The following is a 46,185-nucleotide window of genomic DNA, read 5'->3' on the forward strand; positions in this document are numbered from 1 at the left end:
GGCCGACGGCCGGGGGGACGGCCTGCGGTCGTGGTCGACGACGAGCGGGCCCGTCTCCGGCGACCGCGGCGGCGCCTGCCAGGTCATCGCGGGCTCCGGGGCCCTGCGGGCGGGGGTGGGACTCGGGCTGCGGGAGGGCTCCGGGGTCGGCGACGGACTCGGGGACGCCTGCGGCGAGGCCGTTCCCTCCGCCGGGGCGTCGGCCGTCGGGGCGGGGCAGCCGGGGGAGCCCACGGGCCGGCAGGGGGTGTCGAGGGGTTTGGGCAGGTCCGACGTCCTGGCCGCCTGATCGCCGCCGGAGGCGTCGTGCCGCTCCTCGGGGGCGGGAGCGGGGGCGGGGGCCTTCGTGGTCGTGGCGCCCGGTGCCGGCGTCTCCTGCCCGGCGGGGGTCTCCTGCCCGGCGGGCGCCTCCTGCGGTGGGGGAGCCTGCTCGGCGTCGTTCCGCCTCTCCCTGCCCTGGCCCCTGGGACGGCCGTCGCCGGAGGGTGACGAGGGGGGCGGCGTGGTGATCGAGAAGGGGCTGGACAGGAGCGGGGACGGGGACAGGCCGCGGGTGAGCCCGCCCACGACCCCTCCCACCGCCCGGCAGACACCGCCGGTCACGGCCCCCAGCAGCCCTTCGTGATCACAGTCGTCGCCCCGCGCGGCGGATCGTGTGACGTCCACGGGCGTGACGTTCGCGGAGGTGACGCTCATGGGCGTGACCGCGGCCTGTGCGGCGCTCGCGGACGCGATCGCGAGCGCCGGGACCCCGCTCCCCAGCGCCAGCGCCAAGATGCCCGCGGACATCGCAGCTCGCACCCGTCTCCCTCCCCCGCGCCCGCATCGGCCGTGTCGCCTCGCCGATGTCCGGGCGTCCCCCGCCCACCTGGCTGACAGTTTTGTAGGGGGGCTCGCTTTTTCCACGTAAAGTCGCCATTCGGTATCGACTAGTAATACGTGAGACGCATTCTCATTCGCTTCCCTCAATGACGGGTCCCGGTCATGACCGTGCGAGCCGTCCTGCGCCGCGGCCTCCGTCAGGGCCCCCGTCGCGTTCCGTCCCGCGGTTCCGGTCACGCACCGCGTCACGGCTCGCGTCCGCACAACTCGTGCCGGCTCGCGTCACGGCTCGTGCCACGACCCGCGTCACGCCCGTCCCGCGTCTCAGTCGGCCGACACGTCGTCCAGCGCCTCCCTTATCTCCACCGGCAGCGTGAGATCCTCGGCCTGGAGCACCCCGGAGAGCTGCGCGTGCGTGCGGGCGCCGACGATGGCGGAGGTCACCCCCGGCTGGTCGCGTACCCACGACAGGGCCACCGACAGCGGCGAGACGCCCAGCCCCTCGGCCGCGGTCGTCACCGACTCCACCACCCGGCGGCACCGCTCGTCGAGGTAGGGCGTGACGAAGTCGGCGAGGTGCGGGGTCGCGGCCCGGGAGTCGGCCGGGATCCCGGTGCGGTACTTGCCGGTGAGGACCCCGCGCCCGAGCGGCGACCAGGCCAGCACGCCCGCGCCCACGTGCTCGGCGGCGGCGACCAGCTCGCGCTCGGCCTCGCGGGCCAGCAGCGAGTACTCCACCTGGGCCGCGACGATCGGCACCCGGCCGGGCACCGAGCGCTGCCCCACCGCGGCGGCGGCGAGCTGCCAGCCCGCGTAGTCGCAGACCCCGGCGTACGCGGCGCGGCCCGAGGACACGATGGCGTCCACGGCGGCCAGCGTCTCCTCCAGCGGGACGTCGGGGTCGAAGGCGTGCAGTTGCCACAGGTCGACCTCGTTGACGCCCAGACGGGTCAGGGAGGCGTCGATCGCGGAGATCAGGTGCTTCCTGGAGGCGTCGCGGGGGCGGCGTCCGGCCGGGGTGAGCACGGCCTTGGTGGACAGCACCAGCTCCGAGCGCGGCACCGAGTCGCGCAGCAGCCGGCCGAGCAGCCGTTCGGCGTCACCGCCCGTGTAGACGTCGGCGGTGTCGATGAGCGTGCCGCCCGCCTCGGCGAACGTGCGCAGCTGTGCCGCGGCCTCCTCGGCTCCGGTGTCACGCCCCCACGTCATCGTCCCCAGGCCCAGGCGGGACACCGACAGGCCGCTCCGGCCCACATAGCGCTGCTCCATGATCCGGCCAGGTTACCGCCCGGCCACTTAAAAGTAGTGGAGCGAGGGCTGCAAGACTTGGCCGCGTGACGACCTTGCTGCTGGCCAGACACGGCCTTACCCATCTCACCGGACCGGTCCTCGCCGGATGGACGCCCGGGGTCCACCTCAGTGACGCGGGCCGGGCCCAGGCGCGGGCCCTCGCCGAGCGGATGACCGGCCTGGAGCTCGACGCGATCGTCTCCAGCCCGCTGGAGCGCTGCCAGGAGACCGCGCAGGCGGTCGCCGAGGGGCGGCCGGAGGCCGAGGTGCTGACCGACGAGCGCTTCGGCGAGTGCCGCTACGGCGACTGGACGGGCCGCCCGATCGCCGAGCTCCTCAAGGAGCCGCTCTGGCCGGTCGTCCAGGCCCACCCGAGCGCGGTGACGTTCCCCGGCGGGGAGTCGATGCCGGCCATGCAGTACCGCGCCGTGACCGCCGTCAGGGAGTGGAACGAGCGTCTCGGCCCGGACGCGGTCTATCTCGTCTGCAGCCACGGAGACGTGATCAAGGCCATCGTGGCCGACGCCATGGGGCTTCACCTGGACCAGTTCCAGCGGATAACGGCGGATCCGGCCTCGCTCACCGCCATTCGCTACACCCCGCTGCGTCCCTTCGTGCTCAGGCTCAACGACGTCGGCGGAGATGTGATCGGATTGCGCCCGAAGAAGGGTTCGGAGGGTGGGGACGGGGGAGAAAATCCCACCGGGAGCGATGCCGCAGTCGGCGGCGGATCCGGGACCACGTAAGGTCGGTCTATGCCGGTCTTCGACTACGATCCACCCGAGAGATTCGTGGCCGGTGCCGTGGGGCAACCGGGAGCACGAACCTTCTTCCTGCAGGCTCGGGGCCAGGGCAGGCTGACCACCGTGGCGTTGGAGAAATTCCAGGTCGCGGCACTGGCCGACCGCCTCGACGATCTGCTCGACGAGGTGCTGCGCGGGGACGAGGGCGGTGTCCCGATCCCCGCCGTCCAGGCCTCGCCGGCCGACAACGCCCCCCTGGACGTGCCGATCAGCGAGGACTTCCGCGTCGGCACCATGGCGCTGGCGTGGGACTCCGAGGCGGCGCAGGTGGTCATCGAGGCCCAGGAGGCCGTCGCCGAGGAGGAGGATCTCGACCCCTCGGTGCTCGGCGAGCCCACGGTGCTGCGCGTGCACATCAGCCCCGGCGCCGCGCGGGCCTTCACCAGGAGGGCCCTGGCGCTCGTCGCCGCCGGGCGCCCGCCCTGCCCGCTCTGCGCCCAGCCCCTCGATCCCGAGGGGCACATCTGCGTGCGGCTCAACGGTTACCGGGGTAATAGCGCTTCATCTACCGGAGGAGGCGAATGAGTGCCGAGAGCGAGCCGACGCCGAGTGCGGCGCCGGCCAAGGAGCTCGACGAGGAGACCGCGACGCGTCTGCTCCGGAACGGGCACCTGGAGGTGGCGGGCCGCCTGGTCGAGGCGACCAACATGACGCTCTACTGCTCGGTACGGCTCGCCGGGCTCACGGCGGCCTGCGTGTACAAACCCGTGCGGGGGGAGCGGCCGCTCTGGGACTTCCCCGACGGCACCCTGGCCGCCCGCGAGGTCGCCGCCTACGAGGTGTCGGCGGCCATCGGCTGGCGGATCGTGCCACCCACCGTCTACCGCGACGGCCCGTTCGGCCCAGGCATGTGCCAGCTCTGGATCGACGCCGACCCCGAGATCGACCTGATGGCGCTGATCCGCAGCCGTCAGCCCTCGCTGCGGCGGATGGCGGTCTTCGACGCCGTCGTCAACAACGCCGACCGCAAGGGCGGCCACCTGCTGCCGCTCGCCGACGGCCACGTCTACGGCGTCGACCACGGCGTCTCCTTCTCCCCCGAGGACAAGCTGCGCACCGTGCTGTGGCAGTGGCGCGGCAAGCCGCTCTCGCGCGAGGCCATGAACGTCCTGACCCGCCTCGAACGGGATCTGGAGCAGGGGAGGCTCCGCGGCCGCCTGCGCGAGCTCCTCACCCCCGAGGAGGTCGAGGCCACCTGGATCCGGGTCCGCAGGCTTCTCGACACCGGCCTGCACCCGCTGCCCTCCAAGGACTGGCCCGCCATCCCGTGGCCGCCGATCTGAGCCCTCCCGCGGCGAGGGGACGACCGTGCCGCGCGGGACCCCGCCACGAGGCCGTGCCCGGTGAGGGCGTACTCTCCCGGCATGTGCACGGTTGTCGTCAGCATCGATCCGAGCGCCGAGATCCCCCTGATCGTGGTCGGGGTGCGCGATGAGTTCACCGAGCGACCCTGGGTCCCCCCGGCCGAGCACTGGCCGCAGGACCACCCTGGCCTGATCGGCGGACGCGACCTGCGGGGCGGCGGCACCTGGCTGGCGGTCGATCCCGGCGGCAGGCGGGTCGGAGCCGTCCTCAACGGGCGCGGCCTGCCCGCCCCGGCCAGGACGCGCTGCTCGCGAGGCGATCTTCCGCTGCTCGCGGCGGCCGGGGGACGCCTGTCCGAGAGCGGCCTGGGCCGCTACGACCCCTTCCACCTGCTCCGGGCCGACCCCGCAGGCGCCCGGCTGTGGCACTGGGACGGCATCGCGCTGAGCCAGGAGGACCTCCCGCCGGGAACCCACATGATCGTCAACAGCGGCTGGGAACGCGGCGAGGAGAACGAGCGCGTCGCGTTCTTCCGGCCGCTGTTCGCCGCCGCCGAACGCCCCTCGGGCCTCGGCGGCCCGTGGGAGAGGTGGCGCGAGCTGGCCACCGGCGCGGGGATCCCCTCCGAGGACCCCAGAACCATGATCATCAATCATGACCTGCCCGAGGGCGGGCCCTTCGGGTCGGTGTCGGTCACCCTTCTGGGCCTGGCGCCCGGCGGTGTCCACTACGAGTTCACCGCCGACCCCCGCGACCCGGCGGCCTTCCACGGCGTCCTGCCGGAATGATCGTGGAGCCGCCGGGGTTGGGGTGAGTAGCCCTGTATCCACCACCCCGGGGTGACCGGGATGGTCCGTCCCCTGGATAGGCTCCCTTTCTGACGCTCCCCCCATGGCCGGAGCCGCGCCGCCCGGCCCCCGAGGGCCGGACCCCCCGCCGGCACCGCGTGGCCCCGCGGCCGTTCCTCCCGGGGCTAGAATCCGGGGTCCCCACGCTGGAGGTATGTGATGAGATCGTGGTCGGCGCCGACGGTTCCCGGGTTGCCCGGTGCCGGTGTCCCGCTGCGGCTGTTCGACACGGCCGCGCGCGAGGTCGTCACCACGCGGCCGGGCGCCACGGCACGGATGTACGTCTGCGGCATCACGCCCTACGACGCCACCCATCTGGGCCACGCGAACACCTATCTCGCCTTCGACCTGGTCAACCGGGCCTGGCGGGACGCCGGGCACGAGGTGCACTTCACCCAGAACGCCACCGACGTCGACGACCCCCTGCTGGAGCGCGCGGAGCGGACCGGCATCGACTGGCGTGACCTGGCCGAGCGTGAGATCGAGCTGTTCCGGACCGACATGGAGGCGCTGCGCATCCTCCCGCCGCGCGACTACGTGGCCGTGACCGAGGTGATCGACCAGGTGGCGGACCTGGTCGAGGTGCTGCGCGACAAGGGCGCCACCTACGAGCTCGACGGGGACGTCTACTTCGACGTGTCCGCGGCCCCCAAGTTCGGGGCCGTCTCGGGCTACTCCGAGGAGCGGATGCTGGCCCTTTTCGGCGAGCGCGGGGGAGACCCCGGCCGGCAGGGCAAGAAGCACCCCCTGGACTGGCTGCTGTGGCGCGCCGAGCGCCCGGGGGAGCCGTCCTGGCCCTCGGCGTTCGGGCCGGGCAGGCCGGGCTGGCACATCGAGTGCACCGCCATCGCCCTGGCGAACCTGTCCTGCGGCTTCGACGTCGCCGGCGGCGGCTCCGACCTGATCTTCCCGCACCACGAGTGCGGGGCCCACGAGGGGCACGTGGCCTCCGGGGAGTGGCCCTTCGCCAGGGCGTACGTCCACGCGGGCATGGTCGCCCTCGACGGCGAGAAGATGTCCAAGTCCAAGGGCAACCTGGTCTTCGTCTCCCGCCTGCGCCGCGAGAGCGACCCGATGGCCATCAGGCTGGCCCTGCTGGCCCACCACTACCGCTCGGACTGGGAGTGGACGCCCGGCCTGCTGGCCTCGGCCGAGGTGCGGCTGGCGCGCTGGCGCTCGGCCGCGGGGCTGGCGGCGGGACCGGACGCCGGCGACCTGCTGGAGCGCGTACGCGCCCGGCTGGCCGACGACCTGGACGCCCCCGGCGCGCTCGCGGCCGTCGACGACTGGGCCGAGCGGGCACTGTCGGGGGGCGGGACCGACCCGGACGCTCCGGCCCTGGTCGGCCGGACCGTGGACGCGCTGCTCGGGATCGCGCTCTGACGGACTGAACGGCCGTCCGGACTGAACGGCCGTCCGGATCCGGCAGGGGTGCCGGGTCACCGGCCCTGGACGACCTCGCCTCGTCGCCGGATCTCGTCGAGGGCCCCTGCTTCGTCCCCGAACCCCGCCGACGGCCCCGGTCTGCTCTTCGGAGCCCGGGGCCCGGGGCCTTGAACGACCCCGGTGTCCTCGCGGGATCCGAGGCGTGCCGTGACGGCGCGGCCGGGAGAGCGGGGGAGGCGGAGGCTGGGGGCTGGGGCTGGGGCTGGGGCTGGGAAAACGATAGAGCCCGCCCCGCTCGCGCGGGACGGGCTCTATCTGAAGCCTTGGGTCAAACTCAGGTCAGATGACCTGGACCTGGTCGGCCTGCGGGCCCTTCTGGCCCTGCGTGGTGACGAAGCTGACACGCTGGTTCTCCTCCAGGCTGCGGTAGCCGCCGGAGTTGATGGCCGAGTAGTGCACGAAGACATCGGCGGTGCCGTCATCCGGTGCGATGAATCCGAAGCCCTTTTCGGCGTTGAACCATTTAACGGTGCCCTCAGACAAAACTACTTCTCCTCATTGGGAGCCACACCGAACCGCCAGGTCGGCGGCACGGGGCTGCGTTGCGGACCCTACCATGCACCCGCGGAAACCATCCGGAGAAACCTGTAACGCCCGCTGTCGGCGGACTCTCATAAGCACTTGAGATGATAAGGCTGAACTGAGAATTACGACTGCAACCAAGCCAACTCTATCGTCCCGCATCGCGACGCACAACTCACGGGATCGACGACAGGAACCGCTCCCGCTCCTCCGCCGGGAGACGGTCCACGAACAGGGTGCCGTCGAGGTGGTCGGCCTCGTGCTGCAGCACCCGGGCGAGCATGCCCAGCGCCCTGACCGTGACGGGTTTGCCGAACATGTCGCGGCCACGCGCGGTGACCATGTAGGAGCGTTCCAGGGGCCACCAGTGGCCGGGCGCCGACAGACAGGCCTCGTCGGCCGTGATCCGGCGGTCGGACAGCTCCAGGCGGGGGTTGACCAGGTGACCGGCCTTGCCGTCCAGGTCGTAGACGACCACCCGGAGCGGCACGCCGATCTGCGGGGCGGCCAGGCCCGCGCGGCCGGCGCCCGCCCGCATCGTCGCCTGGAGCGACTTGACCAGCACGCGCAGCTCCCGGTCGAAGACGGTCACCGGCTCGGCGACCGTGCGCAGAACGGGATCGGTGAAGGATCGGATCGGCTGGACGGCCACGCGCACTCCCCGCAGAGGTCGAATCGGCACCGAGGACGGTTCCCGTCGTCGCCACGGCTCAACCGTCACCGCCCGGACCTCGATGTTTCGGTCATGTTGCCGGGGTGCGGCGTGTGCATTGCGTATTTCCGCGGTTAGTCACATGTAACCGGCGCACCATCACCGAGAGTGAATGTGCGTAACGGCCTCCTCGTAGGTTTCGGACCGACGCCCCCCGAACACGCGCAGGAGGAACGATGGCCAAGCCCTGGATCAGTGACTGGCGGCCCGACGACCCGGACTTCTGGCAGGGGCGGGGCAGAGGGGTGGCCCGGCGGAACCTGATCTTCTCCATCTTCGCCGAGCACCTGGGGTTCACGCTGTGGACCGTGTGGAGCATCGTGGCCGTGCAGATGGGCTCCTACGACTTCTCCACCGACCAGCTCTTCTGGATCGTCTCCCTGCCCAACCTGGTCGGCTCGGCCCTGCGCATCCCCTACACCTTCGCCCCCGCCCGGTTCGGCGGCCGGAACTTCACCGTGGTCAGCGCCCTGCTGCTGCTGGTGCCCGCGGTGCTGCTGGCGTTCGCGGTCGGGAACCCGGACACCCCGTACTGGATGTTCCTGGTGATCGCGGCCACCGCGGGCCTGGGGGGCGGCAACTTCGCCTCCAGCATGGCCAACATCACCTACTTCTACCCCCAGGGCAGGCAGGGGACGGCGCTCGGCCTCAACGCGGCGGGCGGCAACATCGGGGTCAGCTCCGTGCAGCTCGTCATGCCCCTGGTGATCGGCGCGTTCGGGCTGGCCGCGGCCGGGCTGTTCTGGATCCCGTTCATCCTGGCCGCCGCGCTCGGCGCCTACTTCTTCATGGACAACCTGACCTCCGCCAAGGCCAGCCCCGCCGACCAGCTCAAGGTCGCCGGCCGCGCCCAGACCTGGATCATGTCGCTGCTGTACATCGGCACGTTCGGCTCGTTCATCGGCTACTCCACGGCGTTCCCGCTGCTCATCAAGAGCCAGTTCCCCGAGCAGGCCTCCCTGGTCGGGCTGGCCTTCCTCGGCCCGCTGGTCGGCTCGCTGATCCGCCCGGCCGGGGGCTGGCTGTCGGACCGGCTCGGCGGCGCCCGGGTGACGCTGGTCAACTTCGGCGCCATGGCGGGCGCGGCGGCGCTGGTCTGGCAGGGCCTGGCCCAGCACGCCTTCGCGCTCTTCTTCGGCGCGTACATGCTCCTGGTCGCCACCACCGGCATCGGCAACGGATCCACCTACCGGATGATCCCGGCGATCTTCCGGGCCAAGGCCGTCGCGGGCCTGGCCCCGGGTACGGCGGCCCACGAGGCGGCGCTGGCGGTCGGCAGGCGGGACTCCTCCGCGGCGGTCGGGATCATCTCCGCGATCGGCGCGTTCGGCGGGTTCTTCATCAACCGAGGGTTCGGCAGTTCCATCGCCGCGACCGGCGGGGCCGGTGCCGCGCTGGGGTCGTTCGCCGCCTTCTACGTGGTGTGCGCGATCCTCACCTGGGCCTGCTACCTGCGGACCGCGGGTCCCGTGCCCAGCCTGGCGGCGGCCCGCGTGTGACCGCCGGCGCGCCCGGCACCCGGCGCCACCGGATCCCGGCAGCGGTCCTTGCAGCGGGTCCGGCAGCGGGTCCGGTATCCGGCGGCGGCGCCCGGCGCGTCCGGGACCCTGCCCCGGCGCGCCGCTCACATCCGGCACGGCCCGGTCGACGGACGACTCACACCCGCCCCATCGCGCGTGTGAACACGGTTAGCGGCTTGTAGCACATCGGTAACAGGGGAGACCTCGCGGTGAAACCGCCTGAAAGCACCATCGGATCCATGCCGTTCTCACCGCCCGCCCCGTCGCCTGTGAAGGCCGGGACGGCGACGCACTGCCCGTACTGCGCGCTGCAGTGCGGCATGAACGTCGTGCCGGGTGAGACGATCACCATCACCCCGCGCCACGACATCCCCGCCAACGCGGGAGGACTGTGCCAGAAGGGCTGGACCGCGGGCGAGCTCCTCACCGGCGAGCGGCTCACCACCCCCCTGCTGCACGGCGAGGAGGTCGGCTGGGACGAGGCGCTGGACTTCGTCGCCGACCGCGTCCGCGCCGTCCAGGCCGCCCGGGGCCCCGACGGGGTGGCCGTGTTCGGCGGTGGCGGGCTGACCAACGAGAAGGCCTACCAGCTCGGCAAGTTCGCCCGGGTGGTGCTGCGCACCAGCCAGATCGACTACAACGGCCGGTTCTGCATGTCCTCGGCCGCGGCGGCCACCGGCCGCGCCTTCGGCATGGACCGCGGCCTGCCGTTCCCGATCACCGACCTGGCCCGCGCCGACGCGGTGCTGCTGGCGGGCGGGAACGTGGCCGAGACCATGCCGCCCTTCGTCCGGCACCTGGCCGCGATGCGCGAGGCGGGCGGGCGGCTGATCGTCATCGACCCGCGCGTCACCGCGACCGCCCGCCAGGCCGACCTGCACCTGCAGCCCACCCCCGGCACCGACCTGGCGCTGGCGCTGGGCCTGCTGCACATCGTCGTCGCCCAGGGCGACGTCGACGAGGACTACGTGGCAGCCCGTACGAGCGGCTTCGAGGCGGTCCGCACCTCGGTCGCGGCCTGGTGGCCCGAGCGGGTGGAGCGGATCACCGGCGTGCCGGTCGCCCGGATGCGCGCCGCGGTGGACATCCTGGCGGCGGCCGGCCGGGCCGCGATCCTCACCGGACGCGGCGCCGAGCAGCACGCCAAGGGCACCGACACGGTCGGCGCGTTCGTCAACCTCGCCCTGGCCCTCGGCCTGCCGGGCCGTGAGGGGTCGGGGTACGGTTGCGTCACCGGCCAGGGCAACGGCCAGGGAGGCCGCGAGCACGGCCAGAAGGCCGACCAGCTCCCCGGCTACCGGAAGATCGACGACCCGGCCGCCCGCGCGCACGTCGCCGCCGTCTGGGGTGTCGACCCCGATGACCTGCCCGGCCCCGGCCGTTCGGCCTACGAGCTGCTGGACGCGCTCGGCACCCCCACCGGCCCCCGGGCGCTGCTGCTGTTCGGCTCCAACCCGCTGGTCTCGGCGCCGAACGCCGGGCGGGTGGCCGAGCGGCTCGGCGCGCTGGACCTGCTGGTGGTCTCGGACCTGGTCCTGTCGGAGACGGCCGCCACGGCCGACGTGGTGCTGCCCACCACCCAGTGGGCCGAGGAGAGCGGCACCATGACCAACCTGGAGGGCCGGGTGCTGCTGCGCCGCCGGGCGCTCGCCCCGCCGCGGGGGGTGCGCAGCGACCTGGAGATCCTGCGCGGCCTGGCCGCGCGGCTGCGCGGGACGGACGGCTTCTCCGCCGACCCCCGCGAGGTCTTCGACGAGCTGCGCCGCGCCTCGGCCGGCGGGATCGCCGACTACGCGGGCATCACCTACGAGCGGATCGCGGCCGAGACCGGCGTGTTCTGGCCGTGCCCGGACGAGGACCACCCCGGCACCCCCCGGCCGTTCCTGGACCGCTTCCCCACCCCCGACGGGCGCGCCCGCTTCATCCCGGTCGAGCACCGCCCGCCCGACGAGGACGTCGACGCCGAGTACCCGCTCTACCTCACGACGGGGCGGGTGCTCGCCCACTACCAGAGCGGCGCGCAGACGCGGCGGATCGCCGCCCTCAACGCGGCGGCACCGGAGGGCTTCGTGGAACTGCACCCCGATCTGGCCGAACGGCTGGACGTGACGCACGGCGAGAGGCTGCGGGTGATCGGCCGGCGCGGTGCGACCGAGGCCCCGGCCAGGGTCAGCGCGGCCATCCGGCCCGACACCGTGTTCATGCCCTTCCACTGGCCCGGCGTCAACCTGCTGACCAACCCCGCCCTGGACCCGGTGTCGCGGATGCCGGAGTTCAAGGTGTGCGCGGTCAGAGTGGAGCGTGCCCGATGACCCGCGTCGTCGTGGTGGGCAACGGCATGGCCGGCGCCCGCCTGGTGAGCGAGATCCGCGCCCGTGACCGGCACGTGGGACTGACCGTCTTCGGCGCCGAGAACGGCCAGCCCTACAACCGGGTGCTGCTGTCGAACGTGGTGGCCGGGACGATGCCCCCCGAGCGGGTGCGGCTGCTGGACGCGGCCTGGTACGCCGACCACGCGGTGACGGCCGTGCCCGGCGTCGAGGTGGTCGCGGTGGACCGCGAGACCCAGGGCGTGATCACCGCCGGCGGCCGGCGCGAGCCGTACGACGTCCTGGTGCTCGCGACCGGCAGTGAGGCCGTGGTGCCGCCGATCCCGGGCGCCGAGCGGGCCGTGACGTTCCGGACCATGGACGACTGCCACGCGATCCTGCGGGCGGCCCGGTCGGCGCGGCGCGCCGTGGTGGTCGGCGGCGGGCTGCTCGGCATCGAGGCGGCCCGCGGCCTGGCCGGGCGCGGGCTGCCGGTGACGCTGCTGCACCTGGCCGATCACCTGATGGACCGGCAGCTCGACGCCGAGGCCGGGCTCGTGCTGGGCCAGACCCTGGGCGGGCTGGGCGTGGACATCAGGACCGGCGTCGTCATCGAGGAGATCGCCGACGGCGGCGTGCGGCTCGCCGGGCAGGAGACGGTCGAGGCCGACCTGGTGGTGCTGGCCTGCGGCATCCGCCCGGTGACCGGACTGGCCAGGGACGCGGGGCTGGAGGTGGCGCGCGGGATCGTCGTCGACGACGAGATGCGCACCGACGACCCCTCGATCTTCGCGATCGGCGAGTGCGCCGAGCACCGGGGCCGGGTCTACGGCCTGGTCGCCCCCGCCTGGGAACAGGCCGCGGTGGTCGCCGACCTCGTCACCGGCACCGACAAGACCGCCCGCTACCGGGGGTCGCGGCTGGTGACCCGGCTCAAGGCCAAAAGCGTGGAGCTGGCCGCGATGGGCGAGACCCACCTGACCGAGGACGACGCCGAGGTCGTGCGCTTCAGCCACCGGGCCACCGGCACCTACCGCAAGCTGGTCATCCGCGACGGCCGCCTGGTGGGCGTGATCCTGCTGGGCGAGACCTCCACGGTGGGCAACCTCACCCAGCTCTTCGACCGGGGCGGGCCGCTGCCGGGCGACCGGGCGGGCCTGCTGTTCCCCGGCCTGTCCGGCGGCACGGTCGCCGAGAGCCCGGTGAGGATGCCCGACGCGGCCAGGGTCTGCCAGTGCAACAACGTCACCAAGGGCCAGATCAGGGCGTGCTGGGAGTCCGGGGCCAGGGACGTCGCGGCCGTCGCCGCCGCCACCCGGGCCACCACCGGCTGCGGCGGCTGCCACGACGCGGTGGAGGGCATCGTGGACTGGCTCTGCGAGCAGGAAGGGGTGTCGGCGTGACCGGCGGGACGAGCGCGGCGCGGTCCGACGGGGCGGGCGCGGGGCGGCCCGACGGGGCGGGCGCGGGGCGGCCCGGCGGGGCGGGCGGGATGGACGGGACGGACGAGAAGGGAAGGACGACCATGTCACGGCTTGTCGTGGTAGGACACGGACCGACGGCGCACCGCCTGGTCGAGGCCCTGATCGCCAAGGGCTTCGCGGGCCGGATCACCGTGCTGGGGGAGGAGCCCCGGCCGGCGTACGACCGGGTGGCGCTGACCTCGTACCTGACCGGGAGGAGCGCGGAGGACCTCGGCTACCCCGTGCCCGACGGCGTCGTACTGCGGCTCTCGTCCCGCGTCGTCGAGATCGACCGGCCGGGCCGGGAGGTCGTCACCGCCGACGGCCACCGGGAGCCCTACGACACGCTGGTGCTGGCCACCGGGTCCAGCCCGTTCGTGCCACCGGTGCCCGGCAGGGAGCTGGAGGGCTGCTTCGTCTACCGCACGATCGACGACCTCGACGCGATCAGGGAGGCCGCCGCGGACGCCACCGCCGGCGTGGTCATCGGCGGCGGGCTGCTCGGCCTGGAGGCCGCCGACGCGCTGCGCGGCCTGGGCATGGACACGCACGTGGTCGAGATGGGCGGCTGGCTCATGCCCCGCCAGGTCGACGAGGGCGGCGGTTCCGTGCTCCGCGGCCACGTGGAGGCCCTGGGCCTGACCGTGCACACCGACGCGGGCGCCAAGGAGATCGTCGCCGGCCCGGACGGGCGGGTCGCCGGGCTGGTCAAGCCCGACGGGGAGACCGTCGAGGCGCAGATCGTGATCTTCTCCGCGGGCGTCAGGCCCCGCGACGAGCTGGCCCGGCAGGCCGGGCTGGAGGTCGGCGCGCGCGGCGGGATCGCGGTGGACGACGGGATGCGCACCAGCGACCCGGCGATCTACGCGGTCGGCGAGTGCGCGCTGCACGACGGCATGGTCTACGGGCTGGTCGGCCCCTGCTTCACGATGGCCGAGGTCGCCGCCGACCGCGTCTGCGGCGGCGAGGCGGTCTTCGCCCGCGCCGACCTGTCCACCAAGCTCAAGCTGCTCGGCGTGGAGGTCGCCCAGTTCGGCGCCATGGACGGCGCGCTGGACGTGACGTTCATGGACCCGGTGGGCGGCGTCTACCAGAGGCTCTTCGTCAGCGACGACGCCCGCACGCTGCTGGGCGGGATCTGCGTCGGCGACGCCACCCCGTACACCACCCTCAAGCCGTTCGTCGGACGCGAGCTGCCGGGATCGCCGAGCGAGCTGCTGTTCACCGGCGGCCCGGCGAGCATGGAACTGCCCGACGACGCCCAGGTCTGCTCCTGCAACAACGTCACCAAGGGGCAGGTCTGCGCGGCCATCGCCGACCACGGCCTCACCGACGTGCCCGGGATCAAGGCCTGCACTCGGGCGGGCACCACCTGCGGCAGCTGCGTCCCGATGCTCAAGCAGCTCCTCGTCTCCTCGGGCGTCGAGGTCTCCAAGGCGTTGTGCGAGCACTTCGAGCAGAGCAGGGCCGAGCTGTTCGACATCGTGCGGGTCCGCGGGCTCACCACGTTCTCGCAGATCATCGCCGAGCACGGCGCCGGGCGCGGCTGCGACGTGTGCAAGCCCGTCGTCGCCTCGATCCTGGCCTCGCTCGGCAACGGCCACATCCTCGACGGCGAGCAGGCCGCGCTGCAGGACACCAACGACCACTTCATGGCCAACATTCAGCGCAACGGGACCTACTCGGTGGTGCCGCGCATCCCCGGCGGGGAGATCACCCCCGAGAAGCTGATCGTGATCGGCGAGGTGGCCCGCGACTTCGACCTCTACACCAAGATCACCGGAGGTCAGCGGATCGACCTGTTCGGGGCCCGGGTGGAGCAGCTCCCGCTCATCTGGAAGCGCCTGGTGGACGCCGGCTTCGAGTCCGGCCACGCCTACGGCAAGGCGCTGCGCACGGTGAAGTCGTGCGTGGGCTCCACCTGGTGCCGCTACGGCGTGCAGGACGCGGTCGGCCTGGCGGTGGCGCTGGAGCTGCGCTACCGGGGGCTGCGCTCGCCGCACAAGCTCAAGTCGGCCGTGTCCGGCTGTGCCCGCGAGTGCGCCGAGGCCCGGGGCAAGGACTTCGGCATCATCGCCACCGAGCTGGGCTGGAACCTCTACGTGGGCGGCAACGGCGGCTTCACCCCGCGCCACGCCGACCTGTTCGCCTCCGACCTGGACACCGAGGAGCTGATCCGCGTCATCGACCGGTTCCTGATGTTCTACATCCGCACCGCCGACCGCCTGCAGCGCACCTCGGTCTGGCTGGAGAACCAGGGGCTGGACTACGTCAGGGAGGTGGTCCTGGAGGACTCCCTCGGGATCTGCGCCGACCTGGACGCCCAGATGGGACGGCACGTGGCCGGTTACGCCGACGAGTGGCGCGCCGCGATCGAGGACCCGGAGAAGCTGCGCCGGTTCGTCTCGTTCGTCAACGCCCCGGGGACGCCCGACCCCTCGATCGCCTTCGAGACCGAACGCGACCAGGTCAAGCCGGTCCTGATCCCGCTGGAGGTGGTCCGCTCCTGAACCGCGCGTCCGGGGCACGACCGCTCCGGCCACCGCACCCAGACCACCGCGCCGAGACCACCGCGCCGAGACCACCGCACCGAGACCACCGCACCGAGACCACCGCATCCGAGCACCCGGGCACCCGAGGACCCGGGCACCCCGCATGACCCGAGCAGCCCGAGCAGAAAGGCCCGCACCGATGACCGCCGTACGCGAAGCCCTGGAGACGACCGTCTGGACGCCGGTCTGCTCCTACACCGACCTGCTGCCCGAGCGCGGAGCCTGCGCGCTCGTCGGCGGCCACCAGATCGCGGTGTTCCGCACCTTCGACGGGGCCCTGTACGCGATCGGCAACCGCGATCCGTTCAGCGGCGCCCAGGTCCTGTCCCGGGGGATCGTGGGCACCCGCTCCGGTGAGCCCATCGTCGTCTCTCCCATGCACAAGCAGGCGTTCTCCCTGGTCACCGGGGCCTGCCTGGACGAGGAGCCGGTGGTCGTGCCGATCTACCCGGTCCGGCTGGCCGGCGGGGCGGTCGAGGTGAGCGCGGGATGAGCGCGAAGGGCCCGCGACCGGCCCGCGACCGGCACGGTATCCACGAAGGAGTGGTGAACGACAGATGAGCATCACCGTCGCCGAGGACCACCTCGGCTCCCCGGAGACCGCGCCCGACGCGCTGGCCGGGTTCACGATCGGGGTCACCGCCACCCGCCGGCGCGAGGAGTTCTGCGCGCTGCTGGAACGCCGGGGCGCCAGGGTGGTGCGCGCCCCGGCGATCCGGCTGGTGCCCCTGGCCGAGGACGCCGAGCTGCTGGCCGCCACCCGGACCAGCCTGGCCGCTCCCGTCGACGACGTGGTGGTCACCACCGGCGTCGGCTTCCGGGGCTGGATGGCCGCGGCCGAGGGCTGGGGCCTGTCGGGCGAGCTCGCCGAGCACCTGACCGCCGCCCGGCTGCTGACCCGCGGCCCCAAGGCGCGCGGCGCGGTACGGGCCGCGGGCCTGACCGACCACTGGACCCCGCCCACCGAGTCGTGCGAGGAGGTCAAGCAGTACCTGCTCGCCCAGGACCTGCGCGGGCGCCGCATCGCCGTGCAGCTGCACGGGGAGCCGCTCACCGGTTTCGTGGCCGCGCTGCGCGAGGCCGGGGCGGAGGTCATCGAGGTGCCCGTCTACCGGTGGCTGCCCTACCGCGACGTGTCGCCGCTGCGCCGCCTGGTCAGCCAGGCGATCTCCGGAGGGGTGGACGCGGTGGCGTTCACCAGCGCGCCGGCCGTGCTGGCCATGCTCAACTCCGCCCGCGCCGAGGGGCTGGAGGACGCGCTGGTCGCGGCGTTCGCCGGCCCGGTCGTGGCCGCCTGCGTGGGACCGGTCACCGCGGCCCCGCTGGAGGCGCGCGGGGTGCGCACCGTTCAGCCCGAACGCTCCCGGCTGGGCACGCTGGCCCGTACGCTCGCCCGGCACCTTCCCGAGCACAGCGTCACCCGGCTGACCGCCGGCGGCCACCGGCTGGAGATCCGCGGCCACGCCGTCGCCGTGGACGGGGAACTGAAGCCGCTGCCGCCGGCGCCGATGGCCGTCCTCAAGCGCCTGGCCGACAAGCCCGGGCACGTGGTGGCCCGCTCGGACCTGCGCGTCGTGCTCCCGGGCGGACCCTCGCGGGACTCGGCCGAGCACGCGGTCGAGATGGCCATCACCCGCCTGCGCCGCGCCCTCGGCCCTTCGGGCATCGTCGAGACGGTCGTCAAGCGCGGCTACCGGCTGGCCTGCGACCGTGGCGAGGGCCTTTGACGACGCTGGTGCTGGCCGGGCACGGGACGCGCAGCGCCAGGGGGGAGGAGACCGTGGCGGGACTGTGCGACCTGGTGCGCGCCACGCGCCCGGGGACGCGCGTCGAGCAGGCGTTCCTGGAGATCAGCTCGCCCCCGCTGGCCGGCGTGCTCGCCGGGCTGACCGGCCCCGTCGTGGTGGTCCCGCTGCTGCTGGCGGGCGGCTACCACGTGCACGTCGACCTGCCCTCGGTGATGGCCGCCGCCGGGCCGGACGCCGTGGTCGCGTCCCCGCTGGGGCCGCACCCGCTGCTGACCGGCGTCCTGGCGCGGCGGCTGGCCGCCGCGGGCCTGCGGACGTCGGACTCGGTGATCCTGGGGGCGGCGGGCTCCTCCGACCCCGCGGCCCTGGCCGACGTACGGGCGGCGGCCCGGCTGCTGTCGGTCCGGCTCGCCCGCCCGGTCACCGCGGCCTTCGCCGCCGCGGGCACCCCCACGGTCGCCGAGACCCTGGAGCGATCACGCTCGGGACCGGCGCCGCGGGTCGCGCTGGCCTCCTACCTGCTGGCGCCCGGGTTCTTCCAGGGCCGTCTGGAGGCGGCCGGGGCCGACCTGGTCTCCCAGCCCCTGGGGGTGGACGCCGACCTGGCCGCGCTGATCTGGACCCGCTTCGACCAGGCCCGCCGGGCGGCGGTGGCCGCCGGTGCCGACCGGGCACGGCGGAGCCTGCGGGAGATGTCGCGCCCGGCCTGACCGCCGGAGACGTCACGGCGGGCAGGGCCGGCACGGTGGGCACGGTGGGCACTGCCCCGATCCCGGCTCCCGGAGCCTCGGGGCCCCCGGCGGGTCAGGCCCCTCGGCCCGTGGATCGCCGGAAGGGACCCCGGCCTCCGGGGTCTCAGCCGTCGGAGTCGCGGTCGCGGCGGCGCAGGTAGCGCTCGAACTCGGCCGCGATGGCGTCGCCGCTCGCCTCGGGCAGCTCGGCGGCGTCCTTGCGCTCCTCGAGCTCCTTGACGTACTCGGCGACCTCGCTGTCCTGGGAGGCCAGCTCGTCCACGCCGTGCTCCCAGGCCCGTGACTCCTCGGCCAGCTCGCCCAGCGGCATCGGGATGTCGAGCAGGTCCTCCATCCGGCTGAGCAGCGCCATGGTGGCCTTCGGGTTGGGCGGCTGGGCCACGTAGTGCGGCACCGAGGCCCACAGCGAGACGGCGTGCACGCCGGCGGCGCCCAGGGAGTGCTGGAGCACGCCGACGATGCCGGTGGGGCCCTCGTAGCGGCTCAGCTCCAGGTTGATCGCCCTGGCCAGGCCCTCGTCGGTCGCCGACCCCACGATCGGCACCGGGCGGGTGTGCGGGGAGTCGTTGAGCAGCGCGCCGAGCAGGACGGCCAGTTCGACCCCCAGCTCACGGCAGACCACCACGATCTCCTCGCAGAACGCCCGCCAGCGCATGTTGGGCTCGATGCCGCGCAGCAGCACCACGTCGCGGTCGACGCCCGGGGGCCTGGCCACCGAGAGCTTGGTGGTGGGCCAGGTGATGGAGCGGGTCAGTCCCTCGCCCATCTCGACGATCGGGCGGGTCACCTGGAAGTCGTAGTAGTCCTCGGGGTCGATGGCGACCAGCGGGGTGGCCTTCCACTCGTCCTCCAGGTGCGCGATCACGCCGCTCGAGGCCTCGCCCGCGTCGTTCCACCCCTCGAACGCGGCGATCATCACCGGGTCGACGAGCTCGGGCAGACCTTCGATCTCGATCACGCGCCCCTCCTTTTCGCCGTACCGTCCTATCCGGCTAAGCCTATGCGGTGAGGGGGGCTTCACGTCACCTCCCCGAGGTGGTGTGGACGATCAGGACGTCGCGGCCCGCGCGCTGCGAGACGGCCGACGGCACCGAGCCCAGAAGCCTTCCGGCGAGGCTGTTGAGCCCCCGGTTGCCGACGACCACGAGGTCGGCCCCGCGCCTGTCCGCGAGCGAGACCAGCACGTCCACGGCGTCGCCCTCCTCGGCGGCCAGCTCGACCGTCCGGGCGCCCGCGGCGACCGCGTGCTCGCGGGCGGCCCGCAGGGCGTCGTCGGCCGGGGTGGAGCCGTTGACCTTGTAGGAGAGGTCGCCGAGGGCGTCGGCCGCGGCGGTCCGCTCGCGCTCGCGCATCGGGGCGTAGGCGCACGCCAGCACGAGGACGGCGCCGGTGGCGGCGGCCAGGGAGGCGGCCGAGGAGACCGCTCCGAAGGAGGAGGCGGAGCCGTCGGTGCCGACGAGGATGGTGCGGTAGGTCGTCATCGTTACCTCACACGGGTCACGGGAGTAATTGGACGCGCCGTTCAATTGCCTCCGCGAACGATAACCTCCCGGACGGCCCCCGGTACCCTTGCTCCCATGACGAGCACCCCGCGCACGCCGTCCCCGCTGTCCGTCCCGGCCGTCCCGGCCGGGCGGGTGACGGCTCCCACCGGGGCCGGACATATCGACGTATGACCGACGATCGGGGGGGCGAGACGATGCAGGGGGTCCTGTTCGACATGGACGGGCTTCTCGTGGACAGCGAGAAGATCTGGTTCCAGGTCGAGGCCGAGGTGATGGAGCGGCTGGGCGCCGGCTGGACGCCCGCCGACCAGGAGAACCTGGTGGGCGGCTCCATGGCCTCCAGCGTGGCGTACATGATCCGCGTCTCCGGCTCCGGTGTCGCGCCGGAGCGGGTGGAGACCTGGATGCTGGAGGGCATGGTGGCCCGCCTGTCCGGCGGGGTGGAGATGATGCCCGGCGCCGCCGCCCTGCTGGCCGAGGTGCGCCGGGAGGGCCTGGCCGCCGCGCTGGTCACCTCCTCGGCCCGGCCGATCGCCGAGGCGTGCCTGCGCAGCATCGGCACCCATCACTTCGACCACGTCGTCACCGGTGACGACGTGGCCAGGCCCAAGCCCGACCCCGAGCCCTACCTGACGGCGGCCCGGCTGCTGGGCGCCGATCCGGCCCGCTGCGTCGCGCTGGAGGACTCCCCGAACGGGGTGACGGCGGCGACCGCGGCCGGATGCCGGGTGGTGGCCGTGCCGAGCGTGCTGCCGATCCCCGAGGCACCCGGACGGCTGGTGGCCGGCTCGCTGCTGGAGGTCGACGTGGCCGTCCTGCGCGCGCTGTCGGCCACCCGCCCCTGAGGGGGATCTCCCCGATACCGGGCGGGACGCGGGCTCCGTCCCCCTAGGGGGTGATCCCTCCTCAGGAAGGAGACCCCGTCCCGGATCCACGTGCCAGGATGGAGAACGGGTACGCCTAAACGAGGGGATCTGCTATGTCGTTCGGACAGATCGCGTGGTTGCCGCTCTGCGCCGGGATCACCGGGGTGGGACTGGTGCTGAGTTTCCTGCTGATGCGGCGCCGGGGGGCCGCCGCGGGGCTGCGCGCCATGGGCTGGTCGCTGCTGCCGATCGCGGCCTACCTGACCGGGGCGCTGCCCACCCTGTGGCAGATCGGCACGGCGATCGTCTCCTTCGTGGCCGGCCTGGCGCTGAACCCCATGGTGTGGGCCGGGGTGGGGGTGGCCGGGCTGTCGGTGCTGCTCTTCCTGATCTCGGGTTTCCTGCGCGGCCGGCGGCTCAGGTCCGCGGCGCCGGGGTCCTCCGGGCGATCGGCCACTCCGGCCACTCCGGCCGTTCCCGCCTCCTCGGCCGCTCCGGCCGCCGCGGCCACGGCCGGGCAGGGCCGGGCCTCACTGCCCGGTGCGACGGCCCCCACCCAGCCGCTGCCCAAGCGCACCCCCAGGGAACAGGCCGCGCCCGCCCCGGCCCCGGCCGCCCGGCCCGCCGCGGCCCGGCCGGCCGCCGACGACGATTTCTCCGACATCGAGGACATCCTCAAGCGCCGCGGAATCGGATGACGTACGGTGACGGCCCGTTTTCATGTCACGGTTCCGAGACAGAAGCGGAACGGCGTCCAGACATTTTCCGCAGGATCAAAACAAATGAATTTCGCGTGAATCACAGTTAAGCCACATAGCGCCCCAGGGGACTGGTCAGTGCAGTTCAGCCCGTAGATTCTGCGCACGGGACCAAGAATACTGGCCCACAGACTCACGGCTCGCCGTCCGAACCGGACGGCGAGCCGACGGACAATGTCGTCTGGGATCCAGGGGGCCACCTGTATGACCGCACCGCTCGACGCACCCGGCAAACCCGCCGAGGTCCCGCCGGAGGCAGTGCTCGCCGGGTCGAGCGCGAAGGCCATCCAAGGCCGCTCGCTCGGGCAGATCGCCTGGATGCACCTGAAGCGCGACAAGGTCGCGCTCGTCGGTGCCGGCGTGGTGATCCTGCTGATCCTCACCGCGATCTTCGCGCCGCTGATCGTCAGCGTGTTCGGCCACCCGCCGAACGAGTTCCACCAGGAGATGATCGACACCTCCACCATGACGCCCAGGGGCGGCACGGGCATCGGGGGAGAGTTCCTCTTCGGCGTGGAGCCGGTCAACGGCCGTGACCTCTTCAGCCGGGTGATCTACGGGGCGCGGATCTCGCTGCTGATCGCGGTCCTCGCCACCTTCCTCTCCGTCGTCATCGGCACCGTCATGGGCGTGGTGGCCGGGTACTTCGGCGGCTGGGTCGACACCCTGATCAGCCGCGCGATGGACGTCTTCCTCGCCTTCCCCCTCCTGGTCTTCGCCATGGCGCTGGTCGGGGTCCTCGGACAGTTCGAGCAGAGCCTCGGGGTGTCGGGGGACACCCTGCGCATCGGCCTGCTGATCTTCGTGATCGGCTTCTTCAACTGGCCCTACATCGGCAGGATCATCCGGGGCCAGACCCTGTCGCTGCGGGAGCGGGAGTTCGTCGACGCCGCCCGCAGCCTGGGCGCCCGCGGCCCGTACATCCTGTTCCGCGAGATCCTGCCGAACCTGATCGCCCCGATCCTCGTCTACGCGACGCTGCTCATCCCCACGAACGTGCTCTTCGAGGCGGCGCTGTCGTTCCTCGGGGTCGGCATCCAGGCGCCCACGGCGACCTGGGGAGGCATGCTCTCGCAGGCCGTCAAGTTCTACAACGTGCCGCACTTCATGTTCTTCCCCGGCATGGCGATCTTCATCACGGTGCTGGCGTTCAACCTCTTCGGCGACGGGTTGCGCGACGCGCTCGACCCGAAGTCGTCCCGCTGATCTTCGATCTTCCACCTCCCGTTGTCCCTACCCATCAAGGGGTGCAGTAAATGAACAAGCGATCCGCACTGGCCTTCGCGGCCACCGGTGCCGCTCTCTCCCTCGGGCTCGCCGCCTGTGGTGGTACCAGCAGCTCGCCGACGCCCCCCGCCGGTGGTGGCGCCTCGGGCTCGGGTGCTCCCGCCTCCGCCGACGCCTTCAACGCCGGCCTGGAGAAGGTGTTCAACCCTTCCGACAAGAAGGGTGGCATCCTGAAGATGGCCATCTCCGAGGACTGGGACTCGGTCGACCCGGGTGACACCTACTACGGCCTCTCCTGGAACCTGATCCGCATCTACGGCCGCTCGCTGGTCACCTACACCCCGGCCCCCGGCGCCGAGGGCCGCAAGCTCTCCCCCGACCTGGCCGAGAACCTGGGCGAGGCGAGCGACGGTGGCAAGACCTGGACCTACAAGCTCCGCGCGGGCCTGAAGTTCGAGGACGGCACGCCGATCACGTCCAAGGACGTGAAGTACGCGGTCCTGCGGTCCATGGACAAGGAGACCTTCGTCAACGGCCCGACGTACTTCAACGACTGGCTGGACCTGCCGAAGGACTTCAAGAGCGTCTACAAGACCCCGGACGTCAACACCGACTCCGCGATCGAGACGCCCGACGACCAGACGATCGTCTTCCACCTCAAGAAGGCCTACGGAGGCTTCGACAACTTCGCGGCCCTGCCCGGTACGATCCCGATCCCCAAGGACAAGGACACGGGCGTCAAGTACCGCGAGCACGTGATCGCCTCCGGTCCCTACAAGTTCGACAAGGTCGAGGCCGGCAAGCAGTACACCCTGGTCCGCAACGAGAACTGGGACCAGGCGACCGACCCGATCCGCAAGGCGCTGCCGGACGGCTACGAGATCTCCCTCGGCGTCAACGCCGACGACCTCGACAACCGGATCCTCTCCGGCGACCTGCACATCGACCTCGCCGGCACCGGTGTCCAGCCGGCCGCGCTCGGCCGCGTGCTGAGCGACCCGGCCCTGAAGGCGCGGTCGGACAACCCCACCGCCACCCGGACCTGGTACACCTCGATCATCGCCGACGTTCCCCCGCTCGACAACGTCGACTGCCGCAAGGCCGTCATCTACGGCGCGGACCGGGTGGGCCTGCAGAACGCCTACGGCGGCGAGTTCGCCGGTGGCGACATCGCGACCGGCCTGATGCCCCCGACCCTGGGCGGCTGGAAGAAGCTGGACCTCTACCCGACCGGCACCGGCGACGCGGCCAAGGCCAAGGAGGCCCTCACCGCCTGCGGCAAGCCCGACGGCTTCGAGACGATCATGGCCTACCGCGCCGACCGTCCCAAGGAGAAGGCGACCGCCGAGTCGCTGCAGCAGTCGCTGGCCAAGGTCGGCATCAAGCTGACCCTCAAGGGCTACCCCACCGGTGACTACTTCTCGCTCTACGCCGGCAAGCCGGACTTCGTGAAGAAGAACGGCATCGGCCTGGCCACCAACGGCTGGGGCGCCGACTGGAACGACGGCTTCGGCTTCATGTCGCAGATCGTCGACAGCCGCACCATCCGCGAGTCGGGCGGTAACTACAACCTCAGCATCAAGGACAAGGAGATCGACGCCACGATCGACGAGATCTTCACGAAGACCGAGGTCGCCGAGCGCGACGCGCTCTGGGGCCAGATCGACCAGAAGGTCATGGAGCAGGCCTACGTGCTGCCCGGCGTCTGGTCCAAGAGCGTCCTCGTCCGTCCCCAGGGCGCGACCAACGTCTTCGTCACCGGCGCGTTCGACATGTACGACTACCTGAACCTGGGTGTCCAGTAAACGTCGGCGATCCTGTTCAGTAAGGAAGAGGCTTGAGGGGACCGGCTCACGAGGCCGGTCCCCGGAGCCGGGGGGACTGTGGTCACTTACATCATCCGGCGCCTGATCGGCGCCCTGCTCATGCTCATCATCGTGAGCATGGTCACGTTCTCGATCTTCTTCGTCGTCCCCCGCCTCGCGGGCGCCACGTCGGAGGACTTCGCCAGCAGGTACATGGGCAGGGCCGCCAGCACGGAGATGATCTCGGTCACGGCCGAGAAGCTGGGATTCAACGATCCCATCCCCGTGCAGTACGGACGCTGGATCAGCGGTGTCTTCGTCGGTTCCGAGTTCGACACCGGCGTCGCCATCGAGCAGTGCCCCGCCCCCTGTTTCGGTTACTCCTTCATCAAGAGACAGCCGGTCTGGCCGGAACTGGTCGACCGCATCCCGGTGACCATGTCCCTCGCCGCCGGCGCCTCGGTGATCTGGCTGCTCGGCGGGGTCGCGGTCGGCGTGCTGTCCGCGCTGCGCAGAGGTTCCATATTCGACCGGGCGGCGATGAGCATCGCGCTCGCGGGAGTCTCGCTGCCGATCTTCTTCACCGGCATCGTCTCCCTGGTGGTCTTCAGCTACGGGCTCGGCATCACCGCGCCGGGCGGAAGCTTCACGCCGCTGCAGGAGAACCCCGCGCAGTGGGCCTACAACCTCCTGCTGCCGTGGATCACGCTGGCCTTCCTCTACGCCGCGTCCTACGCGCGGCTGACCCGGGCGGGAATGCTGGAGACCATGGGCGAGGACTACATCCGCACGGCCCGGGCCAAGGGCATGAAGGAGTCCCGGGTGGTCGTCAGACACGGCCTGCGCGCCGCCCTGACGCCCATCCTGACGATCTTCGGCCTGGACCTGGGCCTGCTGCTGGGCGGCGCGGTGCTCACCGAGAGCACGTTCTCGCTCAAGGGCATCGGCGACTACGCGGTCCAGGCGATCGTGTCGAACGACCTGCCGAAGATCATGGGTGTCACCATGATCGCCGCGCTCTTCGTGGTGGTGGCCAGTCTGATCGTCGACCTGCTGTACGCGGTGGTCGACCCGAGGGTGAGGCTGGGATGAGCACTCCGACGAGCTTCCTCGAACTGAGAGACCTGCGGATCCACTTCCCGACCGACGACGGGCTGGTCCGGTCCGTCGACGGACTGTCGTTCCAGCTCGAGCGCGGCAAGACGCTCGGCATCGTCGGCGAGTCCGGGTCCGGCAAGAGCGTCACCTCGCTGGGCATCCTCGGCCTGCACAAGGGCGGCCGCGCGAGGATCTCCGGCGAGATCTGGCTGGACGGCGAGGAGCTGGTGGGAGCCTCCGCCGAGCACGTCCGGCTGCTGCGCGGCAAGAAGATGGCGATGATCTTCCAGGATCCGCTGTCGTCGATGCACCCCTTCTACACCGTGGGCGCGCAGATCGTGGAGGCCTACCGCATCCACAACCAGGTCAGCAAGAAGGTCGCGCGCAAGCACGCCGTCGACATGCTGGGCCGGGTGGGCATCCCCCAGCCCGACAGGCGCGTCGACAGCTACCCGCACGAGTTCTCCGGCGGCATGCGGCAGCGCGCGATGATCGCGATGGCCCTGTCCTGCGACCCGGAACTGCTGATCGCCGACGAGCCGACCACGGCCCTCGACGTGACCGTCCAGGCCCAGATCCTGGACCTGATGCGCGACCTGCAGCGCGACTTCAACGCCGCGCTGATCGTCATCACCCACGACCTGGGCGTCGTCGCGGAGCTGTCGGACGACATCCTGGTGATGTACGGCGGCAAGGGCATCGAGTACGGCACGGCCGAGGACATCTTCGAGCGGCCCGAGCACCCCTACACGTGGGGTTTGCTGGGATCGATGCCACGCCTGGACCGCGAGCGGACCGAGCGGCTGATGCCGATCAAGGGCTCGCCCCCCTCCCTGATCAACGTGCCCTCGGGGTGCGCCTTCCACCCGCGCTGCGCCTTCGCCGGCCGTAACGGTGACAGGTCGACCACCGAGGTGCCCGAGCTGCTGGAGAGCGAGGGCGGTCACCTGGTCCGGTGTCACATGCCCCGCGAGGTCAGGCTGGACATCTGGGAGAACGAGATCAAAGCGAACCTGGAGTCCTCGTGAGCGAGCGAGCAGACAACCCCGTCATCCCGGTCACCCCGGTCACCCCGGTCACCCCGGCGGCCCCGGCGGCACGGCCGGAGCGCCACGGGTCCGAGAGCGAGCCGCTCCTGTCGGTGCAGGGGCTGGAGAAGCACTTCCCCGTCACCAAGGGACTGCTCAAGCGCCAGGTCGGCGTGGTCAAGGCGGTCGACGGGATCAGCTTCGACGTCCGCAAGGGCGAGACGCTCGGCCTGGTGGGCGAGTCCGGCTGTGGCAAGACCACGACGGGACGCATGATCACCAGGCTCATCGAGCCGACCGGCGGGAAGGTCGTCTTCGAGGGCCACGACATCACCCACATGTCGCAGGCGAAGATCCGGCCGCTCCGGCGCGACGTGCAGATCATCTTCCAGGACCCCTACTCCTCGCTCAACCCCCGCCACACGGTCGGCGCCATCGTCGGCGCGCCGTTCCGCATCCAGGGGGTCAAGACCGAGAACGGGGTCAAGAAGGAGGTCCAGGACATCCTGGCCCTGGTAGGGCTCAACCCCGAGCACTACAACCGCTACCCCCACGAGTTCTCCGGCGGGCAGCGCCAGCGCATCGGCATCGCCCGCACGCTCGCGCTCAAGCCCAAGCTCATCGTCGCCGACGAGCCGGTCTCGGCCCTGGACGTGTCCATCCAGGCCCAGGTGGTCAACCTGCTCGAGGACCTGCAGAACGAGCTCGACCTGACCTACGTGGTCATCGCGCACGACCTGTCGGTGGTCCGGCACATCAGCGACCGGGTGGCGGTCATGTACCTCGGCAAGATCGTCGAGCTGGCCGACCGCAAGGACCTGTACGAGTCGCCCATGCACCCGTACACCACCGCGCTGATGTCGGCCGTCCCCATCCCGGACGTCAAGCGGCGCAACGACCGCGAGCGCATCCGGCTGCAGGGCGACGTGCCCAGCCCGCTCAGCCCCCCGCCCGCCTGCCGGTTCCACACCCGGTGCTGGAAGGCCCAGGAGGTCTGCAAGACCGTGGAGCCGCCGCTGGCCGAGCTGGCCCCTCGCCACCAGGTCGCCTGCCACTTCCCGGAGAACGCCCCCGGCGCCTCCGACGGGAAGGGGAACGCGCAGGCGCTCACCGTCGACTAGGGCCTTCGCCGCACCGGTTCCGGCCGTGCGGGCACGGCCTCAAGGCTCGGGGGCGACCCGCGGGCCCCGCGACATCGCGGGCCCCGCGGGTCCTCGACCTCCTCGACCTCCTAGACCTCCGCGGGTCAGGCGGGCCTCCGCGAGCTCCACGGGCCCCACGGGCTCGCGCCCGGCTCCTCAGGGCAGCGCGCCCGGCGTGATCAGCCCTGTCTCGTACGCGAGCACGACGGCCTGGACCCGGTCGCGCAGGCCCAGCTTGGTCAGCACGTTGCCGACGTGGGTCTTGACGGTCGTCTCGCTCACCACCAGCTCCGCGGCGATCTCCGCGTTGGACATGCCCTTGGCGATCAGGCGGAGCACCTCCAGCTCGCGCTCGGTCAGCCGGTTCAGGCGCGCCGGGGTGGACTGGCGGTGGGCCGGAGGCAGGTGGGCCCCGAACCTGTCCAGCAGGCGCCTGGTGACGCTCGGCGCGACGATGGCGTCACCGGCCGCCACCACCCGGATCGCCTGGACCAGCTCCTCGGGCGGCACGTCCTTCAGCAGGAAGCCGCTGGCCCCGGCGCGCAGCGCCTCCACGATGTACTCGTCGAGGTCGAAGGTCGTCAGCACCAGCACCCGGGGCACGTGCGCGCCGCCCGCGGCCTCGCGCACGATCCGCCGGGTCGCCTCGATGCCGTCCACCCCCGGCATCCGGACGTCCATCAGGACCACGTCCGGCAGCAGCGCCCGTGACTGGTCCTGCGCGGCCTTGCCGTCCCCGGCCTCGCCGACCACGGTCAGATCGGCCTCGGCCTCCAGGATCAGCCGGAAACCGGTGCGCAACAGCGGCTGGTCGTCCACCAGCAGCACTCGGATCGTCATCGCGTGTCCTTGAGGGGGAACCGGGCATCGACCTCGAATCCGCCCCCGGGTCGCGGGCCGATCCTCAGGAGTCCACCATAGAGGGCGACCCGCTCCCGGATGCCCGCCAGTCCGTGACCGGTCACCTCCTCGTCGGCGTCGCGCGCCACCGGCCCGATGCCGTCGTCGGCGACCGAGACGGCCAGCACGTCCGGCTCGTGGCGCACCGTCACCCAGGCCCGCGCCCGGGGCCCGGCGTGGCGCAGGCTGTTGGTCAGGGCCTCCTGGACCAGCCGGTAGGCGGCCAGGTCAACGCCGGGGGAGAGCGTCTCCCGCTCGCCCTCGATCCGCAGCTGCGTGCGCAGCCCGGCCTCGCGCATCTGGTCGACCAGGGCGGGGATCTCCCCCACCCCGGGCTGGGGGCCGCGCTCGGCCGGGGTGGCGTCGGTCCTCAGCACCCCCACGATGCTCCGCATCTCCGTCATCGCGGTCCTGCCGAGCTGTTCGATCGCCGACAGGGCCTCCCGTGCCCCGTCGGGGTCGCTGGCCAGCACCCGCCGCGCCGCCGCGGCCTGGACGGTCATCACGCTCACGTGGTGGGCGACCACGTCGTGCAGCTCGCGGGCGATGCGGGAGCGCTCCTCGGCCCTGGCGGCCCGGGTGTCGGCCTCCCTGGCGCGCTCCATCCGCCGGTCCCGGTCGCGCAGCTCCGCCTGGTAGGCCCGGCGCAGCCGCACACCGCGTCCGGCCACCCAGAGCGAGGCGGTGAGGACGACCACCAGCAGGTGGGTGCTCCACCGGCCGGTCCCGCCGTCCGCCACGGACGACAGCAGATAGGCGGTCACCGCCAGCGCCGGAGCGCACAGGCTGAGCGCCAGACCGCGCCGGGAGGCGATCACGTAGACCAGCACCAGGGCAACCCCCCGGAGCGGCCACACCCCCCACCCCGCCACCCCCGGCCCCGCGACGGCCAGCACCACCTCACCCAGACAGGCGAGAAGCAGTGTCAGCAGCGACTGTGTTATCGGCGACGCTTCGCGTCGCGGTGAGGCCGCTCGGATCCGGCTCCTTCCCTCGTCGCTCATCCGCTTCGCTCCTTCGCTCCTCAGTCCAGTCGCCGGCGCGGCCTCACACGAGTCCCCAGGGAGCGCTTCGAGGGTACGTCCCCCTCGACGGCAACGCCGATGCGGCCTCAGCCGAACCACCCCTCAAGAAGCGCACGCGGGGAATCACCCTCCCCGCATCCTGTGGGACCCTCGTGAGGCCGCGCCGGCGACTGGACTGAGGAGGGCGGGGTCGTGAGGAACGAGCGATTCCGTCCGACGAGGGAAGGAGTCGGGTGTGAGCGGCCTTACCGCGACGCGTTAGCGTCGCCGTCAACAGGTGAGGCCGCGCCGGCGACTGGACTGAGGAGGGCGGGGTCGTGAGGAACGAGCGATTCCGTCCGACGAGGGAAGGGGTCGGGTGTGAGCGGCCTCACCGCGACGCGCAGCGTCGCCGTGAAACTCAGCGTCGCCGGGCGATCTTGTCGTTCGGCTGGCGGGCCGGGACCGGTGGGGGGGTCCCCCCGAACTCCGGGCACAGGTCCTTGTAGTTGCACCAGCCGCACAGCCTGCTGGGCCGGGCACGCCACTCGCCCGTCTCCAGGGCCCGTTCGATGGCCTGCCACAGGGCCCAGACCTTGCGCTCGGTGGCCAGCAGGTCGGCCTCGTCGGGGCTGTAGCGCAGGATCTCGCCCTCGCCGCCGAGGTACATCAGCTGGAGCAGGCGGGGCACCGAGCCGCGCAGCCGCCAGATGACCAGCGCGTAGAACTTCATCTGGAACAGGGCCCTGGCCTCGAAGGCGGGCCCGGGGGCGCTGCCGGTCTTGTAGTCGACGACGCGGATCTCGCCGGTGGGCGCCACGTCCAGCCGGTCGATGTAGCCGCGCAGCAGCAGGCCGCTGCCGAGCACCGCCTCCACGTAGAGCTCCCGCTCGGCCGGTTCCAGGCCGGTGGGGTCCTCCAGGGCGAAGTAGCGCTCCAGCATGACGCGGGCCCGCGCCAGCCACTGGGCGCGTTCCTCGTCGTCGCCGAACATCTCGGCGTACGACGGCTCCTGCTCCAGGAGTTTGCGCCACTGGGGCTCCAGCAGGTCCTGGGCCGCGCCGACCGTCCGCTCGGGGGCGGGGAGATCGTACAGGCGTTCGAGAACCGAATGGACCATCGTGCCGCGCACCGCGGCGGGCGACGGCGGCTCGGGGAGCCGGTCGATCACCCGGAAACGGTAGAGCAGCGGGCACGTCATGAAGTCGCCCGCGCGCGACGGCGACAGGGCTCCGACGATCGTGGGCTCGGACGGCGACATGACCGCACTGTAGGTCACGGTGACGACAGTTCGCGCCCCGGCCGCCCTGCGGCGCCTGCCGTGCCGCGCCGGCGCGTACCATCGAGGCCTGAGAGCGGATCGGACGAGGAGTGGTGAGCCAGCGGTGAGCAGCCAGAGCCCGCGCCGGGACAGCCGGGGCCTGCGGATGGGGCGCCCGTTCGGCATCCCCGTCTACGTCTCGCCGACCTGGTTCATCGTGGCGGCGTTCATCACCTACGTCTTCCAGCGCGTGGTGGCCTCCTGGCTGCCCGAGCTGAGCACCCCGATGACCTATCTGGTCTCGTTCGTCTTCGCGGTGCTGCTGTACGTCTCGGTGCTGCTGCACGAGCTGGCGCACTGCGTGGTCGCCAGGATGTACGGCCTGCCCGTCCGGAGCGTCACGCTCTACCTGCTCGGCGGCGTCTCGGAGATCGAGCGCGAGCCGGAGACCCCGGGCCGGGAGTTCATGGTGGCCTTCGCCGGGCCGCTGCTCTCGCTCGGGCTGGCGGGGATCGGCTTCGCCGTCTCGCAGTTCGCCTCCCCGGACACGATCGTCGGCGTCCTGATCTTCCAGCTCTGGTTCTCCAACCTGATCGTCGGGATCTTCAACCTGCTGCCGGGGCTGCCGCTCGACGGCGGCCGCATGCTGCGGGCGGGCGTGTGGAAGGTTACCGGCAGGCCCGGCACCGGCACCGTCGTGGCGGCCTGGGTGGGCCGGGTGCTGGCCGTGGGCCTGGTCGTGATCTTCGTCGGGGGGCCCCTGGTGACCGGTCAGGAGCCCGACACGATCAACCTGGTCTGGTCGCTGGTGCTCGCCTCCTTCATCTGGTTCGGCGCCACGCAGGCGCTGCGCGGCGCCCGGGTGCGGGCCCGCATCCCGCAGGTCAGCGCCCGCGCCCTGGCCAGGCGGGCCATCGTGGTCACCGGCGACGTGCCGCTGGCCGAGGCCCTGCGCCGGGCCGTGGAGGCGCAGGCCGGGGCGATGGTCGTGGTCGACCACGAGGGCCGTCCCACCGGGATCGTCAACGGGGTCGCGGTGGAGGCCACCCCGGAGGCCCGCCGTCCCTGGGTGACGGCCGGTTCGCTCTCGCGCAACCTGGAGCCCTCGCTGGTGCTGGCCGCCGACCTGGAGGGCGAGCCGCTGATCGACGCCATGCGCGAGTCCCCGGCGGGGGAGTACCTGCTGGTGGAACGCGGCGGCGAGATCTTCGGGGTGCTCGCCACGGCCGACGTCAACAGGGTGTTCAGCGGAGTTTAAGCGAACCACAGGTCGTTCACAGGCGTCTCACTGGATACTCGGCGTGAGAGGGACGCCAGGCGGATCGTGCCCGTTCGTCCCACTCGTTTTCGGCGTGTACCAGGACTAGGGTTTCGATCAGCGAACGGGCTGGTCACATAGCTTAGGGACGCATCAATTGGCACCCCCCCACACCCCGGCCCCGGCCGGTGATCTGACACCGGACCTTCTCGGCACCCCCGAGTGGACCGACCAGATGGTCGCCGCCGCGGGCATTCCCATGTACGACATCCCGTTCCTCAGCGTCGGCGGTGGCATCGGGTCCTTCGTGACCCTCGACTACCTGAGGATCTACGGGGTCCCGACCTCGCAGATGCGGGTGGTCTCCAACATCGACCACCCGTGGCAGACCTACGAGTTCCTCACCAGGTGCTCGCAGATCCCCCGCGGGGAACGGATCCGCTCCGACTCCTCCTCGCGCCCGGACAACCTGTGGGGCTTCCCCTCCTACGCGCTGGAGGAGGCGTGGAAGGACAGGAACCCGTCGCACCTGTGGCAGATCCTCACCGAGCCGCTGCTGAACGACTACTGGACCCCGCGCGCCGGCACCGTCTTCGAGAACCTGGAGCGCGAGGCCAGGCGCATCAACTACTGGGACATGCTCGTCAAGGGCCAGGTGCGGATGGTCCGGCGCCGGGCGGGCGGGGGCTACTTCACCGTGGTCACCCCGCCGGACGGCGCGGCGGCCACCAAGCGCATCGTCTTCCGCTCCCGCTTCGTGCACATCGCGATCGGCTACCCGGGCCTGAAGTTCCTGCCCGACCTGCAGGAGTTCCGCACCAAGCACGGCGACTACCAGCACGTCGTCAACGCCTACGAGCCGCACGAGCAGGTCTACGAGTTCCTCAAGACCAGGCCGGGCACCGTGGTCATCCGGGGCGGCGGCATCGTCGCCTCCCGGGTGCTCCAGCGGCTCTTCGACGACCGGGAACGGCACGGCCTGAAGACCCAGATCATCCACATCTTCCGTACGTTCGTCTCGGGCTCGCACGGCCCGCACGTCTGGTCGCGCCGCAAGGGCGGCAACGGCTGGGCCTACCAGGGCTTCAACTACCCCAAGTCGGTCTGGGGCGGCCAGCTCAAGGCGGAGATGCGCAGGCTGGAGGGCGCCGAGCGGGCCAAGAAGTACAAGGAGATGGGCGGCACCAACACCCCCTTCCGGCGGCGCTGGCAGGAGCAGATGCGCGCGGGCCGCGAAGGCGGCTACTACCACGCGGTGCAGGGCACCGTCGACCGGGTGGAGCGCGGCCCCGACGGGCGGCTGGTCAGCTACGTGCGCAGCAACGACGGCATCGTCCGCGAGCCGGTCTCCGACTACATCATCGACTGCACCGGCCTGGAGGCCGACATCGCCGAGCACCGGGTCTTCGACGACCTGCTGCGCAACGGCGGGGCGGGACGCAACCCGGTGGGCCGGCTGGACGTGGAGCGCCACTTCGAGGTCAAGGGCACGGCCAACGGCGACGGCGTCCTCTACGCCTCGGGGTCGGCCACGCTCGGGGGGTACTTCCCCGGCGTCGACACCTTCCTGGGACTGCAGATCGCCGCCCAGGAGATCGCCGACGACCTGGCACGGCGAGGGTTCGTCAAGAGGATGGGACCGCTGCGCTCGACCGCGCAGTGGTTCAAGTGGGCCCGCAACTCGCCGGTGTAAGGAGTATTCCCGTGGTTCCGACCCTGTGGGGCCGTATTCAGACGCGCCTGTTCATGCTCGCCACCCTCGGCGTGCTCGTCACCCTGCTGATCGTCCCGTTCCTCCCGGGATCCTCCGGTCCGCTCTCCGGCCGTTACGTCAACGGGCTGCTGGTCATCGCGGCCGTGGGGGTTCTGGGAGTCGTCTGGGAGCTGATATATCACTTCCTGATGCAGTTCAGATGGGAGAAGGACTGGCCGACCCTGTTCGGCCTGCTGACGCTCGTCCCGGAAGGCCTTGTACTGTTCTTCTTGCTACGGTCCGGTGTGATCGGCTTCATCGATCCGGTGCCCGCGGCGGCTTTCTGGACGCACTTCACCGTCGTCTGGATGTGCATCTGGCTCGTGACGAACGGCCCCATGCGGGTGCCGTTCATCCGGTGGCGTTTCCGGGGAGGGAGAGTTCTGTGACCGACCAGGGCTTCGGGGTGGTGCGTCCGCTTCCGGGCAACGGGCTGGTGGCCCATGTGGGCGGCCTGCTGCTGGTGTGCGACGCGGCCGAGGCCGTGGTCGAGGATCTGCTGGGAGCGCTGCGGGAGACCGCGGGCTCCGGCGGCGACGGCAGGGCGCTGGCCCGCCGGGTCGCGCAGATCCTCGCCGTCATGATGGGCGAGCCGGTGGCGTGCGCCGTCGCCGGCCCCGTCGGCGGCGGTGTGGCCGTCCTGGTCAGCGGTCCGGCGTTCGCGTCGGTGACCGGTTCGGCCGGTGAGGTCCAGCTCGCCGGGCGCGACGCGCTCACCTGGTCCGACCGGCTGGTGCCCGGCCCGGTGAGCCGGGTCGAGCTGCGCCTGCCGGAGGCCGGGTCGGCGCATCCGCTCTCCACACTGGACGCCGGGGTGATCGTCGCGGGCGGGGTCGAGTGCGACCTGACCGCGGTACCGTCCCGCGCGCCGGCGCCGCCGCGCACGGAGTCCGCCGCGTCCGCCGCGTCCGCCGCGTCCGCCGGGTCCCAGGCCCGGCACGTCGCACCGCAGATGCAGCCCGCCGCGCCCGAGCCCACCCCGATGCCCGCGCCGCCCGAGCGGGCGGAGCCCCCCCAGTGGTCGGCGCCGTCTCAGACCGCCCCGCCCTACCCGATGGGGCAGCCCGAGTCCGCCCCGCCGAGGGCCGTGCCGCCGCCTGTGGAACCGCGGCCCGAGCGGCAGCAGCCGCCCCCGCAGCCCGTCGCGGACCGGGTCCCCCCGGCGCAGCAGGCGCCGCCCGGCCCCGCGGCCGGGGCCGGGCCGTCGAGGGCGGGGCACGAGGACATCGACACCGCCCTGTCCAGCGGGATGGGCGGCGACCCGATCGGCGTCGACGGCCGGCCGTTCGAGTACGAGCTGCTGACGCCCGATGGCCCGCGGCAGGCCGACGAGCGGCCGCCGGCCGTGGCGGAGCCCGAGCCCGAGCCCGAGGCGCGCCCGCTGGTCTACGGGGTCGACTGCAAGAACGACCACTTCAACGACCCCCGCGTGCCCTACTGCGCGGTCTGCGGCATCGCGCTGGTGCAGCGGACCCTCGTCCCCTACAAGGGGCCGCGCCCGCCGCTGGGGGTGCTGCTCCTCGACGACGGCCTGACGCTGCGCCTGGACACCGACTACCTGGTGGGACGCGACCCGGAGCGGGCCCCCGAGGTGGCCGACGGGTCGGTCCGCCCGGCCAAGGTCACCAGCCCCGACGGCTCGGTCTCCCGCCGTCACCTGCGGGTGGCGCTGGACAACTGGGACGTCAACCTGGTCGATCTGGGGTCGGTCAACGGCACCCAGATCCAGCCGCCCGGCGACCCCAACTTCTACGACATCCCGCCGAACGAGCCGGTCGCGATCATGCCGGGCACCACCGTGCGGATCGGGGTCTCGCGGACCATGCGCTACGAGTCGCACCGCAACCGCTGAGAGCACCCGCGCCTTTCCCGGGCGGTACGGCCGTGGCCGTGCCGCCCGTCGTGCTCCCCGGGGCCGGCCGGGCCCGCCGGGCCCGCCGGACCTCCAGGCTCACCGGGCTCACCGGGCTCGCGGCGGGGGGAGCGGGGCGCGGGAAGGGCGGTCGTCAGGGCCGCGGGACGGGGGAGCCCGACACGACCGGCCGGGCGGAGACGGCCCCGGCCCAGTCGACCGGGTCGGGGTCCTGCTCGGCGCGGACCAGCAGGTGCGCGCCCGGGGGAGCCGCCGCGGTGTCGGGCGCCACGACCAGCGCGCCCGGCGGGACCTCGCCCGAGGTGGCCGCCACGCCGAGACGGGCCAGCCGCTGGGCCAGCGCCGAGGCCCGGCCGCCGCCGACGACGACGAGCGGGCGTCCCGCCCGCAACGCCAGGACGAGCGCCACGTGCGCCGCGGCGTCACCTCCCGAGCCGTGGTGCACCGCGACCGGGCCCGTCTCGAACACGGTCTCGCCCTGCTCGGGGGCGCGTACGGTCACCACCCGGCAGACGGCGCCGTCGCGGACGGCGGCGCGGCCGGGCACGCCTGCGGGCAGCACCAGCAGGTCGGGCCGGGCGCCGGAGACCAGCTCCGGCAGCTCGGCCGCGACGTCCACGCTGAACCTGCTCACCACCCGGACGTCCGGGCCCCGCTCGCGCACCGTGGCGGCCAGCGCCTCCAGGTCGTGCAGCGTCTCGGCGAACTCGGCCAGCTCGAAGGACAGGCCGCTGCCGACCTCCAGGTGACCCGCCGGATAGGGACGCAGGTGACCGAGGGCCACCTCGGAGGGGGAGGCGGACAGGGCCAGGGTGGTGGCCAGCCCGACCAGCGGGGCCTGCTCGGCGGGGGGATCGGGCACGATCACCAGCACCCGGTGGGCGGCGGTGACGCCGAGGGCGGCACGCTCGGCCTCGGCGATGTCGCGGGCCACCCGACGGTCGGGGTAGATCCTGCTCACCAGCGGGCCGGTCATCGCGGTCGTGACCAGGGCCATGACGACCATCAGCGAGTACAGCTCGTTGTCCAGCACGCCCTTCTGCAGGCCGACGCTGAGGATCACGATCTCGGTGAGCCCCCGCGTGTTGAGCAGGGTGGCCAGCGCCCAGGACTGGCGGCGGGGCAGCCGCTGCGTGCGTGCGGCGGCGTAGGAGCCGATCAGCTTGCCGCCGATCGCGACGGCCAGGATCGCGGCGAGCGTGCCCAGGCTGGACAGGTCGAGCTCACGCAGGTTGACGTTGAGCCCGGCGACGACGAAGAACATCGGCAGCAACAGCAGCACGGCGAGCTGTTCCAGCCGCTCCAGGATCTCGTGGTTGAGCCTCTCGGCGCCCTCGCGCGGCATCACCACGCCGAACAGGAACGCGCCGAAGATGAAGTGCACGTGCATCCACTCGGTGGCCCACGACGACGCGATCAGGCCGAGGAGCACCAGCGACAGCAGACCGGGCGTCAGCCGCCCGGCCTTCTCGTACGCCGGGACCAGCCGGGCCAGCAACGGCTTGACCAGCAGGAACATCACCAGCGCGTACGGCAGGGCGAGCATGACCTTCCACTGGCTCTCGGCCTCCCCGGCTCCCGCGATGCCCACCACGACCGCGAGGACGGTCCAGGCGAGGACGTCGATGACGGCCGCGGAGGCCAGGGCGAGCCCGCCGAGCTCGATCCGCTGCATCCCCCGGTCGGTGAGCACCCGGGCCAGTACGGGGAAGGCGGTGGCCGCCATCGCCGCGCCCATGAAGAGCACGAACGCCAGCGTCCTGTCGCCGCCCACGTGGTCGCCCGCGATGGCCAGCGCGAGCACGCAGCCCAGCACGAACGGCAGCACCGTCGAGCCCAGGGCCACGGCCACCGCGATCCGGCCCTTGCCCTTGACCAGCTTCTGGTCCAGCTCCAGGCCCACGACGAACATGAACAGCACCAGGCCGACGTTGGCCAGGGCCTGCAGCGGGGGCCGCATCCGGGGGCCGAAGAGCTCGTCGCCGATCAGCGGGCCCATCAGGGTGGGGCCCAGCAGGATGCCGGCCACGATCTCGCCGACGACCGACGGCTGGCCGAGCCACCGGGCCAGCGCCCCGAAGAGCCGCGCCGCCGCGAGGACGATGACAAGGTCGAGCAGAAGCAGGTCCATCTGGAGCACTGGGGAGCACGCTTTCCGTATGTGAAGAAAAGCCCCGAGAATGTCGAGGGCGACGTTACCGTGTGGGGAATGTCGTCGCGAACGTTGCGCGGACATGGAGGGGAGACCGTTGGTGGAAGGCATCGCCGACTACGAGTTCATCCGGTCGCTGGGGGCCGGGAACCACGGCGAGTTCTACTTGGCGAAGAGGCCCGAGCGGTTGCCCGTCGAGGTGGACCTGGTCGCCGTGAAGGTGGTGGGGGGCACCGGGAACGACGCGTTCCGCCGCGCGACCCGGGAGCTGAAGGCGTTCGCCGCGGTGCGCTCGCCGTACCTGGTGCGGCTCTACGACGCCGGCCAGCAGGACGGGGTGTTCTACTACTCGATGGAGTACCTGCCGGGCGGCTCGCTGGCGCGGCCCGCCGAGCCTCCGTCGCGCGAGCGGGTGCTGCGCTCGATCGCCTGCGTGGCCCACGCGGCGCAGGCGCTGCACGAGGAGGGGATCGTCCACCGCGACATCCGTCCGGGCAACGTGCTGCTCGGCGACGACGGCGGCAAGCTGTCGGACCTGGGGCTGTCGCAGGTGCTGACACCGGGCGCGACGGTGACCGGGATGGGCGACATCGGCTCGGTGGAGTTCACCGACCCGGCGCTGCTGCAGGGGGAGAAGCCCGCCCCGCCGGGTGACGTGTGGTCGCTGGGCGCGACCCTGCACCGGGCGGTCAGCGGCAACGGGCTCTACGGGGAGCTGCCCGTCCACGACCCGCTGCTGACGCTGCGCAAGGTGCACGGCACGCCGCCGTCGATCGACCCGGACCTGGAGCCGGAGCTGGCGGACCTGGTCCAGGCGTGTCTCGGGGACGTGGCCGGGCGTCCCACCGCCCGGGGGGTGGCCGACCGGCTGTACGCCCTGCTCGGCTGAGGGGCCGGGGGGCCGGGAGTCCGAGACCGGGGCGGTGTCGGCGGGGGCGGGCTCCGGCGGGGGGCGGCAGCGTCAGGTTCCGGTGGAGAGCGGCAGGGGGCGTCCAGGCTCCGGCAGGGAGTGCGGCAGGGGGCGTCAGGCGCCGGTGGGGCGGAGGCGTCCCAGCTCGGTGTCGAGCATCCGCGCCAGACGCTCCGGGCCGAGCCTGCCGGGGTAGAGCAGGCGGTGCACGCTCAGGCCGTCGACCAGGGCCAGCAGCCGCTCGGCCACGTCGTCGAGGTCCTCCCCGGTGACGACCTCCCCCTCCGCCGCCGCCGAGCCGAGCAGGCTGCGTACCAGGTAGCGCAGCTCGTCGGCCTCGGCGCGCTGCGCCTCCAGCAGCGCGGGGCTGGTCATGCTCCTGCTCCAGAAACCGACCTCCAGGCCGCTCTCGGCGACGCGCTCCTCGTCCAGCGGGAGGTTGTCCAGCAGGAGCTCGCGCAGGGCGGCCAGGCCGGTGAGGCCCGCCAGCTTGCCGCGCAGCCGCTCCACGATGCGCCGGTGCGAGGAGCGCAGGGCCGACAGCATGATGTCGTCCTTGTCGGCGAAGTAGTGGGTGAGCACGCCGTTGGAGTATCCCGCCTCCCTGGCGATGGCCCGGGTGGTGGCGGCCTCGATGCCCTCGCGCAGGATGATGCGGCGGGCCGCCTCGACGACCTCCTCGCGGCGCTCCTCGTGATCGACGATCTTCGGCATCGCGTTCTCCTCCCCGGGGATCGTTCGTTGACATTTTAGTCGGTCGCCCGTCTATTATCCGCTCAAGACATGAGGAGGACCGTCATGACCGTCGTCACCCTCGGGGTGCACATCGTGGACGTGCTGGCCAGGCCGGTGGAGTCGATCCCCGCCGGGCAGGACACCCACCTGCTGGAGCAGATCCGGGTCACCGCCGCCGGAGCCGCGGCCGCGACCGCCGTCGACCTGGCCGCGCTCGGCGTGCCGGTCGCCTCGGTGGGCGCGGTCGGCGACGACGAGCTCGGGGACCTGCTCGTCATGATGATGGGGCGGCGCGGCGTCGACGTGACCGGGATCGTCCGCAGGGCGGGGGAGCAGACCGCCGCCTCGATCCTGCCCATCCGCCCCGACGGAGGACGCCCCTCCTTCCACGTACCCGGCGCCAACCTGGGCCTGTCGACCGCCGACGTCGGCCGCGAGCGGATCCTCGGCGCGCGGATCGTGCACCTGGGCGGCATGGACGTCACCTGGGGCCTGTACGACCCGGCGTTCTTCGCCCTGCTGGACGAGGCGCGGGCGGCGGGCACGATCGTCACGATGGACCTGCTGTCCAACATGCCGGACCTGATGCAGGGGGTGCGGAGCTTCCTGGCGCACGTCGACTACGTGCTGCCCAACGAGGAGCAGGCCCTCATGATGAGCGGCGCCTCCGGGGCCGAGGAGGCCGCGACCGCCCTGCTGGCGGAGGGACCCTCGGCGGTCCTGGTCACGATGGGGGGCGGGGGGAGCCTGATCGCCGGTCCCGAGGGCCTCACCCGCGTCCCCGCCCTCGCGGTGGAGGTGGTCGACACCACCGGGTGCGGCGACGCCTACTGCGCGGGGTTCATCGCGGGCCTGGCCGACGGCCTCGACGTGCTCGGCTCGGCCAGGCTCGGCACCGCGCTGGCCGCCCGGGTCGCCGGAGGGCTCGGCTCCGACGCCGGGCTGACCGGGGCCCGCGAGCTCCGCGAGCACCGCGACCCGGCGTGAACGTGAGCACCGCGACCCGGCGTGAACCGGCGTGAACGTGAGCACCGCGACCCGGCGTGAACCGGTGCGGGCCCGTGTGGCGCGGCACGTCCCGGCGCGCATCGGCGTGCACGGGCGTGACCCCGCGACCCTCCCGATCATGATCTTCGAACCGTGACCTTCCGACCGTGAAAGGACGACGCATGTCCAACGACGCCGAACTCAGGGAGCGGGCCGCCAAGGTCGTCCCCGGCGGCATGTACGGCCATCTCAACGCGGCCCTGCACGGCCCGGCCTACCCGCAGTTCTTCGTCGGTGGCGAGGGCTGCCGCCAGCGGGACGCCGACGGCCGCGAGTACGTGGACCTCATGTGCTCCTGGGGGCCGGTGGTGCTCGGTCACCGCCACCCCGCGGTCGAGGCGGCCGTCGCGGCCCAGCTCGCCGAGGGCGACTGCCTCAACGGCCCCGGCCCCGTCTACGTCGAACTCGCCGAGCTGCTGGTCGAGACCGTCCCGCAGGCCGACTGGGCGATGTTCTCCAAGAACGGCACCGACGCCACCACCCAGGCGCTGATGGTGGCCCGCGCCGCCACGGGCAGGAACAAGGTGCTGATGGCGCACGGCGCCTACCACGGGGCCGACCCCTGGTGCACGCCGAGCACGGCGGGCACCACCCCGGCCGAGCGCGCCGACCTGGCCGAGTTCACCTACAACGACCTGGCCTCGGTCGAGGAGGCCGCGGCGCGGAACGAGGGCGAGGTCGCCGCGATCATCGTCACGCCGTTCAAGCACGACTCGTTCGAGGACCAGGAGCTCGCGACGCCCGAGTTCGCCCGGGGGGTGCGGGCCCTGGCCGACCGGCTCGGCGCCGCGCTGGTGATCGACGACGTGCGCGGGGGCTGGCGGCTGGACCTGGGCGGCTCCTGGGAGCCGCTGGGCGTCCGTCCCGACCTGTACGCGTTCAGCAAGGCCATGGCCAACGGCCATCCGATCGCGGCGGTCACCGGCGTGGACTCCCTGCGTGATCCCGCCCAGACGCTCTACACCACCGGCTCGTTCTGGTTCAACGCCGCCCCGATGGCCGCGGCGAAGGCCACGATCGAGACGTTGCGCGACATCGACGGCGTCGCCCTGATGGAACGCGCCGGCACCCGCCTGCGCGAGGGGCTCGCCGCCCAGGCGGTCTCGCACGGCTTCACGGTCAACCAGACCGGCCCGGTGCAGATCCCGTGGCTCTCCTTCGAGGGCGACGCGACCCTGGAGAAGGGCATGTTCTGGGCGGCGGCCTGCGTCGAGGAGGGCGTCTACCTCCATCCGTGGCACAACTGGTTCCTGTCGGCCGCCCACACCGACGCCGACATCGACCGGGCGCTGCAGGGCACCGACGCCGCCTACGCCAGGCTCAGGGCCCACTTCGGGGCCGACTGAGCCCACGCCGGGAGGGCCCGCCCCCGGGACGGGCCCTCCCGGGCTGTCGGCGGGTCAGTGGCCACCCGGGGTGCCCGGGCGGGGCGGGGTGTCCTTCAGGCGGTACCACTGCAGGTCGTCCAGGCGCGTGCCGTCCGGGCCGGGCATCAGCCCGCGCATCACCGCCTCCTCGGTGAAGCCCGCCCGCCGCAGCACGGTCTGGGAGGCGAGGTTGCCGGGCGCGGTGCCCGCGATGACCCGGCCCAGGGACGTGTGCTCGAAGGCCCACCCCACCAGCAGGCTCACCGCCCGCGTGGCGAACCCCCTGCCGCGGAACTCCGGTCGCATGCTGTAGCCCGTCATGGCCTGCCCCAGCGGCGGGATCACCCCGGTGAGCTGGATCTCCCCGGCGAACGCGCCGGTCGAGGCGTCCTCGATCACCGCCTGGAGCATCGTGCCGTCCAGCCAGGCCGCGCCCGCGGAACGGCACCGGTCGCGGGCGTCCTCGGGGCTCGGCGGCTCGGGCGGGACGCTGTGCCTGACCACGTCCGGCAGGATCTGCAGCGCCTGGTAGTCGTCGGTGTCGGCCGCGGTGAGCGGCCTGAGCCGCACCGTCCCGTCGGTCAGCGAGCCCCCGGGGAACCACGGCAGGTAGGGCCGTACGGGCTCGCCGGAGTCGCCGGGCAGGCGCGCGAAGGAGACCAGGTCGTGGCGGGTGCCGTCGCGCTGCTCCTCGCCCCCGCGCCGCACGCCCTCGCGCCGGAAGCCAGCGGCCATGGCCACCTGCTGGCTGGCCAGGTTCTCCACCCCGGCGAGGAGTTCGAGGCGCCGCACCCCGTGCTCCAGGGCCCATCCGGCCAGGGCCGAGGTCGCCGCCGTGGCCACCCCGCGCCGCCGGGCCCACGGCGCCACCAGGTAGCCGATCTCGGCGGTGGCGCGTGGCAGCGGGGGTTTGAGGTCGATGGTGCCCAGCCACTCGTCCGTCTCCGGGTCCGCGATCGCGAACGCGGCCCCTCCGGCCTTCCGGACGTCGCGGGCCGACTCCAGGTACCGCAGCGCGTCGTCGTGGGTGTAGGGGACCGGGATCGCAGGGATGAACCGGACGATCTCCGGGTCGGCGCAGGCCCGCGTGATCGGCTCGGCGTCACCGGCCGTGAGCGGTCTGAGCACGACGGGGCCGGCGGGAATCACATCTTCTGGGAGCATAGGGCAACAGCTACCAGGTCCCCGGCGGTAACGGCCAACCGTTTAGGGAGTTCGGCCGCGGCCTCTTCCCGCCCTGGCACCTTGCCGCCCCGCCTCGTCCCCGGCGCCCCGACGCCCCGACGCCCCGACGCCCCGACGCCCGCGGGTCCTGCCGGTTGCGCCGGGGGCGTCCCACCCCGCTCGCCGTGGGCCGGTGTCCTGGGGTTCCGCCTCGTCCTCCGTGCCCGGACGGGTGGGACGGGCCGCAGCCGGGCGCCGTTAACCTTGCGCTCATGGGTTTTCGCAGGCATGGGCCGTTTCAGGCCGGGGATCAGGTTCAGCTCACCGACCCCAAGAACAAGCGCCACACGGTGACGCTGAAGGAAGACGGCGTCTTCCACACGCACAAGGGCGGGATCCCGCACAGTGAGCTGATCGGCCAGCCCGAGGGCTCGGTGGTGCGTTCGTCCGGCGGCACCCAGTATCTGGCGTTCAGGCACCTGCTCCAGGACTACACGCTCTCCATGCCGCGCGGCGCGGCGGTGATCTACCCCAAGGACTCGGCGCAGATCGTGGCCATGGCCGACGTCTTCCCCGGCGCCCGGGTGGTGGAGGCGGGCGTCGGCTCCGGCGCGCTCACCTGCTTCCTGCTGCGCGCCGTGGGCGCCGAGGGCACCCTCACCTCGTACGAGCGGCGCCAGGACTTCGCCGAGGTGGCCACCAAGAACGTGGAGAAGTTCTACGGCGGGCCGATGGACCAGTGGCGCCTGGTGGTCGGCGACTTCGTCGAGTCCCTCGACGAGAGCGACGTCGACCGGATCATCCTGGACATGCTCGCCCCGTGGGAATGTGTGGACGCCGCGTCGAAGGCTCTCACCCCCGGGGGCGTGATCTGCTGTTATGTCGCGACCACAACCCAGCTGTCGCGGACGGTCGAAACTCTCCGGGAGCACGGGAGTTTCACCGAGCCCCATGCGTGGGAGACCCTGGTTCGTGACTGGCATGTCGAGGGACTGGCCGTGCGACCCGACCACAGGATGGTCGGCCACACCGGTTTCCTGGTCACGGCGCGTCGTATGGCGGACGGTGTGACGCCGCCACCTCGGCGCAGACGCCCGGCGAAGGGGGCCAATGTCGAGGATTCCGCGACCTCCACCGTTTGATGACGATTCGGACACGAGGATCGGTAGGAGAGTGACGCGCGAACCGACCCTCATGTTCATATACTTCTAGTACTAAAAGCACTAAAAGGGATTAATCATCGCGCACCTAATGTAGTCATACGAACACTGCTCGACCAGGTAAGGGGCAGCCCCCAGATGGGTAGGCTTTTGAGTAGTCGGTCTCGACTGGGAAGGAAGTGACGCCGTGGCAGCTCGCGACGACGCTGAGGCTCGTGCCGCGCAGCGCGAACGGGAGGTCGCCGACCTCACAACACAGGTCTCCTTCCTGCAGGAGGAGATCACCGCGTTGCGAAGGAAGCTGACGGAGTCTCCCCGGCAGGCCAGGGTCCTCGAAGAGCGTCTCCATGACGTCCAGGTGAACCTCGCGGCCGTAACGGGACAGAACGAGCGTCTGGTGGCCACCCTCAAGGAGGCCAGAGACCAGATCGTCGCCCTGAAGGAGGAGGTGGACCGGCTCGCGCAGCCGCCGTCCGGGTTCGGCGTGTTCCTCGAAGCCCGGGAGGACGGCACGGTGGAGGTCTTCACCGGTGGCCGCAAACTCCGGGTGAACGTCAGCCCCGCGGTGGAGATCGACTCGCTGAAGCGTGGCCAGGAGGTCATGCTCAACGAGGCGCTCAACGTGGTCGAGGCCCTCGGGTTCGAGGACCTCGGCGAGATCGTGATGCTCAAGGAGCTCCTTGAGGACGGCCGGCGCGCGCTGGTGATCTCGCACGCCGACGAGGAGCGGGTGGTGGAACTCGCCGAGTCGCTGGTCGGCCAGCCGATCCGGGCCGGCGACTCCCTCCTGCTCGAACCGCGCTCGGGATATGTCTACGAGCGCATCCCCAAGTCCGAGGTCGAGGAGCTCGTCCTGGAGGAGGTGCCCGACATCTCCTACGAGGAGATCGGCGGGCTCATGCGGCAGATCGAGCAGATCCGGGACGCCATCGAGCTCCCGTACCTGCACGCCGACCTCTTCCGCGAGCACAAGCTCCGCCCGCCCAAGGGCGTCCTGCTCTACGGTCCCCCCGGCTGCGGCAAGACGCTCATCGCCAAGGCCGTCGCCAACTCCCTGGCCAAGCAGGTCGCGGAGAAGACCGGCCAGTCCGGCAAGAGCTTCTTCCTCAACATCAAGGGCCCCGAGCTTCTCAACAAGTACGTCGGCGAGACCGAGCGGCACATCCGCCTGGTCTTCCAGCGGGCTCGCGAGAAGGCCTCCGAGGGCACCCCCGTGATCGTCTTCTTCGACGAGATGGACTCGATCTTCCGGACCCGGGGGTCCGGCGTCTCCTCCGACGTCGAGAACACCATCGTTCCCCAGCTCCTGAGCGAGATCGACGGCGTGGAGGGCCTGGAGAACGTCATCGTCATCGGCGCCTCCAACCGCGAGGACATGATCGACCCGGCGATCCTGCGGCCCGGCCGCCTGGACGTCAAGATCAAGATCGAGCGGCCGGACGCCGAGGCGGCCAAGGACATCTTCTCGAAGTACCTCATCGAGGAGCTGCCCCTGCACGCCGAGGACCTGTCGGAGAACGGCGGCGACCGCAAGGAGACCATCTCCGGCATGATCCAGCGGGTCGTCGAGCGGATGTACACCGAGAGCGAGGAGAACCGCTTCCTCGAGGTGACCTACGCCAACGGCGACAAGGAGGTCCTGTACTTCAAGGACTTCAACTCCGGGGCGATGATCCAGAACATCGTCGACCGCGGCAAGAAGATGGCGATCAAGCAGTTCCTGGAGACCGGGCAGAAGGGCCTGCGGATCCAGCATCTGCTGGCGGCCTGCGTGGACGAGTTCTCCGAGAACGAGGACCTGCCCAACACCACCAACCCCGACGACTGGGCCCGCATCTCCGGCAAGAAGGGCGAGCGGATCGTCTACATCCGCACCCTCGTGACGGGCAAGCAGGGCACCGAGGCGGGACGTTCCATCGACACCGTGGCCAACACCGGCCAGTACCTGTAACGGCGGCGCCCCGCCGGTCCCGCGTGGCCCGGCGGCAGGCGCTCCCGTCCGGCGGGGGGGGGGGGGGGGCCCGGGGGCGGGGCGCGCGCGGCGGCGGGGGCGCCGGCCGCGGGGCGCGGGGGGGGGCCG

At 72.2% G+C, this 46,185-nt stretch carries 40 protein-coding genes (1 of these 40 cut by a window edge); 28 read left to right on the forward strand and 12 right to left on the reverse strand.

The genetic code is table 11. From position 1 onward, the window contains the following. Both ACLQ2R_RS15475 and ACLQ2R_RS15480 read right to left on the reverse strand, forming a co-directional pair. Positions 1-801: the 5' portion of a hypothetical protein gene (locus ACLQ2R_RS15475; RefSeq protein WP_425960182.1), read on the reverse strand. It extends 249 nt beyond the left edge of the window; 801 of the gene's 1,050 nt are visible here — the first part of the coding sequence; its start codon is at positions 799-801; the stop codon falls past the left edge of the window. 345 nt (positions 802-1,146) lie between these two features. Next, positions 1,147-2,091 carry an aldo/keto reductase gene (locus tag ACLQ2R_RS15480; RefSeq protein WP_425960183.1) on the reverse strand — a complete coding sequence of 315 codons (945 nt, stop codon included), beginning with the start codon at positions 2,089-2,091 and terminating at the stop codon, positions 1,147-1,149. A 65-nt stretch (positions 2,092-2,156) separates the two neighbouring features. Between ACLQ2R_RS15480 and ACLQ2R_RS15485 the strand changes: the two genes are divergently transcribed. From ACLQ2R_RS15485 to mshC, 5 genes are all read left to right on the forward strand, one after another. Further along, positions 2,157-2,858, forward strand: a complete 702-nt coding sequence (locus tag ACLQ2R_RS15485; protein WP_425960184.1) for a histidine phosphatase family protein — start codon at positions 2,157-2,159, stop codon at positions 2,856-2,858. A gap of 9 nt (positions 2,859-2,867) precedes the next feature. Next, positions 2,868-3,440, forward strand: a complete 573-nt coding sequence (locus ACLQ2R_RS15490) for a DUF3090 domain-containing protein (RefSeq protein ID WP_425960185.1) — start codon at positions 2,868-2,870, stop codon at positions 3,438-3,440. After that, positions 3,437-4,198 (forward strand): SCO1664 family protein, encoded by a 762-nt coding sequence (locus ACLQ2R_RS15495; RefSeq protein ID WP_425960186.1) that lies wholly within the window; start codon positions 3,437-3,439, stop codon positions 4,196-4,198. The genes ACLQ2R_RS15490 and ACLQ2R_RS15495 overlap by 4 nt, the downstream gene beginning before the upstream one ends. An 81-nt stretch (positions 4,199-4,279) precedes the next feature. After that, complete coding sequence (locus tag ACLQ2R_RS15500; RefSeq protein WP_425960187.1) at positions 4,280-5,008, forward strand: NRDE family protein; 729 nt, start codon at positions 4,280-4,282, stop codon at positions 5,006-5,008. Positions 5,009-5,227: 219 nt separating this feature from the next. Further along, a complete protein-coding gene (mshC, locus tag ACLQ2R_RS15505) occupies positions 5,228-6,451 on the forward strand; it encodes a cysteine--1-D-myo-inosityl 2-amino-2-deoxy-alpha-D-glucopyranoside ligase (protein ID WP_425960188.1) in 1,224 nt (407 codons plus the stop codon). A gap of 342 nt (positions 6,452-6,793) precedes the next feature. Here mshC and ACLQ2R_RS15510 read toward each other — a convergent pair whose 3' ends face one another. Both ACLQ2R_RS15510 and def read right to left on the reverse strand, forming a co-directional pair. Next, positions 6,794-6,997: a cold-shock protein gene (locus tag ACLQ2R_RS15510; protein ID WP_344903117.1), complete on the reverse strand. Its 204-nt coding sequence runs from the start codon at positions 6,995-6,997 to the stop codon at positions 6,794-6,796. 214 nt (positions 6,998-7,211) lie between these two features. After that, positions 7,212-7,688 (reverse strand): peptide deformylase, encoded by a 477-nt coding sequence (gene def / locus ACLQ2R_RS15515; RefSeq protein WP_425960189.1) that lies wholly within the window; start codon positions 7,686-7,688, stop codon positions 7,212-7,214. Positions 7,689-7,924: 236 nt separating this feature from the next. Between def and ACLQ2R_RS15520 the strand changes: the two genes are divergently transcribed. The 7 genes from ACLQ2R_RS15520 (at position 7,925) to ACLQ2R_RS15550 (ending at position 18,050) form a co-directional block, all read left to right on the forward strand. Beyond that, positions 7,925-9,247 (forward strand): MFS transporter, encoded by a 1,323-nt coding sequence (locus ACLQ2R_RS15520; protein WP_425960190.1) that lies wholly within the window; start codon positions 7,925-7,927, stop codon positions 9,245-9,247. Positions 9,248-9,507: 260 nt separating this feature from the next. Then, positions 9,508-11,580, forward strand: coding sequence for a molybdopterin oxidoreductase family protein (locus tag ACLQ2R_RS15525; protein WP_425960191.1), 2,073 nt, complete (start codon positions 9,508-9,510; stop codon positions 11,578-11,580). Next, complete coding sequence (locus tag ACLQ2R_RS15530; RefSeq protein WP_425960192.1) at positions 11,577-12,980, forward strand: FAD-dependent oxidoreductase; 1,404 nt, start codon at positions 11,577-11,579, stop codon at positions 12,978-12,980. Before ACLQ2R_RS15525 ends, ACLQ2R_RS15530 begins: the two co-directional genes overlap by 4 nt. A gap of 122 nt (positions 12,981-13,102) precedes the next feature. Continuing rightward, positions 13,103-15,550 carry a nitrite reductase large subunit NirB gene (gene nirB / locus ACLQ2R_RS15535; protein ID WP_425960193.1) on the forward strand — a complete coding sequence of 816 codons (2,448 nt, stop codon included), beginning with the start codon at positions 13,103-13,105 and terminating at the stop codon, positions 15,548-15,550. 181 nt (positions 15,551-15,731) lie between these two features. After that, positions 15,732-16,085, forward strand: coding sequence for a nitrite reductase small subunit NirD (gene nirD / locus ACLQ2R_RS15540; protein ID WP_425960194.1), 354 nt, complete (start codon positions 15,732-15,734; stop codon positions 16,083-16,085). 64 nt (positions 16,086-16,149) lie between these two features. After that, positions 16,150-17,319, forward strand: coding sequence for a uroporphyrinogen-III synthase (locus tag ACLQ2R_RS15545; RefSeq protein ID WP_425960195.1), 1,170 nt, complete (start codon positions 16,150-16,152; stop codon positions 17,317-17,319). Continuing rightward, complete coding sequence (locus ACLQ2R_RS15550) at positions 17,316-18,050, forward strand: sirohydrochlorin chelatase (RefSeq protein ID WP_425960196.1); 735 nt, start codon at positions 17,316-17,318, stop codon at positions 18,048-18,050. The genes ACLQ2R_RS15545 and ACLQ2R_RS15550 overlap by 4 nt, the downstream gene beginning before the upstream one ends. Before the next feature lie 145 nt (positions 18,051-18,195). Here ACLQ2R_RS15550 and ACLQ2R_RS15555 read toward each other — a convergent pair whose 3' ends face one another. Then, positions 18,196-19,050: a PAC2 family protein gene (locus ACLQ2R_RS15555; RefSeq protein ID WP_425960197.1), complete on the reverse strand. Its 855-nt coding sequence runs from the start codon at positions 19,048-19,050 to the stop codon at positions 18,196-18,198. 64 nt (positions 19,051-19,114) lie between these two features. Further along, entirely contained in the window at positions 19,115-19,573 is a 459-nt protein-coding gene (locus ACLQ2R_RS15560; RefSeq protein WP_425960198.1) for a universal stress protein, read from the reverse strand. 191 nt (positions 19,574-19,764) lie between these two features. Between ACLQ2R_RS15560 and ACLQ2R_RS15565 the strand changes: the two genes are divergently transcribed. The 7 genes from ACLQ2R_RS15565 to ACLQ2R_RS15595 all read left to right on the forward strand — a co-directional run bounded on the left by ACLQ2R_RS15565 (position 19,765) and on the right by ACLQ2R_RS15595 (position 27,500). Further along, positions 19,765-20,442 carry an HAD family hydrolase gene (locus tag ACLQ2R_RS15565; protein ID WP_425960199.1) on the forward strand — a complete coding sequence of 226 codons (678 nt, stop codon included), beginning with the start codon at positions 19,765-19,767 and terminating at the stop codon, positions 20,440-20,442. Between the two features lie 134 nt (positions 20,443-20,576). Further along, positions 20,577-21,161 carry a cellulose synthase gene (locus ACLQ2R_RS15570; protein ID WP_425960200.1) on the forward strand — a complete coding sequence of 195 codons (585 nt, stop codon included), beginning with the start codon at positions 20,577-20,579 and terminating at the stop codon, positions 21,159-21,161. Between the two features lie 264 nt (positions 21,162-21,425). Then, positions 21,426-22,427, forward strand: a complete 1,002-nt coding sequence (locus tag ACLQ2R_RS15575) for an ABC transporter permease (RefSeq protein WP_425960201.1) — start codon at positions 21,426-21,428, stop codon at positions 22,425-22,427. A 50-nt stretch (positions 22,428-22,477) separates the two neighbouring features. Then, positions 22,478-24,253, forward strand: coding sequence for an ABC transporter substrate-binding protein (locus tag ACLQ2R_RS15580; protein ID WP_425960202.1), 1,776 nt, complete (start codon positions 22,478-22,480; stop codon positions 24,251-24,253). A gap of 78 nt (positions 24,254-24,331) precedes the next feature. Continuing rightward, a complete protein-coding gene (locus ACLQ2R_RS15585) occupies positions 24,332-25,345 on the forward strand; it encodes an ABC transporter permease (protein ID WP_425960203.1) in 1,014 nt (337 codons plus the stop codon). After that, on the forward strand, positions 25,342-26,379 hold the full coding sequence (locus ACLQ2R_RS15590; protein WP_386233704.1) for an ABC transporter ATP-binding protein: 1,038 nt from the start codon (positions 25,342-25,344) through the stop codon (positions 26,377-26,379). Before ACLQ2R_RS15585 ends, ACLQ2R_RS15590 begins: the two co-directional genes overlap by 4 nt. Positions 26,380-26,486: 107 nt before the next feature. Further along, positions 26,487-27,500 carry an ABC transporter ATP-binding protein gene (locus ACLQ2R_RS15595; protein ID WP_425960470.1) on the forward strand — a complete coding sequence of 338 codons (1,014 nt, stop codon included), beginning with the start codon at positions 26,487-26,489 and terminating at the stop codon, positions 27,498-27,500. A 177-nt stretch (positions 27,501-27,677) separates the two neighbouring features. On the opposite strand, the gene ACLQ2R_RS15600 is transcribed toward ACLQ2R_RS15595, so the two are convergent. The 3 genes from ACLQ2R_RS15600 to ACLQ2R_RS15610 form a co-directional block, all read right to left on the reverse strand. Continuing rightward, positions 27,678-28,361 carry a response regulator gene (locus tag ACLQ2R_RS15600; protein ID WP_425960204.1) on the reverse strand — a complete coding sequence of 228 codons (684 nt, stop codon included), beginning with the start codon at positions 28,359-28,361 and terminating at the stop codon, positions 27,678-27,680. Continuing rightward, complete coding sequence (locus tag ACLQ2R_RS15605) at positions 28,358-29,425, reverse strand: sensor histidine kinase (RefSeq protein WP_425960205.1); 1,068 nt, start codon at positions 29,423-29,425, stop codon at positions 28,358-28,360. The genes ACLQ2R_RS15600 and ACLQ2R_RS15605 overlap by 4 nt, the downstream gene beginning before the upstream one ends. 421 nt (positions 29,426-29,846) lie before the next feature. Then, positions 29,847-30,686, reverse strand: a complete 840-nt coding sequence (locus ACLQ2R_RS15610; RefSeq protein ID WP_425960206.1) for a RecB family exonuclease — start codon at positions 30,684-30,686, stop codon at positions 29,847-29,849. A gap of 166 nt (positions 30,687-30,852) precedes the next feature. Here ACLQ2R_RS15610 and ACLQ2R_RS15615 point away from each other — a divergent pair, with 166 nt between their 5' ends. The 4 genes from ACLQ2R_RS15615 to ACLQ2R_RS15630 all read left to right on the forward strand — a co-directional run bounded on the left by ACLQ2R_RS15615 (position 30,853) and on the right by ACLQ2R_RS15630 (position 35,549). After that, positions 30,853-31,944, forward strand: coding sequence for a site-2 protease family protein (locus ACLQ2R_RS15615; protein WP_425960472.1), 1,092 nt, complete (start codon positions 30,853-30,855; stop codon positions 31,942-31,944). Between the two features lie 157 nt (positions 31,945-32,101). Next, positions 32,102-33,637, forward strand: coding sequence for a hypothetical protein (locus tag ACLQ2R_RS15620; protein WP_425960207.1), 1,536 nt, complete (start codon positions 32,102-32,104; stop codon positions 33,635-33,637). 11 nt (positions 33,638-33,648) lie between these two features. After that, entirely contained in the window at positions 33,649-34,086 is a 438-nt protein-coding gene (locus ACLQ2R_RS15625) for a hypothetical protein (RefSeq protein WP_386233689.1), read from the forward strand. Beyond that, the gene (locus ACLQ2R_RS15630) at positions 34,083-35,549 is read left to right on the forward strand and encodes an FHA domain-containing protein (protein ID WP_425960208.1); all 1,467 of its coding nucleotides are present in this window, start codon (positions 34,083-34,085) and stop codon (positions 35,547-35,549) included. Before ACLQ2R_RS15625 ends, ACLQ2R_RS15630 begins: the two co-directional genes overlap by 4 nt. A gap of 154 nt (positions 35,550-35,703) precedes the next feature. On the opposite strand, the gene ACLQ2R_RS15635 is transcribed toward ACLQ2R_RS15630, so the two are convergent. Beyond that, on the reverse strand, positions 35,704-37,701 hold the full coding sequence (locus ACLQ2R_RS15635) for a cation:proton antiporter (RefSeq protein ID WP_425960209.1): 1,998 nt from the start codon (positions 37,699-37,701) through the stop codon (positions 35,704-35,706). Between the two features lie 121 nt (positions 37,702-37,822). Here ACLQ2R_RS15635 and ACLQ2R_RS15640 point away from each other — a divergent pair, with 121 nt between their 5' ends. Beyond that, complete coding sequence (locus tag ACLQ2R_RS15640) at positions 37,823-38,611, forward strand: serine/threonine-protein kinase (RefSeq protein ID WP_425960210.1); 789 nt, start codon at positions 37,823-37,825, stop codon at positions 38,609-38,611. Positions 38,612-38,746: 135 nt separating this feature from the next. On the opposite strand, the gene ACLQ2R_RS15645 is transcribed toward ACLQ2R_RS15640, so the two are convergent. Continuing rightward, a complete protein-coding gene (locus ACLQ2R_RS15645; RefSeq protein WP_425960211.1) occupies positions 38,747-39,346 on the reverse strand; it encodes a TetR/AcrR family transcriptional regulator in 600 nt (199 codons plus the stop codon). A gap of 84 nt (positions 39,347-39,430) precedes the next feature. Between ACLQ2R_RS15645 and ACLQ2R_RS15650 the strand changes: the two genes are divergently transcribed. Then, positions 39,431-40,354 (forward strand): carbohydrate kinase family protein, encoded by a 924-nt coding sequence (locus tag ACLQ2R_RS15650; protein ID WP_425960212.1) that lies wholly within the window; start codon positions 39,431-39,433, stop codon positions 40,352-40,354. Between the two features lie 182 nt (positions 40,355-40,536). Then, positions 40,537-41,760: an aminotransferase class III-fold pyridoxal phosphate-dependent enzyme gene (locus ACLQ2R_RS15655; RefSeq protein ID WP_425960213.1), complete on the forward strand. Its 1,224-nt coding sequence runs from the start codon at positions 40,537-40,539 to the stop codon at positions 41,758-41,760. 54 nt (positions 41,761-41,814) lie between these two features. Here ACLQ2R_RS15655 and ACLQ2R_RS15660 read toward each other — a convergent pair whose 3' ends face one another. Then, entirely contained in the window at positions 41,815-42,909 is a 1,095-nt protein-coding gene (locus ACLQ2R_RS15660; RefSeq protein ID WP_425960214.1) for a GNAT family N-acetyltransferase, read from the reverse strand. Positions 42,910-43,217: 308 nt separating this feature from the next. On the opposite strand from ACLQ2R_RS15660, the gene ACLQ2R_RS15665 reads away from it, so the two are divergent. Next, positions 43,218-44,087 carry a tRNA (adenine-N1)-methyltransferase gene (locus ACLQ2R_RS15665; protein ID WP_425960215.1) on the forward strand — a complete coding sequence of 290 codons (870 nt, stop codon included), beginning with the start codon at positions 43,218-43,220 and terminating at the stop codon, positions 44,085-44,087. A gap of 205 nt (positions 44,088-44,292) precedes the next feature. Next, the gene (gene arc / locus ACLQ2R_RS15670) at positions 44,293-46,056 is read left to right on the forward strand and encodes a proteasome ATPase (protein ID WP_425960216.1); all 1,764 of its coding nucleotides are present in this window, start codon (positions 44,293-44,295) and stop codon (positions 46,054-46,056) included. Positions 46,057-46,185: the final 129 nt, after the last annotated feature.

Origin of the sequence: Streptosporangium sp. DT93 (assembly GCF_049844535.1) — a bacterium.
GTDB lineage: Bacteria > Actinomycetota > Actinomycetes > Streptosporangiales > Streptosporangiaceae > Streptosporangium.

What these genes read in the sequence shown, in the direction of transcription:
- ACLQ2R_RS15480 (WP_425960183.1), bottom strand. Translation starts at nt 2,091, where the DNA reads ATGGAGCAGCGCTATGTGGGCCGGAGCGGCCTGTCGGTGTCCCGCCTG.
- ACLQ2R_RS15490 (WP_425960185.1), top strand. Translation starts at nt 2,868, where the DNA reads ATGCCGGTCTTCGACTACGATCCACCCGAGAGATTCGTGGCCGGTGCC.
- ACLQ2R_RS15495 (WP_425960186.1), top strand. Translation starts at nt 3,437, where the DNA reads ATGAGTGCCGAGAGCGAGCCGACGCCGAGTGCGGCGCCGGCCAAGGAG.
- ACLQ2R_RS15500 (WP_425960187.1), top strand. Translation starts at nt 4,280, where the DNA reads ATGTGCACGGTTGTCGTCAGCATCGATCCGAGCGCCGAGATCCCCCTG.
- mshC (WP_425960188.1), top strand. Translation starts at nt 5,228, where the DNA reads ATGAGATCGTGGTCGGCGCCGACGGTTCCCGGGTTGCCCGGTGCCGGT.
- ACLQ2R_RS15520 (WP_425960190.1), top strand. Translation starts at nt 7,925, where the DNA reads ATGGCCAAGCCCTGGATCAGTGACTGGCGGCCCGACGACCCGGACTTC.
- ACLQ2R_RS15525 (WP_425960191.1), top strand. Translation starts at nt 9,508, where the DNA reads ATGCCGTTCTCACCGCCCGCCCCGTCGCCTGTGAAGGCCGGGACGGCG.
- ACLQ2R_RS15530 (WP_425960192.1), top strand. Translation starts at nt 11,577, where the DNA reads ATGACCCGCGTCGTCGTGGTGGGCAACGGCATGGCCGGCGCCCGCCTG.
- nirB (WP_425960193.1), top strand. Translation starts at nt 13,103, where the DNA reads ATGTCACGGCTTGTCGTGGTAGGACACGGACCGACGGCGCACCGCCTG.
- nirD (WP_425960194.1), top strand. Translation starts at nt 15,732, where the DNA reads ATGACCGCCGTACGCGAAGCCCTGGAGACGACCGTCTGGACGCCGGTC.
- ACLQ2R_RS15545 (WP_425960195.1), top strand. Translation starts at nt 16,150, where the DNA reads ATGAGCATCACCGTCGCCGAGGACCACCTCGGCTCCCCGGAGACCGCG.
- ACLQ2R_RS15560 (WP_425960198.1), bottom strand. Translation starts at nt 19,573, where the DNA reads ATGACGACCTACCGCACCATCCTCGTCGGCACCGACGGCTCCGCCTCC.
- ACLQ2R_RS15565 (WP_425960199.1), top strand. Translation starts at nt 19,765, where the DNA reads ATGACCGACGATCGGGGGGGCGAGACGATGCAGGGGGTCCTGTTCGAC.
- ACLQ2R_RS15570 (WP_425960200.1), top strand. Translation starts at nt 20,577, where the DNA reads ATGTCGTTCGGACAGATCGCGTGGTTGCCGCTCTGCGCCGGGATCACC.
- ACLQ2R_RS15575 (WP_425960201.1), top strand. Translation starts at nt 21,426, where the DNA reads ATGACCGCACCGCTCGACGCACCCGGCAAACCCGCCGAGGTCCCGCCG.
- ACLQ2R_RS15580 (WP_425960202.1), top strand. Translation starts at nt 22,478, where the DNA reads ATGAACAAGCGATCCGCACTGGCCTTCGCGGCCACCGGTGCCGCTCTC.
- ACLQ2R_RS15590 (WP_386233704.1), top strand. Translation starts at nt 25,342, where the DNA reads ATGAGCACTCCGACGAGCTTCCTCGAACTGAGAGACCTGCGGATCCAC.
- ACLQ2R_RS15600 (WP_425960204.1), bottom strand. Translation starts at nt 28,361, where the DNA reads ATGACGATCCGAGTGCTGCTGGTGGACGACCAGCCGCTGTTGCGCACC.
- ACLQ2R_RS15605 (WP_425960205.1), bottom strand. Translation starts at nt 29,425, where the DNA reads ATGAGCGACGAGGGAAGGAGCCGGATCCGAGCGGCCTCACCGCGACGC.
- ACLQ2R_RS15610 (WP_425960206.1), bottom strand. Translation starts at nt 30,686, where the DNA reads ATGTCGCCGTCCGAGCCCACGATCGTCGGAGCCCTGTCGCCGTCGCGC.
- ACLQ2R_RS15615 (WP_425960472.1), top strand. Translation starts at nt 30,853, where the DNA reads ATGGGGCGCCCGTTCGGCATCCCCGTCTACGTCTCGCCGACCTGGTTC.
- ACLQ2R_RS15635 (WP_425960209.1), bottom strand. Translation starts at nt 37,701, where the DNA reads ATGGACCTGCTTCTGCTCGACCTTGTCATCGTCCTCGCGGCGGCGCGG.
- ACLQ2R_RS15645 (WP_425960211.1), bottom strand. Translation starts at nt 39,346, where the DNA reads ATGCCGAAGATCGTCGATCACGAGGAGCGCCGCGAGGAGGTCGTCGAG.
- ACLQ2R_RS15650 (WP_425960212.1), top strand. Translation starts at nt 39,431, where the DNA reads ATGACCGTCGTCACCCTCGGGGTGCACATCGTGGACGTGCTGGCCAGG.
- ACLQ2R_RS15655 (WP_425960213.1), top strand. Translation starts at nt 40,537, where the DNA reads ATGTCCAACGACGCCGAACTCAGGGAGCGGGCCGCCAAGGTCGTCCCC.
- ACLQ2R_RS15665 (WP_425960215.1), top strand. Translation starts at nt 43,218, where the DNA reads ATGGGTTTTCGCAGGCATGGGCCGTTTCAGGCCGGGGATCAGGTTCAG.